The 57016-nt window shown below is 55.6% G+C and carries 52 protein-coding genes, 2 pseudogenes and 1 riboswitch (2 of these 55 cut by a window edge); of the genes and pseudogenes, 14 read left to right on the forward strand and 40 right to left on the reverse strand.

The features are described 5' to 3' along the window. Window positions 1-519, forward strand: the final stretch of a protein-coding gene (locus G5B47_RS14785) for a glycosyltransferase (RefSeq protein ID WP_165099434.1). 1284 nt of this gene lie to the left of the window's left edge; 519 of the gene's 1803 nt are visible here — the last part of the coding sequence; its start codon lies beyond the left edge, outside the window; it ends in the stop codon at window positions 517-519. 90 nt (window positions 520-609) lie between these two features. On the opposite strand, the gene wsfD is transcribed toward G5B47_RS14785, so the two are convergent. Beyond that, window positions 610-2034 carry a glycan biosynthesis hexose transferase WsfD gene (gene wsfD, locus G5B47_RS14790; RefSeq protein ID WP_165099436.1) on the reverse strand — a complete coding sequence of 475 codons (1425 nt, stop codon included), beginning with the start codon at window positions 2032-2034 and terminating at the stop codon, window positions 610-612. 52 nt (window positions 2035-2086) lie between these two features. Beyond that, window positions 2087-3985 carry an LTA synthase family protein gene (locus G5B47_RS14795; protein ID WP_165099438.1) on the reverse strand — a complete coding sequence of 633 codons (1899 nt, stop codon included), beginning with the start codon at window positions 3983-3985 and terminating at the stop codon, window positions 2087-2089. Window positions 3986-4115: 130 nt separating this feature from the next. Between G5B47_RS14795 and G5B47_RS14800 the strand changes: the two genes are divergently transcribed. Then, window positions 4116-5258 (forward strand): glycerate kinase family protein, encoded by a 1143-nt coding sequence (locus G5B47_RS14800; protein ID WP_165099440.1) that lies wholly within the window; start codon window positions 4116-4118, stop codon window positions 5256-5258. 27 nt (window positions 5259-5285) lie between these two features. Next, window positions 5286-5978: an NAD-dependent epimerase/dehydratase family protein gene (locus G5B47_RS14805; protein ID WP_165099443.1), complete on the forward strand. Its 693-nt coding sequence runs from the start codon at window positions 5286-5288 to the stop codon at window positions 5976-5978. 2 nt (window positions 5979-5980) lie between these two features. Here the strand turns inward: G5B47_RS14805 and G5B47_RS14810 are convergent, their stop codons facing one another. Together G5B47_RS14810 and G5B47_RS14815 are read right to left on the reverse strand one after the other, a co-directional pair. After that, window positions 5981-7153: a hypothetical protein gene (locus tag G5B47_RS14810; protein WP_165099446.1), complete on the reverse strand. Its 1173-nt coding sequence runs from the start codon at window positions 7151-7153 to the stop codon at window positions 5981-5983. Beyond that, window positions 7153-7725, reverse strand: coding sequence for an RNA polymerase sigma factor (locus G5B47_RS14815; protein WP_235957180.1), 573 nt, complete (start codon window positions 7723-7725; stop codon window positions 7153-7155). Before G5B47_RS14815 ends, G5B47_RS14810 begins: the two co-directional genes overlap by 1 nt. A gap of 150 nt (window positions 7726-7875) precedes the next feature. Between G5B47_RS14815 and G5B47_RS14820 the strand changes: the two genes are divergently transcribed. Next, window positions 7876-8418, forward strand: a complete 543-nt coding sequence (locus G5B47_RS14820; RefSeq protein ID WP_165099449.1) for a DUF1003 domain-containing protein — start codon at window positions 7876-7878, stop codon at window positions 8416-8418. 15 nt (window positions 8419-8433) lie between these two features. Here the strand turns inward: G5B47_RS14820 and fabF are convergent, their stop codons facing one another. After that, window positions 8434-9669 carry a beta-ketoacyl-ACP synthase II gene (gene fabF / locus G5B47_RS14825; protein WP_165099452.1) on the reverse strand — a complete coding sequence of 412 codons (1236 nt, stop codon included), beginning with the start codon at window positions 9667-9669 and terminating at the stop codon, window positions 8434-8436. Between the two features lie 132 nt (window positions 9670-9801). Between fabF and G5B47_RS14830 the strand changes: the two genes are divergently transcribed. After that, complete coding sequence (locus G5B47_RS14830; RefSeq protein ID WP_165099454.1) at window positions 9802-10638, forward strand: helix-turn-helix transcriptional regulator; 837 nt, start codon at window positions 9802-9804, stop codon at window positions 10636-10638. Window positions 10639-10686: 48 nt separating this feature from the next. Here G5B47_RS14830 and G5B47_RS14835 read toward each other — a convergent pair whose 3' ends face one another. The 3 genes from G5B47_RS14835 to tnpA form a co-directional block, all read right to left on the reverse strand. Then, a complete protein-coding gene (locus G5B47_RS14835) occupies window positions 10687-11202 on the reverse strand; it encodes a GNAT family N-acetyltransferase (protein ID WP_165099456.1) in 516 nt (171 codons plus the stop codon). A 381-nt stretch (window positions 11203-11583) separates the two neighbouring features. Then, complete coding sequence (locus G5B47_RS14840) at window positions 11584-12753, reverse strand: RNA-guided endonuclease InsQ/TnpB family protein (RefSeq protein WP_165099459.1); 1170 nt, start codon at window positions 12751-12753, stop codon at window positions 11584-11586. After that, on the reverse strand, window positions 12750-13160 hold the full coding sequence (tnpA, locus tag G5B47_RS14845) for an IS200/IS605 family transposase (RefSeq protein ID WP_165099462.1): 411 nt from the start codon (window positions 13158-13160) through the stop codon (window positions 12750-12752). Before tnpA ends, G5B47_RS14840 begins: the two co-directional genes overlap by 4 nt. Window positions 13161-13296: 136 nt before the next feature. Here tnpA and G5B47_RS14850 point away from each other — a divergent pair. Together G5B47_RS14850 and G5B47_RS25625 are read left to right on the forward strand one after the other, a co-directional pair. Then, window positions 13297-13674: pseudogene (locus G5B47_RS14850) on the forward strand (GNAT family N-acetyltransferase); the annotation flags it as partial. Window positions 13675-13684: 10 nt separating this feature from the next. Continuing rightward, window positions 13685-13819, forward strand: a pseudogene (locus G5B47_RS25625) (YitT family protein); the annotation flags it as partial. A gap of 12 nt (window positions 13820-13831) precedes the next feature. On the opposite strand, the gene G5B47_RS14855 reads toward G5B47_RS25625, so the two are convergent. After that, on the reverse strand, window positions 13832-15169 hold the full coding sequence (locus G5B47_RS14855) for a 5'-deoxyadenosine deaminase (protein ID WP_165099464.1): 1338 nt from the start codon (window positions 15167-15169) through the stop codon (window positions 13832-13834). Between the two features lie 49 nt (window positions 15170-15218). Then, window positions 15219-15317: riboswitch (purine riboswitch) on the reverse strand. A gap of 162 nt (window positions 15318-15479) precedes the next feature. Between G5B47_RS14855 and G5B47_RS14860 the strand changes: the two genes are divergently transcribed. Continuing rightward, the gene (locus G5B47_RS14860) at window positions 15480-16355 is read left to right on the forward strand and encodes an NAD(P)-dependent oxidoreductase (RefSeq protein WP_165099467.1); all 876 of its coding nucleotides are present in this window, start codon (window positions 15480-15482) and stop codon (window positions 16353-16355) included. 925 nt (window positions 16356-17280) lie between these two features. Here the strand turns inward: G5B47_RS14860 and G5B47_RS14865 are convergent. The 15 genes from G5B47_RS14865 to G5B47_RS14930 form a co-directional block, all read right to left on the reverse strand. Further along, window positions 17281-17799, reverse strand: coding sequence for a GNAT family N-acetyltransferase (locus G5B47_RS14865; protein WP_165099469.1), 519 nt, complete (start codon window positions 17797-17799; stop codon window positions 17281-17283). Between the two features lie 157 nt (window positions 17800-17956). Beyond that, window positions 17957-18376, reverse strand: coding sequence for a FliH/SctL family protein (locus G5B47_RS14870; RefSeq protein ID WP_165099471.1), 420 nt, complete (start codon window positions 18374-18376; stop codon window positions 17957-17959). A 6-nt stretch (window positions 18377-18382) separates the two neighbouring features. Continuing rightward, a complete protein-coding gene (locus G5B47_RS14875; protein ID WP_165099474.1) occupies window positions 18383-18685 on the reverse strand; it encodes a hypothetical protein in 303 nt (100 codons plus the stop codon). Continuing rightward, complete coding sequence (locus G5B47_RS14880) at window positions 18682-19035, reverse strand: restriction endonuclease subunit S (RefSeq protein ID WP_165099477.1); 354 nt, start codon at window positions 19033-19035, stop codon at window positions 18682-18684. Before G5B47_RS14880 ends, G5B47_RS14875 begins: the two co-directional genes overlap by 4 nt. Before the next feature lie 13 nt (window positions 19036-19048). Then, window positions 19049-19336 carry a protein kinase family protein gene (locus G5B47_RS14885; protein WP_025336183.1) on the reverse strand — a complete coding sequence of 96 codons (288 nt, stop codon included), beginning with the start codon at window positions 19334-19336 and terminating at the stop codon, window positions 19049-19051. A gap of 173 nt (window positions 19337-19509) precedes the next feature. Continuing rightward, window positions 19510-20475: an aldo/keto reductase gene (locus G5B47_RS14890; RefSeq protein ID WP_165099480.1), complete on the reverse strand. Its 966-nt coding sequence runs from the start codon at window positions 20473-20475 to the stop codon at window positions 19510-19512. Window positions 20476-20486: 11 nt separating this feature from the next. Further along, window positions 20487-21731: an MFS transporter gene (locus G5B47_RS14895; RefSeq protein WP_165099482.1), complete on the reverse strand. Its 1245-nt coding sequence runs from the start codon at window positions 21729-21731 to the stop codon at window positions 20487-20489. 92 nt (window positions 21732-21823) lie between these two features. Further along, window positions 21824-21946, reverse strand: a complete 123-nt coding sequence (locus G5B47_RS25920; protein ID WP_268958501.1) for a hypothetical protein — start codon at window positions 21944-21946, stop codon at window positions 21824-21826. Window positions 21947-22135: 189 nt separating this feature from the next. Then, window positions 22136-23395, reverse strand: coding sequence for a DUF438 domain-containing protein (locus G5B47_RS14900; protein WP_165099484.1), 1260 nt, complete (start codon window positions 23393-23395; stop codon window positions 22136-22138). 14 nt (window positions 23396-23409) lie between these two features. Beyond that, entirely contained in the window at window positions 23410-23637 is a 228-nt protein-coding gene (locus G5B47_RS14905) for a DUF1858 domain-containing protein (protein ID WP_165099486.1), read from the reverse strand. Window positions 23638-23888: 251 nt separating this feature from the next. Next, complete coding sequence (locus G5B47_RS14910; RefSeq protein ID WP_165099489.1) at window positions 23889-24620, reverse strand: sugar phosphate nucleotidyltransferase; 732 nt, start codon at window positions 24618-24620, stop codon at window positions 23889-23891. 49 nt (window positions 24621-24669) lie between these two features. Then, window positions 24670-25407, reverse strand: coding sequence for a glycosyltransferase family 2 protein (locus G5B47_RS14915; protein ID WP_165099492.1), 738 nt, complete (start codon window positions 25405-25407; stop codon window positions 24670-24672). Further along, window positions 25404-26366 carry a glycosyltransferase family 2 protein gene (locus G5B47_RS14920; RefSeq protein ID WP_165099494.1) on the reverse strand — a complete coding sequence of 321 codons (963 nt, stop codon included), beginning with the start codon at window positions 26364-26366 and terminating at the stop codon, window positions 25404-25406. Before G5B47_RS14920 ends, G5B47_RS14915 begins: the two co-directional genes overlap by 4 nt. 7 nt (window positions 26367-26373) lie before the next feature. Beyond that, a complete protein-coding gene (locus G5B47_RS14925) occupies window positions 26374-27198 on the reverse strand; it encodes a glycosyltransferase family 2 protein (protein WP_165099496.1) in 825 nt (274 codons plus the stop codon). 259 nt (window positions 27199-27457) lie between these two features. Then, window positions 27458-35239, reverse strand: a complete 7782-nt coding sequence (locus tag G5B47_RS14930) for a WIAG-tail domain (RefSeq protein WP_165099499.1) — start codon at window positions 35237-35239, stop codon at window positions 27458-27460. Between the two features lie 314 nt (window positions 35240-35553). On the opposite strand from G5B47_RS14930, the gene G5B47_RS14935 reads away from it, so the two are divergent. Both G5B47_RS14935 and asd read left to right on the forward strand, forming a co-directional pair. After that, window positions 35554-36633 (forward strand): YheC/YheD family protein, encoded by a 1080-nt coding sequence (locus tag G5B47_RS14935; RefSeq protein WP_165099501.1) that lies wholly within the window; start codon window positions 35554-35556, stop codon window positions 36631-36633. A gap of 96 nt (window positions 36634-36729) precedes the next feature. Then, a complete protein-coding gene (gene asd / locus G5B47_RS14940) occupies window positions 36730-37521 on the forward strand; it encodes an archaetidylserine decarboxylase (protein WP_165099503.1) in 792 nt (263 codons plus the stop codon). A 162-nt stretch (window positions 37522-37683) separates the two neighbouring features. Here the strand turns inward: asd and gpmA are convergent, their stop codons facing one another. The 3 genes from gpmA to G5B47_RS14955 all read right to left on the reverse strand — a co-directional run bounded on the left by gpmA (window position 37684) and on the right by G5B47_RS14955 (window position 41082). Continuing rightward, window positions 37684-38433, reverse strand: a complete 750-nt coding sequence (gene gpmA, locus G5B47_RS14945; RefSeq protein WP_165099505.1) for a 2,3-diphosphoglycerate-dependent phosphoglycerate mutase — start codon at window positions 38431-38433, stop codon at window positions 37684-37686. Window positions 38434-38652: 219 nt separating this feature from the next. Beyond that, complete coding sequence (locus G5B47_RS14950; RefSeq protein WP_165099507.1) at window positions 38653-39438, reverse strand: AraC family transcriptional regulator; 786 nt, start codon at window positions 39436-39438, stop codon at window positions 38653-38655. Window positions 39439-39486: 48 nt separating this feature from the next. Further along, window positions 39487-41082, reverse strand: coding sequence for an aminotransferase-like domain-containing protein (locus G5B47_RS14955; protein ID WP_165099510.1), 1596 nt, complete (start codon window positions 41080-41082; stop codon window positions 39487-39489). Between the two features lie 122 nt (window positions 41083-41204). Between G5B47_RS14955 and G5B47_RS14960 the strand changes: the two genes are divergently transcribed. From G5B47_RS14960 to G5B47_RS25630, 3 genes are all read left to right on the forward strand, one after another. After that, window positions 41205-41822 (forward strand): pyridoxamine 5'-phosphate oxidase family protein, encoded by a 618-nt coding sequence (locus G5B47_RS14960; RefSeq protein WP_165099513.1) that lies wholly within the window; start codon window positions 41205-41207, stop codon window positions 41820-41822. 234 nt (window positions 41823-42056) lie between these two features. After that, window positions 42057-43358, forward strand: coding sequence for an aminotransferase class I/II-fold pyridoxal phosphate-dependent enzyme (locus G5B47_RS14965; protein ID WP_165099516.1), 1302 nt, complete (start codon window positions 42057-42059; stop codon window positions 43356-43358). A gap of 231 nt (window positions 43359-43589) precedes the next feature. After that, a complete protein-coding gene (locus G5B47_RS25630; protein ID WP_226991725.1) occupies window positions 43590-43700 on the forward strand; it encodes a YjcZ family sporulation protein in 111 nt (36 codons plus the stop codon). Between the two features lie 185 nt (window positions 43701-43885). Here G5B47_RS25630 and G5B47_RS14970 read toward each other — a convergent pair whose 3' ends face one another. The 10 genes from G5B47_RS14970 to G5B47_RS15015 all read right to left on the reverse strand — a co-directional run bounded on the left by G5B47_RS14970 (window position 43886) and on the right by G5B47_RS15015 (window position 53607). Further along, entirely contained in the window at window positions 43886-44776 is an 891-nt protein-coding gene (locus G5B47_RS14970; protein WP_235950121.1) for an alpha/beta fold hydrolase, read from the reverse strand. Beyond that, window positions 44773-45423, reverse strand: a complete 651-nt coding sequence (locus G5B47_RS14975; RefSeq protein WP_165099518.1) for a TetR/AcrR family transcriptional regulator — start codon at window positions 45421-45423, stop codon at window positions 44773-44775. The genes G5B47_RS14970 and G5B47_RS14975 overlap by 4 nt, the downstream gene beginning before the upstream one ends. Window positions 45424-45485: 62 nt before the next feature. Further along, the gene (locus G5B47_RS14980) at window positions 45486-46373 is read right to left on the reverse strand and encodes a putative RNA methyltransferase (protein WP_165099521.1); all 888 of its coding nucleotides are present in this window, start codon (window positions 46371-46373) and stop codon (window positions 45486-45488) included. A gap of 446 nt (window positions 46374-46819) precedes the next feature. Then, window positions 46820-47752 carry a hydroxyacid dehydrogenase gene (locus G5B47_RS14985; RefSeq protein WP_165099524.1) on the reverse strand — a complete coding sequence of 311 codons (933 nt, stop codon included), beginning with the start codon at window positions 47750-47752 and terminating at the stop codon, window positions 46820-46822. Continuing rightward, on the reverse strand, window positions 47749-48846 hold the full coding sequence (locus tag G5B47_RS14990; protein ID WP_165099526.1) for an Ldh family oxidoreductase: 1098 nt from the start codon (window positions 48844-48846) through the stop codon (window positions 47749-47751). The genes G5B47_RS14985 and G5B47_RS14990 overlap by 4 nt, the downstream gene beginning before the upstream one ends. 41 nt (window positions 48847-48887) lie before the next feature. Then, on the reverse strand, window positions 48888-50042 hold the full coding sequence (locus tag G5B47_RS14995) for a UxaA family hydrolase (protein WP_165099528.1): 1155 nt from the start codon (window positions 50040-50042) through the stop codon (window positions 48888-48890). A 2-nt stretch (window positions 50043-50044) separates the two neighbouring features. Next, on the reverse strand, window positions 50045-50323 hold the full coding sequence (locus G5B47_RS15000; protein WP_165099531.1) for a UxaA family hydrolase: 279 nt from the start codon (window positions 50321-50323) through the stop codon (window positions 50045-50047). Between the two features lie 28 nt (window positions 50324-50351). Continuing rightward, entirely contained in the window at window positions 50352-51440 is a 1089-nt protein-coding gene (locus G5B47_RS15005; protein WP_235950119.1) for a tripartite tricarboxylate transporter substrate binding protein, read from the reverse strand. 37 nt (window positions 51441-51477) lie between these two features. After that, on the reverse strand, window positions 51478-53007 hold the full coding sequence (locus tag G5B47_RS15010; protein WP_206107368.1) for a tripartite tricarboxylate transporter permease: 1530 nt from the start codon (window positions 53005-53007) through the stop codon (window positions 51478-51480). Further along, window positions 53008-53607: a tripartite tricarboxylate transporter TctB family protein gene (locus G5B47_RS15015; protein WP_165099537.1), complete on the reverse strand. Its 600-nt coding sequence runs from the start codon at window positions 53605-53607 to the stop codon at window positions 53008-53010. It abuts the gene before it with no gap. Between the two features lie 353 nt (window positions 53608-53960). Here G5B47_RS15015 and G5B47_RS15020 point away from each other — a divergent pair, with 353 nt between their 5' ends. Continuing rightward, on the forward strand, window positions 53961-54650 hold the full coding sequence (locus tag G5B47_RS15020; RefSeq protein WP_165099540.1) for a GntR family transcriptional regulator: 690 nt from the start codon (window positions 53961-53963) through the stop codon (window positions 54648-54650). A 244-nt stretch (window positions 54651-54894) separates the two neighbouring features. Here the strand turns inward: G5B47_RS15020 and G5B47_RS15025 are convergent, their stop codons facing one another. The 3 genes in view from G5B47_RS15025 to G5B47_RS15035 are tightly spaced (at most 1 nt apart) and all read right to left on the reverse strand, a layout consistent with a single transcriptional unit that may run on beyond the window. After that, complete coding sequence (locus G5B47_RS15025) at window positions 54895-56112, reverse strand: ABC transporter permease (protein WP_165099543.1); 1218 nt, start codon at window positions 56110-56112, stop codon at window positions 54895-54897. A gap of 1 nt (window position 56113) precedes the next feature. Next, complete coding sequence (locus G5B47_RS15030; RefSeq protein WP_165099545.1) at window positions 56114-56860, reverse strand: ABC transporter ATP-binding protein; 747 nt, start codon at window positions 56858-56860, stop codon at window positions 56114-56116. Beyond that, window positions 56857-57016, reverse strand: partial view of a DEAD/DEAH box helicase gene (locus G5B47_RS15035; protein WP_206107382.1) — the final stretch only. The gene runs 1313 nt beyond the window's last position; 160 of the gene's 1473 nt are visible here — the last part of the coding sequence; the start codon falls outside the window, past its right edge — the gene reads right to left on this strand; its stop codon occupies window positions 56857-56859. The genes G5B47_RS15030 and G5B47_RS15035 overlap by 4 nt, the downstream gene beginning before the upstream one ends.

The raw sequence follows: 57016 nt of genomic DNA on the forward strand, positions 1-57016 counted from the left end.
GGCGGATTCGAGGAATATTTCGAGGGATTCGGCTGGGAGGACTGGGAGCTTGGCTACCGCGCCGCCCGAAATGGAGCGATATTTATTCATGATGACGCATTGGTTAACTACCACCAGGAACATCCGGTTTCTTCGGATAACCACATCGATGCCCGCTGGAATTTCATTAAACTTTGTGAAAAGTATCCACATGAGATGGAGATCAAATTATTCGTTCTAACCATGGTGCCTGACTTTGCGACCCTGCCTGTCCTTAGCGATTACTTGTCGGATTACAACAATATCAGGGCGATATACAAGAACCGGTTCAAGTCTTTGCATCATTACCTGAACCAGACGCTTGACCTGATGATTGCAAGCCTTCGGTACAATAATTCAGTCGCGCTGCCCATTGCCCGTCCGGCATCCTGGTATGAAGAAGAGAAAGCAGTCAGCGAAGATATCGCCGCGGTCAAAGAGATGGGTGTATTTCCAAAGCTGGTAGAGCTGTATGAGCGAGTATCCAAATACTATTATTGATTCGATGCTTTTACATGGTGAATATCAAGTGTTGGCGAAAAAGCCGTGACGGGATAGCCGTCACGGCTTTCAGAGCTGAACGCATCTATACTAATTTGCGCGGCGATAAATCCATCCTGTCAGCTTGCTTACCGCCCAGACAAACATCGTGACGGCCATCATATCGAAGCAGACATTGAACAGAAACAGATGCTTGCCGATGTCCGCTCGTCCGTCTCCGAGGATCGGAACCAGGAAGGCGAATATCCCAATGAGTCCAAGCAGCATCATCAGTTCGCAAGCCACTCGCTGCCGCTGGTCCGCGCTTCGCAGATATTCATACAGCGCCCCGGCATAATAAACGGCGTAAAAGATGGCCAGAAATACGAGATTATGCGACAGCACATTATTTTTCAACTGGCTCCAACCGCTGTAGGAATAGGCGAGAGCGCCCGGCGGCTTATTGTCAGCCTTCTCGAAATTCCCGAGATACGAAGGGCGAATCGCCATACTGTTCGCTGCGGCGTAACGCATATTGTCCAGCAGTCGGCCGGGATGCTTCAGATAGAACAGCAGCACATCCTTGTGGGATATCCGGCTGTAAAAATCGGGAACGAGCGACGGGTCATCCTGCTTGATCGACGTCCCGCTCTCGAAATAATTCGTACCCGCCAGCACCTCCAGCCGCTCGGGCAGCCCCAGCTCCCTGAGGTCTCCTTTCACATCCGGCGAACCGTTCAGAATACCGTAAAATACCGTCTGGTACAGATTGATATGCTTCAAATCCTTGGGCGCGGCGGCGTACATAATGACGGAAATAAGAAAGATGGCAGCCGAGAAACGGATCGCCGCTTTGCGGAAGCCCGCAGTCCCTTGAAGCGACGCCAGCCGCAGAAAGATCAGGGCGAAGGCAACGCCGATGGGCGCGTTCTGGATTTTGGAGCAGGTCAGGAAGAAGATGGCGGCAAAAAAGAGCCACAGGTCCTTGACGGACGGCGTTTCCCTGGAAAGAAGCCTCAGCCCGAGGGCGAAGGCCAGCAGCATAAATACGAGCGAGACCGGCTCGCCGAACAGCGAATTGAAGTACGCGAGATAGCCAATATCGTAAAAGACGAACAGCAGCGCTCCCGCCAACAGCAGTCCCGTTACATAGGAGCCGCGGGCGTTATACTTGACCAGCAGCCAGGTCGCCGCGAGCAGCAATAATCCGTACACCGCAGCCAGCATCCGGATGTCGAACCAGCTTCCGTGCAGCAAACCGCCCAGCAGCCTTGGAACGAGCACGATAAAAATCTGCGACGAGGGGTAGAACCCGCGGAACAGATGATCATACGCAAACCGGGAATGGCTGTAGCTGAAAAAGCGGTCTTGATACGCCTCCGGTACGTTGTAATAATTCAGGCCGATCGTATTCATCATGCGCAGAAAGTCGCCGTTGTCGGCCACTCCGATGAACGGCCCGAGGAACAGCAGGCCGAGCAGCAGGCCAAGGCCCGCCGCCGCCCCGAGTACATGCGGTTTTAACCATCTTTTCATTGTCTTTTTTCTCTCCCAGCTTCTTCATCGTTCAGCCGACGTACCGTGACCGCTAACGTCTTGGCAGCAGCTTTACATATTCGTCCGACAGGCTCATCCATTGCAAAATATACTTGTAATCCCGCTCATACTTGGCAAAATCGGCGATCCTTTGCAGCGTCTTCAGCGAGACGGCCTCGCCGTCCTGAAAGCTTTTGCCCGGAACGAACAGAATATCATCATTGAAAAAAGACCCCGAAGGCAGATAGTACCTCATTCCCGCCACATTATGCTGTATATTCAGCAGATCGTGTCCGAACGGCGTGACCCCTTCGTTTTTCAACGATATCCCCAGCAGATTGGCCAGTGTCGGCATGATATCCAGCTGTCCGCCCGTCCGTTCGACCGTCTTCCCCTGCTTCGAGCCGGGCATGTGAATAATAAGCGGAATATTGAAGCGGCTGATGCGGTTGTCGTATTTGATCCCCAGCGCACCCTCCACCTGCTCCGGCGGAACGTCCTGCGGCTGAAGTCCGAAATGGTCGCCGTAAAAGACCAGCAAGGTGCTGTCCCACAGCCCACTCTGCTTTAGTCCGTCAATCAGCGTTCCGATGGCATAGTCGGTATAGTTAATCGCGGTCAGATAATCGCCGAGCATGGTGCCTTCGAGATTATCCGGCACGGTTATTTTTCGGAACGAATCCGGAATTTGAAAAGGGTGGTGGCTCGAGGCCGTCACGAACTGGGCATAAAAAGGCGTCCCCTTCCTCTTCAGTTCGGCCAGCTTCTCTACGCCCGTAAGGTACAACTGCTCATCCGAAGCGCCAAAGGCGTTAAAATGGTCGTTTTTATAGTAAGGCTTGTCATAATACCCGCTGAATCCGAGCGCCGCGTACAGCTCCTTCCGGTTCCAGAAGCCCACTTTATTCACGTGAAACGTATAGGATTCATACCCTTTCTTCTCCAGTACGCGGGGCAGGCTCGGCAGTGTCCGGTCTCCAAAGCCCGTGGACATCGCCAACGAGCCGATCGGATAAATGGACGTATTGCTCATAAATTCGGCATCCGAGGTGTTGCCCGGACCAATCTGCTGAAAGATGCGGGGAAAATAAAACCCTTCATTCGCCAGCTTGTTCAAATTCGGTGTCAGCTCCTGCCCGTTCAGCGACTGATGCAGCGGGAAGTTCTGAAAAGCCTCCATTTGCACGACGATGACATTTTTGCCTTTCATGGAACCATAGAAGGCTGCGGACGGCGTGCCGGACGGCGCTCCTCCATAGTTATAGGAGGACTCCAGCGCCTCCGCCTTGGCGATCGTATCCTTGATGTTGCCGATGCCGAGCAGTTCATTGTTCCGGCGCTCCCGAATCGCGGCTACGACCTCGTAGTTCAGGAAGCCCGCGTTTTCGGCCTGCACCAGCTCGTTCGTAATCCCCGAAGCGGCATGAATCGAATAGGCGGACAGCGAAGCGCCCCCGATGATCGAGACGAACAGTACGACCAGAAAGGCGCCTCGATGCTTCGGAGGCGAGTAAGCCGAGCGCATGTCCCTCGGAGCCGGCTTCCAACGGCGGAACAAGCGGTATATCGCATACACAGCAAAGTCCGCAAAGAACAAATAATCGACCGGCTGAATCGTCGACTCCACGCTGTCCCTGATCTGGAACACCTGATTCAGCTCATAAAGAGCCAGATAAGTCGGCACCGAGCCGAAATGATTGAAATAGACGCTTGCGGCGAACAGCAGCAGCGACAGCAAGCCGCTGAGTATCCAGAATGCGGCGTTCTTCGCCCTGGAAGGCACGGCCACAGCCAGAATTCCCATCAGCAGCAGCACCGGCGCGGCTTCCGCCAGCACCCACTCCCATGCGATCCGGTCGAAGAACAGCAACCGCAGCAGAAGCAGCTTCAATACGAGCAGCGCGGACACGGTATAGAACCCGGCGGCGGTCCCTTTATTTTTTCCGTTCATGCTTACCCCTCTTATTTGTAAAATTCGTGTAATACCCATTATAGTCAAAATAGAGCGAACCTCAAAGGCGATCGTGCAGCGCTGCTATATTTATGTATTTTCGCTTAAACAATAACCATGGGGTGAGAAGATGAAAGAGAAGACGTTTGTGCTGGCGCCGGATTCCTTTAAAGAGAGTATGACGGCAAAAGAAGTCTGTATCGCGATGGAAAAAGGGCTGCGAAAGGTCTACCCGTCGGCTAATTATATTCAAGTTCCGATGGCGGATGGCGGCGAAGGGACGGTGCAGTCGCTGGTCGACGCCTCGCGCGGACAAATCCATTACAAGGAAGTAACGGGACCGCTCGGGCAGCCGGTGACAGCCAAGTACGGCATTCTGGGCGACGGAAAGACCGCGGCAATCGAGATGGCTTCCGCAAGCGGAATTCATCTGGTGACCCCGGAAACGAAGAATCCTTTGATTACGACAACCTTTGGAACGGGTGAGCTGATTCGTGAATGTCTGGACCAGGGAATCCGAAAAATGATCATCGGCATCGGGGGAAGCGCAACGAACGACGGCGGTACAGGCATGGCCGAAGCGCTTGGAGCCAAATTTCTGGACGAGGATGGAAAACCTCTGCCCCGGGGAGGAGGAAGTCTGGACCGGCTGACCCGTATTGACATTTCCTCGCTCGATGAACGGCTACGACATGCAGAGCTGATTGTGGCGTGCGACGTTACAAATCCGCTGTGCGGGGAGCATGGCGCCTCTTATGTGTTCGGTCCGCAAAAAGGAGCCACGCCCGAGATGGTGCGCAGACTAGACGCCAACCTCGCCCATTATGCGGAGATCGTGAAGCGGCAGCTTCAGAAAGATGTGCAGGATATACCGGGAGCCGGCGCGGCCGGCGGTTTGGGCGCGGGTCTGCTGATCTTTACACAGGCGGTGCTCCGTAAGGGCATCGGAATTGTTGTGGAATATACCGGCTTGAAGGAGAAGCTGGCGGATGCGGACTTTGTGTTTACCGGGGAAGGCGGCATCGATTTTCAGACCAAATTCGGCAAAACCCCTTATGGGGTAGCCCGGGCCGCCAAAGAACGCGGCAAAAAGGTGATTGCCCTGGCCGGGTATATCGGAGAGGGAATTGATACGCTGTATGCAGAGGGCATTGATGCGGTATTCGGCATTGTTCCGGGCGCATCGGGCCTTGAGAAGCTGCTGGCGGAAGGGCCGCGCAATGTGGAACGAACCTGCGAGAATATTGCAAGGGTACTGAAGCTGAGTGAATAACAGAACCATCTAAGGAGGAGATTACTTATGGAAAATGGGAAGGTGCCAGCCGTTAGCCCAATCAAGGTGATCCTTACCGGCGCTACGGGCATGGTCGGTGAAGGCGTCCTGCATGAATGCCTGCTGCATCCCGATGTGGAGGAGGTGCTGGCGGTCAACCGACGACCCTGCGGCATATCCCATCCCAAGCTGAAGGAAATCATCCATGCCGATTGGTTCAACCTTGCGCCCATCCGGGATCGGCTTACGGGCTATGACGCCTGTTTCTTCTGCCTGGGCGTATCTTCTGTCGGTAAGAACGAGGCCGAATACGCGCGGCTGACCTACGACTTGACGCTGCATGCGGCCGAGCTGCTTGCGGGACTAAATCCGCAAATGGTATTTTGCTACGTTTCGGGGGAAGGTACGGACAGCACCGAACAGGGCCGCAGCATGTGGGCCCGGGTGAAGGGCAGGATCGAGAACCGGCTGCTGCGCCTGCCCTTCAAGTCAGCGTACATGTACCGCCCGGGCTATATTCATCCGACCAATGGCTTGCGGAATACCCACCGCTACTATTACGCTTTGACCTGGCTGTACCCGGCGCTTCGGGTTCTCTTCCCCGGCCATGTCATTACGCTAAAGGAGCTGGGGCAGGCGATGATCCGGTCTGCCGTCCACGGCGCGGACAGTTCCATCCTGCACAGCCGGGATATTGCGGCTTTGGCGAAGCGGCGGTGAAATTATTTTAGAGTATCAACCGAAAATCTCCATATCTTTCCCGAGATGTTGTAAGAAATTGAGATAGCTGGAACTCCCGGCTTGGTGAATGCGGCGATACCGGGGGCTTTCGGATTTTTCTTAAATTGATAATCTTTGAGCTCAAGATGTAAGCCGTATGCCGAATTTAGAGCTTCCGCCTCCGAACGCAGCTTCTTCTCACTGATAGCGAGCAGTTGTTTGTCCCGTTCGGCCTGCACCGAAGCGGAGTCTGACTTCCCATCGAACAAAGCAGGATCGCTCACCCCGTAGACCATTCGGACCTTGTTATCCATCGTAACTAATGCCTCGCCAACGGATGCCCCCTCGCTAAAACCTAGTGTCAGCAAATCTGATGTTCCTTTAACGAAGCGGAAGGCTCTGGATAAAGAAGGGGTTCCTGTATTCTTGTTCATGATCTTTAACGCCTTGATTCCCGCATCTATCGTAACAGGGTCCAGGGTTCCGATGTCTATTTTGCAGCTCATTACCGTAATGTCTCCGTTGATGAACTCGACCCGTGCATCCGCTGCCCTGAATGTGGTTCGGATGGCTGCCGTTTTGTCTTTGGCAGCATCATAATCGACATGACGGGAAGCGGAATAAGCAAAGCTTCCTCTATACCCCAAACTCGCCAGCGCCGTTCTTGCTCCCTCACTCATTTTCTTCGCCACATCCCCAGGTTTAAGCGTACTGTTCACCTGAGCCCGTACCAACGCCCCTGTTTCCGTACTGATCCATATTTTGGCGGTATTGTATCCACTGCGGTACGAATAAAGGATCTGCTTCTTTTTCGATAGGTGGTCAGAGTATTCCAGAGGAAAAGAGGTACCCACCATATCCCGCATCGCCTTATCGGCCGTATTCCTCATGTTCGCCTCATTAACAACTCCCGCAGTAGTTGAACTAACATTATCCTTTCCCCGGTAACCGGAGAGAGGACCATCCGCTGCCGCCCAGCCCAGTCTGGCGATGGTCAACGCAATGCAAACGGCAGCGGCTGTTTTCAAATAGCGGGTACCCCGGCGTTTCCGGGCCGATCGGAGCTGACCCTCACGGATGGTGCGAATCACATTCTCCGCATGCTCTGCCGTAAATCCGTGCTTTTCAAAGGGGCCGGCCGCCACACGCTCATACCAATTCGGCTTGTTGTCCATTATTCCATCTCCTTCAGCTTGGATTGAACCTTGCGGCGGGCGCGGTACAGCCTCGATTTGACGGTTCCGGGGGACCAGCCCGTAAGTTCTGCTATTTCTTTTGCCGACATCCCGTACTTCAAATCGAGCACAAGCGCTTCACGGAAACCCGCGGGCAGCTTCATAATGACATCCCAGATTTCGTTGACATACATGCTGCTGAAATACTGCATTTCCGCCGAAGCGGCAACAACCATTCCTCCGCCTGCGTTCACCCCGATCTTTTCCGTCCGATCCGGCAGCGCAGTGAAATCTCCCCACAGACTTGCTTTGAAAAAACGGGATTTTCGGTGGGAGAACACCGCATTGCGCGCAATGGAGAACAGCCAGGTTTGAAAAGAAGACCCTCCCCGGTACGTCCCGATGCGGTAATAGCATTTCACAAACACTTCCTGCGCCAGCCCGTCCGCCAGCTCGATGCTTGACGTCAGATAATAAATATAATTCCAGACGTCGTCGCCGAATCGCTCCATCACAGCCCGAAGCGTATCTTCGTCCATATGGTCTGCATCTTTCAGTTCATCTAAATTCAATGCATTCACCTCACTGGATTAGACGATGGCAAGTGCGGAACAGTTCCCGTTACCGGAAAAATAAAAGGGCAGCCCAATTCATCCCATATACAAATGGAAATGGATGGAGTAAGATGATGGCATTCTTTTTTCACCTAAGGAGGACAATCAATGGCGCAAGAGAACGCAAAAACGGTCCCGCCCGAGGACGTGACCATTAATGGATTCGGCATTGAACTGAACGACAAACATAAAGGGCGCATTGACCAATATGTGGAGCTTTATGAAAAACGCATCGTCGCCCATCTGGATGAGGAATACAACAAGCAGACGGGTCCCGGCGGAAAATTGGCCGACCGTATCGCCTCTTTCGGCGGAAGCTGGACGTTCATCATTTATTTCACTTGCTTTTTGGCGCTATGGATTATTTGGAACGTGCTTAGCTTCACCCGGCATTTTGATTCGCCGCCGTTTATTCTGCTGAATCTATGCCTGTCCTTTCTGTCCGCGTTCCAGGCTCCGGTCATCATGATGAGCCAGAACCGGCAGGCCGCGCGGGACAAACATGAGGCGATTATTGACTTTGCGATCAACTACAAGGCGGAGCAGGAGATCGACGACATGCAGGGCCACCTGCACCGGATTGAAGCGGAGCTTCAGGAGCTGAAGTCCCTTCTCATGAACCAGCATAAGAACAATAAATCATCCGATTGAGCAAAATAGCTTCATTCATGGATATTTCCGAATTACTATAACTGCGTTATGCCCGCCGAAGCCGAAGGAATTGGACATGCCGATCTCAAGATCCCTTACTCTGGCTTCATTGGGCACATAGTCCAAATCACAGTCCGGGTCGGGGTTCTCCAGGTTGATCGTCGGCGGAATGACGTTGTTCATAAGGCTCTTGACCAAGGCGATTGCTTCCGCTCCGCCGGCAGCGCCGAGCATATGTCCCGTCATCGATTTGTTGGCCGTAACCGGAATGCGGTAAGCGTCATCCCCAAACAGGGCTTTAATCGCCTTCGTTTCGGAGAGATCCCCAAGTTCAGTGCTGGTGGCGTGCGCGCTGATTACATCAATGTCCCCAGGCGACAGACCGGCTGATTGCAGCGCCCGCTTCATCGCCTGATAAGCTCCTCTTCCTTCCGGATGGGTTGCCACCATATGATAGGCGTCGGAGCTGGCTCCGTAGCCGATCACCTCCGCGTAAATCCGCGCATCCCGCCGCTGCGCATGGGCGAGCGACTCCAGAACGAGAATGCCCGCGCCCTCGCCGATCACAAATCCATCCCTTTCCGCGTCGAACGGGCGGCTAGCCCGCCGGATGTCGCCATTACGGACAGATATAGCATGCGCGTTGCCGAAGCTGGCGAGCGAGATTTCATTGATCGCCGCTTCCGCGCCTCCGGCCAAAATAACGTCCGCATCGCCGAACCGGATTGCCCGGAAGGCTTCGCCGATGGCTGTATTGCCGATGGAGCAAGCCGTTACAGGCGATAATGCCGGACCCAAAGCGCCATAACGGATACTGATCGAGGCCGCGGCCATGTTGGAAATCATCATCGGGACCAAGGTTGGGCTTACCCGGTCCGGCCCCCGCTGAAGCAGCACCTGATATTGATCCAGCAGTGAGCCAATGCCGCCGATGCCCGAACCAACGTATACGCCGAACCGTTCCCGCTCCATCTCCTCCGGCCTAAGCCCCGAATCGGCCATGGCCTGATCGGCAGCGGCGAGCGCAAATTGGGTGAAGCGGTCCATACGCCGCGCATCTTTACGTCCGAACAAAGCCTCCGCGTCAAAATCCCGCACAACCCCGCCAAATTTAGTCTTGTAGGCGGACGTATCAAAGGCATCAATTTCGGATATGCCGGATTGTCCGTCCCTCAGTTTTTTCCAGAATTCCTCTACAGTATTTCCAAGAGGCGAAATGACGCCCATCCCGGTAATGACGACTCTTTCCATACGGAATCCCCCTTCATAAATCTCCCATACTCTAAATCCACCGTTATCATGTCATGAATTTTATCCTATTACAAGTTGCTGTTTAAACTAGTATAATGAGTTCCAGGATAACAATAATTGGAGGGATGATTTATGAATGCCGAGGCCCGGAGGGAAGCGTTGTCCGTCTTCCTGAAATCGCAGCGTGCCAAAATTTCACCCTTGTCGGCAGGCCTGCCCGCCGGTACACGCAGAAGGACGCCCGGGCTTAGACGGGAAGAGGTCGCACAGCTTGCGGGCGTCAGCACTACCTGGTACACCTGGCTGGAACAGGGCCGTGATATCCAGGTATCCGCCTCTGTCCTTGACAATGTCTCCAAGGCTCTCCGGCTTACCGCCGATGAGCGAAGCTACCTGTATTCGCTCGCGCTGGATACGCATACAGGACCTGAATTTCCCTCCGAGACTCAACCTGAAATCCGCCCTTCCCTGCTTAAAATTATAAGGGATCTGAAATATTCCCCGACGATTGTAACGGACCGCCGGTGCCAGATTGTCGGCTGGAATGATGCCGCAAGACATGTTTTTCTCGATTTCGAGCACGTTCCAGCAGCGCAGCGCAATTTGATCCGTCTGCTATTTGCCCGCAAAGAGCTGCAAAGGCTTGCCGTGAACTGGGAGGATTTTGTAGGAGGGTTTCTCGCCATTTTCAGAACCTATTACGGGCAATACGTTGATGACGAATGGTACACCGAATTTTTACGCGACATGAATGAACACTACCCGGATTTCAACTGTCTCTGGCAGCGCAGCACAGTGAACAACGCTCCCGACGTGTTGATCGAGTTCCGGCATTCCAAAGCCGGCAAAATGCTGTTCGAGCTCACCTCAATGCACGTCCACGGCAGCGCCGATTTGCGGTGCATTATCTATACTCCGGCCGCCGACGGGACAGAGATGAAGCTTATGAAGATGATTCAAAAGATATAAAACTTCAACATAAAAAGACCGCGCAGCGCGCGATCTTAATAACAATCATCAAAGTGTTTTAACCATTATAAAATCCGTTTGCTTCTCATCTCCCATGTAAAAGGAGTGGGCTCCGTGTTCAACAAAACCCATTCCTTTATAAAATTGGATGGCACCCTCATTTTTTTCCCATACGCCTAACCAAACCTGCTGTTTATTCTGCTCTTTCGCAATTTCTATGCCTTTATGGATAAGACGCTTCCCCAGACCTTGCCCTTGAAATTTTCTGCTTATATAAATCCTCTCAATCTCAAGCGCCTCGTCAGCAATATTCTCTGATTGGGCGTCATTGACATTAACCTTAAAATAACCAGCCAGCTCTTCATTACTATAAATAAAAAAGAAAAATGAACTTGCATTAGATAATTCTTGTTCTAATTTCTCTAAATTAAATGCTCTTTCCAAATAGGATTTCATATTTTCGGACGTATTCAAATCTCCAAAAGTATCATTAAATGTTTCATAACTTATTTCTTGAAGCATGCGTAAATCTTCGATCGTGCACTTCTTCATAGTGATAGTCATATTATTACTTCTCTCCTGTGGTTAATTAATTTTGTTGCATTTACAACAAAAATGATTTAACTTATATTATCATATGACTATTAATTTTGACCAGTCTAGATAAATAAATCTAGCAAAGGACTGAGAAAATGAAATCTAAAAGAATAACACGGGATAACGATTTAAACAAAGCTTTTGAAATAAGAAAAGAAAGTATTCGATGAACCTCCCCTGCTTACACTTCGTTTAGAAGCAGAGGTTTCTTACCAGCCCCTGCCGTTACTTTCGATAAGCACATAGGTTGGCTATCTGCTTTCGCTGAATGCGGAAATCTAACGGCAAGGCTCAGTAAGCAACACTTGTACAAGTGGGTGGGAACTCACCTTCTACTACTTCTCGCACTCACGCGATTCGTAGATACTTGATTTCTTTTGTTTCGCCCAAATAACGGATATCTCCATAAAGATACTTGGATAATATCCCTTTACTCCCGTGCACATCCCGGTGTTCGGTATAACCGCAGGAACAGTTGTAATTTCGGGTGGACGTTTTTTTTCTTCTCCCGCAACAAGGACATTGTTGGCTGGTGTAGCTTTCATTTATCGTTTTTATCGTGATTCCCTGAGATTCGAGTTTGTATCCGAGCTGCTTCTGGATCTTGCCGAAACTCCAGTTGGACAGCTTTTGGGTCACGGTCCTTCTCTTCTTCTTTTTCGTGTTACGCTGCACGCCGTCGACTTGGCCGACAACCGCCACATTGACTTCATTTTCCGTGCACCACGCTACGAATTGTCTTGTGGTTTTGTGGATGGCGTCATTCAGTTGGCGCTCGCTTTTGCTAAGTATGTATCTTTTAGCCCGGTTGTATTTTTTCCATTGCCGGCTGCCTTTTTGGCATTTGCTCATGAGCTTCTGGATCTCAGCCAGCTTCTTGTTTCTCAGCCTGTGAATACTTCTTACCTTTCTTCCGGTGATGATGATCGACTTGTTTTCGGTGGTCGTTGCCGTGATGGAATGGATTTCACCTAGGTCAATGCCCGCGATTTGGCTGCCATGATTGTCCGCTACCGCTTGTCCATCATCATAGCTCATGGATATCATTAGTTTCCGGTCATATACCAGCTCGATTTCCTTGATATCGGCTTCCGGTAGACGCGGGATAGTGATTTTTATCGGCTGCTGCCGTTTGCCGTTTTGAATACCCAGACTTAAGTAGATCGTATTGCCCTCAATTTTGAATGCTTGATCCACCCATTTCGTGTTGAAGTGCTTCTTCTTCTTGTAAGGGTATTTGGTGCGCAGGCCCTGCTTTCTGGCTTGTTTTGCACTGTCTCTGGCAAAAAGATATTTATGGCAAACCGCCTGTACCGACTGGGAATGTAGAGGGAACTGATTTTTCAGCGCCGCTTGAAGTTCGGTTTTTCCGATCCATTTCCCATCGTGCAGTAGGGCATAGTCTTTGGCCGCCGATAGACACTGATTCCAAACTTCCGCTGAAATCCGGTTACAAGTAAACAAATGTTCCAGATCCGTTTTGGAGGTGTGAAACGCAGTTTTGACACATCGGATCATCTGGTTCTCGCCTCCTTCCCTTGATTCTCGATGTATGCCTTCAGTACGTCCAAAGGTGCACCGCCCACAGTAGTTAGGCAGAAGCTTTGCGACCAAAAGTACTCTTTCCACAGCTTCGTTTTGACTTCGGGAAAGCCTTTTTTGATGAGGCGAGAGCTGGCACTCTTGTAGGCATTGATAAATTTGGATAGTTCGGTATTGGGGTGCGCCTTGAACAGAACATGGATGTGATCGTTATCATGATTCCACTCGCTCAGCGTAATACGATAGTTCTCTCCAATCCGTTCAAAAATGGCCTTTGCATACTCGGAAATCTCGCCAGTAAGCACTTTTTTGCGGTATTTAATGCAGAGGATGAGATGGTAATTCAGGGAGAATACCGAGTGATTATTCGAGTCTAATTTCATTGATACACCAGCCTTATCTCTAACTAAGACTGATTATATCAAATGGGGCTAATATAGATCAATAATTTTCCAGAGTTGTTACCTGGCCGATATTCATCCCCTACCTGTAGAGGAAGGGGACTTCTCTCGGAATGCCGTTAAAGAGCAAGGTGTACCCTTAGACGATGAGTTTGATGAATTCGACACCCTTAATGAGCTTTCTGAACATATTTTGGTCTATTATAATGAACAACCTGTCGGAACTGGACGAATAAGATGGGTTGATGGCTCAGGCAAATTTGAGAGAATCTGTATCTTAGAGTCTTACCGTAAATTTGGTCTTGGAAGAGTAATTATTGAAGCGCTAGAAGAAATCGCGGAAGAAAAAGGAGTGTCCCGGGTAAAATTACATGGTCAAACCCAAGCAGAAGGTTTTTATAAAAAACTTGGCTATCAAACTTCATCAAGTATATTTATGGAAGATGGAATTCCGCATATATTAATGATAAAAGAATTATCTGCTGCGCAGTTATGATAAGGTCGGATGTAACTCATTACTAAAAAGACAAAGACCAGAATTATTGGGTCTGCTAACAGCCCTCATTACTGGTCTTGGTATTGATACATGGCTTTTTATATGGCGTCATTTATTAATTCCGGAACTATGGTTCAGTAAACTCAAAATAACCCCATTACCCCAGCGTCGTGCGGGCCAGCAGCCGTTTAATCGACTGGTCCGATTCGCGCAGCACCGTATCTTTATCTACCGTCTTCAGAATGCCCCGGTCCATCAGGATTTTGCCGTTAACGATCGTGCTCTCCACATCCGCGCGCGTAGCGGAATACACGATCCGGGAGATCGGGTCCACGTCAAAGGACGGGAACGTGTGGAAATTGTACAGGTTCAGGATCGCCAGATCCGCCTTTTTGCCGACCTCGATGCTGCCGATTTCATTCTCCATCCCCACCGCTTTCGCTCCTCCGATCGTCGCCATCCGGAATACGGATTTGGCGTCCATCGCCGTCGGGCCGTGAATCGGCTTCTGGATCAGCGCCGCCAGGCGCATTTCATTGAACATATCGAGGTTGTTGTTACAGGGAGCGCCGTCCGCGCCAAGGCTTACCGAGACATGCTCGTGGATCAGCCCAGTCGTGTCGGCGATGCCGGACGAGAGCTTCAGGTTGGAGCCCGGACAATGGCTGACATGCACGCCCCGTTCCCGCAAAATACGCCGCTCTTCCTCATCCAGCCAGATGCAGTGGGCCAGAATCAGCCGCTCGTTCGCAAGGCCGATATGATCCAGGTAGACGATATTTCGCATGCCGGTCATCGCCTGCACGATCTCAATCTCGCCCTGGTTCTCGGAGGCGTGGGTATGCACCTTGGCCCCGTAACGGGCGGACAAATCGCGCACTTCCTTCAGCAGCGGCTCAGTACAGGAAACGACGAACCTCGGGGAAAAAGCGTAACGGATACGCCCGCCGTCATAGCCGTTCCATTTTTCCAGCAGATCCACGCTCTCCTGAAGCGAAGCGGCCGTGTCCTCCTGCAGCGCCTCGGGGATATCCCCGCCTTTCTGGTCCATCATGACCTTGCCGGAGAGGGCGCGAATGCCGCTCTTCGCAATCGCCTGGAACGCGTAATCCGTGTGATGCACCGTCTCCATATCGACAATCGTTGTCGTTCCGCTGGAGATCAGCTCCCCGATGCCAAGCATGGCGGAGTAGTAGAGCGACTCCCCGTCATGCGCCGCTTCGAGCGGCCAGATGCGCTTGCGCAGCCAATCCATCAGCTCCAGGTCGTCCGCCTTGCCCCGAAAGAGCGTCTGGCACAAGTGGATATGCGTCTGCACAAAGCCCGGAATGACGGTCCGCCCCGTGGCGTCGATCACCGTTTCTTCCGGAAGCGGCACAAGGCCGCTGCCGATTTCCGCAATCAGGTCGTCCTTGATCCGGATGTCGCCGCGCAGAATTTCCTCCTGCTTGTTCATCGTGATTATTTCTGCATTTTTTATCAGAATGCCGCCCATAATTTCTCCCCCTAAATGAAATTGAAAAAGCAAAAAAAGGCCACAAAAACATGCCGGGGCATATTTTCGTAGCCAGAAATTTACGGTTTCCGGTAGAGACCCTTAATCCGATTATTAAGGATATACGAAAAAGATCAAATTTGTATTAATTTATCTTCATCTTAATTCAAGGACAGAATATTTGTCAATAGAAGTGAACAAAGTTTACATATCAAATATAACCGACACAGAGATGCTATAAAATCGACTATTCACCCCGGCGCATTAGGTTTAAAATAACAATGATGTCCTTGAAAAGGAGTGTATATCATTGACAAAAATTGCATGGATTGGAACAGGGCATATGGGACTGCCAATGGCCCGCAATTTGATCAAAGCGGGCATCGGCCTGCATGTCTATAACCGGACTGCGGAAAGAGCGCAGCCGCTCGGCAAGGATGGGGCGGTCATCCGCCGGACGCTGGCCGAGGCCGCCGAGGGAGCAGATTTCATCTTCCTGATGCTGACCAAGGGAGATGCGGTGAAGGATGTGCTTGCCGGGGAAGAAGGGATTCTGGCGCACCTCAAGCCAAATGCTTACATAGTGAACATGAGCACGATCGGCCCGGAGGAAGCCAAGGAATTCGCCCGGCTTACCGGTGAAGCCAGAGGAATTTATGTTGATGCGCCCGTGTCCGGCTCGGTCGGTCCTGCGGTGCAAGCGCAGCTGGTCATCCTTGCAGGCGGGGACCGCGATGCGTTGGAAGCATGCCGTCCTTATCTGGACAAACTGGGAAAGGCGGTCATTCATTTCGGGGACGTCGGAGCGGGCAGCTACGCCAAGCTGGCGATCAATCTGCTGCTCGGCGTAACCGCGCAGGGCGTAGGCGAGGCGCTGCTGTTCGCGGAGAAGTCCGGGCTTGACCGTGAGCTGGTGCTCCGGATGATCAGCGAATCGGCCGTATCCACGAAGCTGTTCGAGGGCAAGAAAGAGATGTATGTAAAGGACGAATACCCTTCGGCCTTCATGATCAGCCTCGTCGCCAAAGATTTGGGGCTGCTCACGGATGAAGCGCGCCGCGCGGGCCTTAATCTTCCGCTTGCCGAAGCCGCAGGAAAAACGTACGCGGATGCGACGCAAAACGGCAAGGGAGATCTGGATATGGCGGCCGTCTGGCTGCAGCTGAAGGAATCCGCACGCGACTAATTCTCGGCCCAGCCAAATAAAACACCTAAAACCCCGTTAACCTTTTATGAAGGCAACGGGGTTTTAAGTCTCCTCTTGGCTATGCAATTTAATTCATTTCCTCCTGCAACAATCCATACCGTCGACATGGTAAACATTTTTCGATGATTCCATGTTGCCCGATTTCCATTCGGTATTTAGCCGCTTTGGACAATCGTCAGATTGTTTTCAAATTTTCCTTACCTTTTCATACCCCGGTTTTCTTCCCGAAGTACTTCACCGAAAGATCCATGTCCAGCATATGGGTGTTCGGTTCCCGCGTACACGATTCTCGCGAAAAACGTTGTCACTTCCGTTTTCCTTATATGCGATTATCGTTAATTGTACGCTTCGCTAACCTTTTCCAATGGAATCCCGCTCCTTTCTCACAAGACCGCTAGTCTTGTTCTGAAACAGCTTCTTCCTTCTTCAATGGTTCGCTTGAATTTCCGATAACATACCTTTTAAGTGTACTGAAATCGGTATTAATTACCGTCTCCCAGCTTCGCTTAAATAGGGTATGCACCGTTTGCCTAGCCCATCGGAGCTCTCTCCCTTCCTTATATAATATAAGGATTTTGGGATCATCACCTTCCGCTTCTGTAAGGAAAAAGGTTTGGCCGCTGATTGATAAGAACATTCGCTTCAGAGCGTTATCCATCCGGCTCTTTTTTTCCTCCAGTTCTTCTGGTGATGTCTATATTATAGCCTACTTATTTTAAATTTTAAAACTTCATATTACGGATTATAGCTTCGTTTTCCACGGTATTCCTGCAAAAATAGAGATTAAATGCGAAATGCTTACGCTTTCAAAAAAAAGATAGGTTTTTCGCCCATTTTCTATGTAAGTGCTTTCATAGAGAATTTTAAGAGCTGTTTTTTAATGCTGCAGGCCAAAAAAAAAGACTTAATCGGGCCGAACCAGAATCTTTTCCAGCACCGGAAAATGAGATGTTTTGCCGGGCAGGCGGAATTGTCCTCTGATATCGTATCCGAGACGGCGGTACAGCTCAAGCGCCCTGTCGTTTTTGGCGTATGTATCCATTCGAATGCTTTTGTACCCTTGATCCGCGGCAAAATTCTCGGCAAACGAGATCAATCTGCGCGCAATCCCTTTGCCTTGAACCTGTGGATGAACCGCCAGACGATGCATCACCAGATTGGGACCTTCCTTTTGCACCCAATCAACCGCCCGGTACGGCTCCGCCTGAATTTCATCCAGTACCATAATGCCGGCAACCGCTCCGTTGTCTTCGCAAACATACAGCGTCCCCCGCTCAAGATCCCCTGTAATGACCTCCGCATTCGGGTAAGTCTCGTCCCACTGGTCGCTGCCGCCCTCCCGCATCACGCGCACGCACTCGGCAATCAAAACCATAATCTGTTCCAGCTCTGCCACTCTTCCTTGTCTGATGTCGCTCTCCATACTCCTGACATCCCCGCCTTTTTCGTCTGTGTGTTAAATGCTCAAGACTTCCGCCTAGGACAGTCTACCACAGATGACGGGCAAAATTGAAATCTTAATAGTTCCCCTCAGGAGTGACCGCGCGGCGGCAAAGGAATCCTTTGCCGCCACAAGGCTTTTAGCTGAACTCCAGCTTGTGCCCATCCTCAAAACCCTTGGCGAACCCGGTGTCGAATCCGACATCATAAGCTTCATTATAGCCCTGCTGATAGGCATCAGGCGGGGGCGTTTCCGGCGGGACGCCCGGTTCGGCGGGCAGCGGCACGACTACCTGTTCAGTCGGGGCCTGGGCTTCTGCGGGAACGAGCTGCAGCGCCGCTGCCGGCAGAGTGTCCTTCCGGCGGAGCCGTTTCTTTTTGACCAGTCTGGCGCCTCTTTTCCGAAGCCGGGAACGAAGAGGGCGGACTGCCCGTTTCTTCCGTCCCTTTAACGAAGCTCCCTTGCCGATTCTGCGGATCTTTGTTCTCCGCGACAGCAGGACCTTGCGTCTGCGGGCCGTTCTTCCCGTTCTGGACGGCTTGCTGCTTGCTTTCTTCATCTCCTGTCACTCCTTCCGTGCATCATGAGCGCGGCGATTCCCCAAAGAGCAAGCCGAAGCCAGCCAAGGCTTGGAGGGAATCCCTTCCTTGTGCCGGTTCAGTGAAATTCCGGACATCATCCGGCACATGGCGCTCTGGTATTCGCTGAGCAATCTGACATTCTCGCTCAGCTTTCGGGCTGCATGCTCCGAATGGCCGGTCACTTCGGCAATGCTCTCCAGAATCGCGGCCAGCGCTGCCTGGCTGCGGGCGATGGAGCGGATCATTTCCAGCTTGACGGCGCGTTCCGAGAGCTGCAGCCCGCTCATTTCTCGTCTTCCCCGAAACTGAATCCGCCATCGGTCAGACCGCCTAAACCTCCTAAACCGCCTCCGCTTTCCTCCTCTTCCCCGGTGTCCAGAACGGCTTTCAAATTGCTGACTAATCCGTTCTCCAGCTTGGTCATCCCCTCGAGCAGCTCCACAATCGTTTCATGAATGGTTAGCGATTCTTTGAGCTGGTCTTCGTGCGTTTCGAACGCACGGGGATGAATGTGGTGATGCGTCCACTCTTTTACCTTTTCCGCCTCCACCGCCTTGGCTTCCAGAATCATCGAGATGTTCCACTGGATGGCCGCGGTGGATTCAAGCATTTTCAGATAGGCCTCTTCTCTGCTCATCATCCGCCTCCCGCTACTCTTCTTCCTGGCCGTTCAGTTCCTTAATGACCCTGCCCACCTGCTCAGCTATCGCCTCCTGAAGATCCGCGAATGCGTTCAGGTAGGAGATAATATTCTTGTTCACCTGGCCTGCGCTCTCGATGATGCCGGAGGTTCCTCCAAAGTCGGGCTCCGCATCCGGCAGATCATGGATGATTTGCGCCACACGGACAGCCACATGACGCTCGGCGTCCAGAATGCGCGCCATCTGTTCATGCGAATGGGCCATGTGCTGAAGAATATTGGTAATCTGATTTTGCATATCATGTCTCCTTTGCTTAAGCGCCCTGCTACAACATATGCGGCGGTGGCCCGGAGGGTTACGGGGAAGGAGTCGGCGGATAGCATATAACCGGGTCCCGGGACTCGCAGAACCGATAGAAAAAAAAGCGTGCATCTCCCAAACCGGAGGCACACGCTTTTTATTGAACAGATTTAGCCCCGCTCCAGATAATTGACCTGTGACGGAGTTAATTTAACCTCAAGGCTCGGAAGAGCATCCTCAATCTGAGCGAGGGAGCTGGCGCCGACTACGGGGATTACCGTAAAGGGCTGGTTGATCAGATAGCCGAGCACAATCGACGAGACGGAAACCTTTAATTGACCGGCCAGCTCCTCCACCCGTCTCATACGTGCAAGATTTGTCTCGTTATAGAACATTCTTCTTACCGTGTCCTTGAGCGTATCTGGGCCACCGGCATGCAGCTTCTGAAAGAATCCCTTGGCCTGCGGAGTAAAGGCGAACAGTCCGAGTCCCGTCTGTTGATGAAGCTCGTAGGCTTCCTTTTCCAGTTCGACGGTCGTCGTATCCTCAATGGAACCATCATTGATATCTGCCAGGCTCCACTGGATTTGACTGGCCGAGAAAGCTTGCACACCGTGGGCCGCTGCGGCCTCCGCCGCTTCCCGAATCCGGTGAGGCCGCCAGTTGGAGCAGCCGAAGTATCGGATTTTGCCTTCCTTGACCAGACGATTAAGCGGGCCGAGAAGCTCCATAACCGGTATGCTTTCGTCATCACGGTGCAGCCAGTACATATCAATGGTATCCACACCAAGACAGAGCAGGCTTTCCTCCGCATCCGACCGGATTTCGGCCTCGGACAGTCTGGACACCTTCATGGTCTCCAATCTCGGGTGCCCGCCCTTCGTAGAGATGAGAACCTGATTCCTTATCCCGCTTTTCTTTAGCCATTTCCCTACCGTATGTTCGCTTTTTCCGTGGCCTCCCGGCAGCCAATCGGCATACACTCTGGCCGTGTCAATCCAGGTGCCGCCAGCGGCCACAAATCGGTCGATGATCCGGAAGGATTCTTCTTCGGATACGGCGCTGCCGAACTCGGCCGTCCCCAGCGCCAAAGGCTTAAACGTCAAATCCGTGCCCGGCATTTCCGTCAGCTTCATCGTTATTCCCCCTATTCGTCCACTTTGTATTGCATAATGAGCTTGCTTTCCACCGGTCTGCGCGTCCCCCGGCCGAATACGGCCAAAAGGGGCAGCAGCAGTATGCTTGACGCCAGCAAAGACGCCCGGATCGAGAACCGGCTGCCGATCCAGCCAACCACCGGCCCTCCGGCCGTCTGGCCGAGCGCGTCGGACTGGCTCACCATCGACAGGACGGTCGCCCGGCTCCCGCTCTCCAGATTCCGGTTCAGCCAGGAGGCGTACACCGGCTCGGCTACCGAAGCAGCCATGCCGATGACAAGCACGGCGGAGGCCGCGAGGCCAAATGACGGCGACAACGCCAACACGGCGATGCAGGCAATGCGGACAGCCATTAGCAGAAGCATAACCGCATTCAGCTTCCGCTCGCTGCCCATATCGATTCTTCTCTCAGCAAAATGCACTGCAATCAGTCCCAGCAGGGTTGACGCCGCGTTGATAAGGCCGAACCAAGCCGCCATTGACAGCGGGAGATCGGGAAAGCCGATGCCGTTAATCAAATGCACCTGCCACAGACGATCATAGCCTTCGGAGGAGGCGCCCCCGAGCAGCGTTACGAAGACCATCGTAATCAGCAACGGGCTTCGGCGGACCACGGCTGCCCCTTCCAGCCACGTATTCCGCATCGTCCGAAAATGTGAAGCTTGCGGTTCGCGGCTGCGGGGCTGAAACTTCGTCTCCCTCATGCAGCGCAGCAAATACAACCCCGCCGCGAAGTAGATGGCTCCGCCGGCCAAATACGGCAGATTCGGCATAAGCATCGACAACCCAACGCTGATACCGATGCCCAGCAGGGAAGCGGCCAGCGAGAGACGCTTGGAACGCATGAACAGGCTTCCGGCTTCTTCTTCGCCCACCTCGTCGACAATCCATGCCGTATCCGCTCCGCTGATGAACGTCCAGCCAAGACCGAACAGCAGCTGTGCGCCCAGCACCAGGGCATAGGCGGAGAACGGAGACGTGCCTCCCGCGAGCCAGACCGCGCTGCCCTCCAGCGTGAAGCCGCCGCCCAGAATAAACATGCCAAGGATGACCGACACCCTCCGGCTGTACGTATCGGCAACTACCCCCGTGATTCCCTCAAACACCAGTACGGTCAGCTCCAGCACCGTTCCAATCAGCATAAGCTGCAGCGGATTAAATCCCAGTTTCGCCACATAGTAGACGCTGTATGTCGTAAAAATAGTACTGCCGGCCAAAGCCGTCATAAACTTCATAAATAAATACACTTGTGATGCTGAGTAACGATTCAATATGTTCCGCCTTTCAGGCAGGCGGACCTTTCTTGCCTAGCGTTCGGGTGGAGAATTTAATCCTCCGCTGCCGCCAAGCCGCCCAGCCCGCGCTGCCGTTCCTGTTGAGATTTGTTTACATTTGGTTTTCTATTGAGCAGAATAATAGTTGTTTGTTCGAGCTGTCGGCTTCTTGACATGTTGAGGCACCTCCGTTAAAAAATCGCCTTAATTATAGCTTATACGCCATGATTAGAATATCTAAATTTTTACATCCGATTTGCCTGTAAAGCGGATTACTGAAGGAATGGTTGCCGGGCGGGTGAGTATGCTGAACTTTTGGAGACAAAAAAACCGCCGGCGTTTTCGCGGGCGGTTCAAACTCTTTTCTACTCGGATAAAATTCGTTTCTGCCCTTCCAGGGCGCGAATCGGAGCGATGTTTTGCGTAAACTCCAGTGTTCCCAAATAACGCCCTGCTTCGTCGCGGACGGCAAAGTATCGGATATAAATAAATTTGTCCTTGATTTGAATCCAGAAATCCTCGGCGTCCTTGCGGCCGGACTTGAAATCCTCCAGCAGCTTCTCGACGACATGCACGCTTTGCGGCGGGTGGCAGTTCTGCACGGTGCGGCCGATGACGGCTTTGGTGCGGGCGAAGATGCGTTCTTTGCCGTGGGAGAAATAACGGACCACATCGTTCTCATCGATGAATGTCAGATCGACCGGCAGATGATTCATAATCAGTTCAAGCTGCTGTACAGACAGTATTCCGGTCTCAAAGCGGATGAAGCCCTGCGGGGCTCCGGTGTCTGCCGTTTCCGGCACCTCGGCGTTCCCGGGCTCGGGATTGCGCTCCGGCACCCATTCTTTCTCCGGCGCGGCCAGGCAGAAGCCGATCGAGCCGCTTTCGCGGGCAATTCGTACCCACTCGTCCTCGGTCAGTTTGTCCAGCGCCATCGGCAGCAAAATATTCTCTTCCTTAAAGACCATCTCATTCACTTCTTTGATGATAAGCTCAAGCGCCGACACCACTTCCTCCCGGTTTCCGGTGTAGCCGGACAGCTGAGCCTTGGCCTCCTTGATCATGCCGCGGATGCCGTCGTCCACGCCCCACATCACCTGGGTCGGACCGTAAATTCCGTACTTCTCCAGATAAGGGAACAGCAAATTCTCCTTGCGGCTGAAGTGTTTGTCGATGTCCAGCAGAAGGCCCAGATCCTCCAGCAGCTTGAAGATGATCGTTTCATTATCGCTTTTGCGGAATTTATCCTTGTGCAGCTCCAGCCGGAAATTGACCAGCTTCTCAATCTCGCGGTTCTCCAGCTTGAACGTATGCACCGGATGACCGGGCTGCTCCTCCGGCCCGGACGGCCGGTGAATCTCTTCAATCGAGCCCTTGAAGATGGCCGTATGCACGGAGCACAGACGCTGGACTTCCGAGGCCGGTATTCCCTCCTCCGTCATCAGCGAATGCTCCATTGCAGAGATTTCCGCCACCGTCACGTCTCCGACCGCTTCTTCAAAGCGGGCTTTTACTTCCTCGACGCTTTTTCCGGCATGCAGCTCCTTGATAATTTCTTTCAGCATGTTCTGCCGATGGGTCTGCTCCGACGCATGGACTTCCCGGTTATTGATTAATTCGCTCATATTGATCCGCTCCTCTATTCCTGAATGATGAATCCGTGACGCAGAAATGTCTGCTTGACGGTGTCTATATCCATTTTTTTAAGCTTGATTCCTTTAGCCAATGTCATGATTCGACCGGCTGTCTGCAGCATCCCCGGCTTGGCGATATCCCGAAAGCCCAGTTCGAGCATAATGTCCATCACTTCGGGATCACGGCTGACCAGATCGAATATCGACTCGTTTAGACTCAGCGTTTTGTTCATATGGCTGCTCCCCTTACAGGCTGCTTGGTGACAAGTCCCAATATTATTGAGAACCCTTCTCAACATCAGAGTAGCATGGGCCACATGGAGGGATAGTGATTTCAATCACAAAGTATGTAAAACTCCACGGAACGTCACAGCATACCTGGAATGTAGAGGAAGAGCGGACAGCTTGGACATTTTTATATTATAAAAAAAGCACCGATCGGTGCCCTTTCAAGCTTTCTTTAATCCTTAAAAAAACGCCGCCGTTACGGCAGCGCATCTTTCAGCTTCTCCCCCGCTTCGCGCAGGGATTCAAAGGTGCCTGCATCGCTCCACCATCCTTTGAGCACATCGTAGCTCAGCTTGCGGTCAGTCGCATACAGGTTGTTTACATCGGTAATCTCAAGCTCTCCCCTCCGGGAAGGGGAAATCCGCCGGATGATATCAAACACGGCCTTGTCGTACATATAAATCCCAGTTACGCAGTAGCTCGTCTTCGGTTGTTTCGGTTTTTCTTCGATATGGGCAATCCAGGCCGAGTCTGTGCTGTCGAAGACAGGTACCCCGTACCGTCGCGCATCCTCCACCGGTTTAAGCAGCACTTTGGCGGTTCCCTCCGGCTGCCTAAGATAACTGTTGACATAAGGTGTAAGATCCTCCGTGAATAAATTGTCTCCAAGCAGCGTGACAAACCTCTCTCCCGGGGAAACAAAATCTTTGGCAAGCTCCAGCGCCTCGGCGATTCCGCCTGCGGCTTCCTGGATTTTATAGGTCAGGGACACGCCGAACTCGGCGCCGCTTCCCAGGAAATCGGTATACATTCCGGCAGATTGCCTGCTGATTACAAGGAGAATGTCGGTGATGCCAGCCTTTCGCAGCCGGTCGAGACCGTAACAGATCATCGGATATTTGCCTACCGGCAGCAAATGCTTGTTCATCATCCGGGTCAGCGGATACAGCCTCGTTCCCATACCGCCTGCCAGTATGACTCCTTTCAAAGCCCATTCCTCCTTCACATGTAGTGCGCAGCTTGTCATTTCCGGGATTTCAAATAAACTGTCCGGGGTCGACCCCCCATTTGTCCATATACAGTCCGCGATTGCGCTCAATCAGCTCTTTCCAGCCGGAACGGTAAACCTCCTTGAAGCTGGCGCTTCCCTCATGATGCACCAGGCAGTCCCCGGCGATCAGCAGCCGGTAGCCCTGAAGACGTGCGCGCATGCAATAATCGTCGTCCTCGAAATGCCCCGGCGAAAATCTTTCATCGAACAGACCTACCTTTGTGAACACTTCCCTTTTGAATAAAAAGCATAAGCCGACCAGTCGGGTCGTCTCGCTCCATTTGGAGGGATCGGAAATATTCGCCGTCTCCGCCGCCGCATGGAACCCGGCAATGTCCGAATAACCGGTGCTAATCTGCTGCCTGCCGCTGGCATAATTGGTCACGGGACCGACAATGCCTATATGTGGAGCGCTGTACAAGGCAGCCTTCAGATTGGTGAGCCATCCCCTCGAAACAATGACATCATTGTTGAGAAGCAGCAGTTCGTCCCCGGATGCCAGCTGAAGGCCGTGATTGCAGGCGGCCGGGAACCCGGCGTTGGCGGGCAGGGAAATGAAGGCGATCTTTTCTCTGCGGCAGTAATCCGCCGTGCCGTCGCTGGAGGCATTATCTACAACGATCAGTTCGTAAGGCTCCGCCGTATGCCCGCGAATGGCCTCCACGCAGTTCCGGAGCAGCCTCAGTCCGTTAAAGGTCGGAATAATAATACTGGTTCGCGTCATATTCCGTTCCTCCATGCCGCAAGCAAGCGGCGGCTGTCCGTCCCGCTCTCTCGCCAGAGCAGCCCTGTCTCGCCGCGGGCGAACCCTTCCGCAAGCGCCTCGGCATGATCGCCGATAATCAATTGTTCCACACCGTTACCCGCGCCTGTATTCCCTTTTCGAATCCGGTTCCGCTTGATGACATTGACCGTGCCCGCGGCCTTAACGGAAAGCTTCTGCATAATGGCGGCCGCCTGGGCCTTGGGGGGCACCGCCAGCGTCTGTGGGCCGATAAGCTCCAATGCTCTGCGGGAAAGCGCATGCGGTACGGCAGTCATGGAACCGGAACCCAGATCCTCGCGGCCAAGCGCTGTGTTCAGAAACATTTTGCAGCGGGTCACGTCATCGCATTCTCCGAATACCGGAAGCAGCGGATTCAGGTTATTAAGCGCCACATCCGCTCCCTGGTCCACGGCCGCAGCGAAAGGATACAGCTCCGGAGCGGGGATGGCCATGTCGCCATCAAGGAACAGCAGGATATCGCCCCGGCTGAGCTTTGCGCCAATCGCCCGCCCTATATCATGACCCGCCGCCTCCGGACAGTGGACGATGGTGGCCATGCCGGACTTCCGCGCCCGCCGGAAGCTGTTATCGACGCAGCCGTTCAGCACGACGATGATCTCCTCCGGCTTCAGCCGTTCCGCTTCTTTCAGCACCGCTCCCAGCGTCGTTTCCTCGTTGCATGCGCTAATAATGACCGACAGCTTCCTGTTCAGCGCCGGCCGAATCCATGTCGTCTTCCGGGAGCTTCGTCCGGTGGTTCTGCCGGAGGGCCGCACCGGTCCTGGAGTTCTAACGCTGCTAAGGACTTTTCGGATACGAGTCTTTTGCAGCTTTGCAGGGCCCTGCAAGACGCTTTTCCGCCCTGAAGCGGAAGCCTTGGACCTGCCGGCAGGCTTCGGATGAATTCCAATTCTCATGAGTCTATCACCTCACCATTTCCCTCCGCCGAGTCCCGTCGCTGAATCCGGCTCTCTCGCCCCTGCTTTCCAGCACCAGAGAAATCGCCCGGAGATGATCCGCGACAATAATCTGCTGCAAGGGATCTGTCCCGTTCGTCTTGGGGCGGATAACGTTCATTCGGCCGACAGGTACCTTATACGCTGCTTCTATTTTAAGGCCTTTCAGAACAGCCATGGCCTGCGCCATCGGCGGAGAGGACAATATCCCGCTGCCAAGCGTTTCCAGAGTCTTGCGGCTTAGCGCGTGAGGAACTGCCGTCATCGAGCAGCCCTTCAGATCCGGACGGCCCAGCAGAATATTGAGCGCATGCTTGGAGAGCACAACCGGATGGGGACGGGAACGGTGAACCGGTCCGGAATAATCGTTCAAAGCGATGTCTGCTCCCCTGCTTACAGCCGCCTTGAAAGGACGAAGCTGTGAAGCCGAAATGACTAGATCGCCGTCTGTAAACAAAAGAATATCACCTTTCGCCGACTCCGCCCCTACGCTGCGGCCGACATCGTGTCCCAGCGGCTCCGCGTAGGATATCACGCGCGCTCCGCAGGACGCGGCAATCTCTGCGGTGCCGTCAGAGGAACCGTTAACCACAACGATGACTTCACATCGCAAATCGACTTTTCTTGCTTCCTTGATGGCCGCTGCAATCGTGCCCGCTTCATTCATTGCCGGAATGATAACGGACACGATTGGCTCGGGATGATTCCCGGAGTATGCGGCTTTATGAGTCCGGGCCGCACGGCGTACATTACTGCGCCGGGAGGGGCGGGAGCGCTTTATTATTCGCTTCATGCACAATCATCCTCCTAGCAAGCATTCCCCCGGGGCGGGGTTCATCACAGTGTATGTAACCAATAGCCGCCTGGAACGGCCAACGTCTACGTTTGTCAATATTCCGGCCAATTCGGAATGAACAGCAGCGGGCTGGGAGAAAGGGGACACGCGTGAAATCTATAAAGAAAAAGCGCAGTCTCTTGGCTGCGCTTTTCGTTATTTTTCAACTGGGAAACCGGATTTCGATAATCCGGAAGTTATAGTTGATACCGTAACCTTAATCGTATAACCGGTCCTCAGGAGCGGGCTTCGCCGCAGGGGCGCCGATCGCAATCCAGGAAATGACACCGTAGAATTGCTGAGTTTCACGCAGACGAACAACCTGAAGTACGGCATCTGCGCTTCCCCTGCTTTTTAATGAAACATAGAAGAAGGGCTGGTTGGTCATGGCGACAATCACATAGCCTGTGTGGCCGAACGGCTCATCGAAGGTCACAGTGACATCTACGGTATCCGAGCCTGCGGCGAACAAGAACGCCGACATTCCAAACTGCTGAAGCGTCGACCGGTTACCCGCGCTCCGCACCGGATTGAAGGTCAGATGCTCGGGGCTCACCGCTTCCCGCATCAGTTGTTCTCCCCCGATGGAGGATGGAGCAAGATGCTGGCTCTGCACACTCTCTTCCGCCAGATGGCGGGACTGAATGGAGAACGGAGCGATCTTCGAACCGTCCACCGCTTCGTCCTGAAGCTGCGCTCCCCCCACCGCACCTTCTGCCAGCTGGTCACTGCCGATGCTCCTTGGTGCAAGCTTGCTTCCGTCAATCGAGCCACCCGGCAGCAGCTCCGGAGAACGAACCTCCTCGGACAGATGCTGAAGCGTAATCTCGCCCGCCGCAATATGGCGGCCTTTCACCGAGTCATCCGACAAATGTTCGGATTGAACGGCCAATGCGGCCAGGTGTTCGCCATAGACGGAGCAGGGCACAAGGTTATAGCTCTGTACGCTCTCTTCCGCCAGATGACGGGTCTGAATGGAGAACGGAGCGATCTTCGAACTGTCCACCGCTTCGTTCTGAAGCTCCGCTCCCCCCACCGCACCTTCGGCCAGTTGGTCACTGCCGATACTCTTCGGGGCAAGCTTGCTTGCGTCAATCGAGCCACCCGGCAGCAGCTCCGAGGAGCGTACCTCGGCCGACAGATGCTGAAGCGTAACCCCTCCTGCGGCTATATGGCGGCCTTCTACTGAACCGTCTGCCAGATGCTCCGATTGAACGGCTGCATCGGCCAGTTTGGCGGAATGGACGCTGCCGTCCGCGAGCTTCTCGGCCGTTACTGCGCTGCCGCCGAGTTTGTCGCTTGTTACACTTCCAGATGACAGCTTCTGCGAGGTAACCGATTGATCCGCGAGGTGGTGGAGCTGGACCGCTTCGGCGGCGAGATGGTAGCTCTGCACGCTGCCTTCCTCGAGATGGTGAGACTGAATGGAGAACGGAGCGATCTTCGAGCCGTTCACCGCTTCTTCCTGAAGCTGCTCGCCCCCTACCGCACCTTCGGCCAGCAGGTCACTGCCGATGCTCTTCGGGGCAAGCTTGCTTCCATCAATCGAGCCACCCGGCAGCAGTTCCGAGGAGCGCACCTCGGCCGACAAATGCTGAAGCGTAATCCCGCCTGCGGCTATATGGCGGCCTTCTACCGAACCGTCTGCCAGATGCTCCGATTGAACGGCTGCATCGGCCAGTTTGGCGGAATGGACGCTGCCGTCCGCGAGCTTCTCGGCCGTTACTGCGCTGCCGCCGAGTTTGTCGCTTGTTACACTTCCAGATGACAGCTTCTGCGAGGTAACCGATTGATCAGCGAGGTGATGGAGCTGGACTGCTTCGGCGGCGAGATGGTAGCTCTGCACGCTGCCTTCCTCGAGATGGTGAGACTGAATGGAGAACGGAGCGATCTTCGAGCCGTCCACCGCTTCTTCCTGAAGCTGCTCGCCCCCTACCGCACCTTCGGCCAGCAGGTCACTGCCGATACTCTTCGGGGCCAGCTTGCTTCCGTCAATCGAGCCACCCGGCAGCAGCTCCGAGGAGCGCACCTCGGCCGAAAGATGCTGAAGCGTAATCCCGCCTGCGGCTATATGGCGGCCTTCTACCGAGCCTTCCGCCAGATGCTCCGATTGAACGGCTCCATCAGCCAGCTTGGCGGAATGGACGCTGCCGTCCGCGAGCTTCTCGGCCGTTACTGCGCTGCTGCCGAGTTTGTCGGTTGTTACACTCTCAGATGACAGCTTCTGCGAGGTAACTGAATGATCCGCGAGGTGATGGAGCTGAACCGCTTCGGCGGCAAGATGGTAGCTCTGAACGCTGCCTTCCTCGAGATGGTGAGACTGAATGGAGAATGGAGCGATCTTCGAGCCGTCCACCGCTTCTTCCTGAAGCTGCTCGCCCCCTACCACACCATCGGCCAGCAGGTCACTGCCGATACTCTTCGGAGCAAGCTTGCTTGCGTTAATCGAGCCGTCGAGCAGCAGCTCTGAGGAGCGTACCTCGGCCGACAGATGCTGAAGCGAAATCCCGCCTGCGGCTATATGGCGGCCTTCTACCGAGCCATCTGCCAAATGCTCTGATTGAACGGCTGCATCGGCCAGCTTGGCGGAATGGACGCTGCCGTCCGCGAGCTTCTCGGCCGTTACTGCGCTGCCGCCGAGTTTGTCGCTTGTTACACTTCCAGATGACAGCTTCTGCGAGGTAACCGCATGATCCGCGAGGTGATTGAACTGGACTGCTTCGGCGGCCAGATGGTAGTTCTGCACGCTGCCTTCCTCGAGATGGTGAGACTGGATGGAGAACGGAGCAATCTTCGAACCGTCCACCGCTTCTTCCTGAAGCTGCTCGCCCCCTACCGCACCTTCGGCCAGCAGGTCACTACCGATACTCTTCGGGGCAAGCTTGCTTGCGTTAATCGAGCCGTCGAGCAGCAGCTCCGAGGAGCGTACCTCGGCCGACAGATGCTGAAGCGTAACCCCGCCAGCGGCAATATGGCGGCCTTCTACCGAGCCTTCCGCCAGATGCTCTCCCTTGACAGCTTCGGCAGCCAAATGCGCGGAACGAACACTCCCTGGCCCAAGCTTGCCGGCGGTGACGCTGCCGTCCTGAAGCTGGGCGGACGAGACCGAGTCCGGCTGAAGATGACCGGAGCCGACGGACTGGGAGCGGATGTGCTCGCCGCCAACAATGCCCGGGGACAAATGCTCCGGCTGAAGCGCGCCCGGCGCGATGGCCTCCTTCCCTACCGAGCCCGGCGCTAAATGCTCGGACTCAACAGCCGATACGGACAGCTTGGCGGAATCGACGCTGCCGTCCGCGAGCTTGGAGGTCGTTACCGCTAAATCGCCAAGCTTGTCGCTCGTCACGCTCTCAGGCGACAGCTTAAGCGAGGTAACCGCATGATCCGCAAGATGATGGGGCTGAACCGTATCAGCGGCAAGATGATGGCTCTGCACACTCGCCTCTTCCAGATGGCAGGAGTGGATGGAGAACGGGGCGATCTTCGAGCCGTCCACCGCTTCATCCTGAAGCTCCGCTCCTCCTACGGCGCCTTCTGCCAGCAGGCCACTGCCGACGCTCTTCGGCGCCAGCTTGCTTCCGGTGATCGAACCCTCAAGCAGCAGGTCCGAAGAGCGAACCTCAGCTGCCAGATGCTCAAGCGTAATTCCGCCCGCCGCAATATGGCGGCTTTCCACAGAGCCGTCCGCCAAATGTTCCGATTGGATGGACGATGCCTCCAAATGCTCGCTTCCGACCGAAGAGGGAGCCAGATGGTAGCTCTGTACGCTCTCTTCCTCCAGATGACGGGAATGGATGGAGAACGGTGCAATCTTCGAGCCGTCCACCGCTTCGTCCTGAAGCTCAGCTCCCCCTACGGCGCCTTCCGCCAGCAGGCCACTGCCGATGCTCTTCGGCGCCAGCTTGCTTCCGGTAATCGAGCCGTCGGGCAGCAGGTCCGAAGAGCGTACCTCCACTGCCAGATGCTCCAGTGTAATTGCGCCCTCCGCAATATGGCGGCTTTCCACCGAGCCGTCTGCCAGATGCTCTCCGGTAACGGATTCCTCGGCTAAATGCCCGGAACCGACGGCTCCTTCCCCGAGCTTGCCGGCGGTAACGCTGCCGTCCTGAAGCTGGACGGAAGCGACGGAGTCCGGCAGAAGATGTCCGGAGCCGACGGACTGGGAGCGGATATGCTCGCCGCCGATCATACCGTGGGACAGATGCTCCGGCTGGAGCGCTCCCGTCGCGATCGCTGCCGATCCTACCGCGCCCGCCGCCAGATGCTTCGATTGAACAGCCGCTTCGGCCAGCTTGGCGGAAGTGACGCTGCCGTCCCGAAGCTTGGCGGAAGTTACCGCGAGGTCGCCGAGCTTGTCGCTTGTCACGCCTCCCGGCGCCAGCTTGAGCGAAGTGACCGAATGATCAGCCAGATGATGGGGCTGAACCGCTTCGGCTGCCAGATGGGTGCTCTGTACGCTCTCTTCCTCCAGATGACGGGACTGGATGGAATGGGAGGCGATCTTCGAGCCGTCCACCGCTTCGTCATGAAGCTCCGCTCTGCCTACCGCTCCTCCCTCCAGCCTGTCACCGCTGATGCTTCTCGTCGCAAGCTTGCTTCCGGTGATGGAGTTGTCAGGCAGTAACTCCGAGGAGCGCACCTCGGCTGACAAATGTTCCAGCGTCACCCCGCCCGCCGTAATATGACGGCTTTCGACCGCGCCTGCCGCCAGATGCCCCGGCTGAACGGCCGATGGCTCCAGATGCTGGCTGCCGACAGAAGATGGGGCCAGATGATAGCTTTGTACGCTCTCTTCCTCCAGATGACGGGACTGGATCGAGAACGGAGCAATCTTCGAGCCGTCCACCGCTTCGTCCTGAAGCTCTGCTCCGCCTACCGCGCCTGCCGCCAGCAGGCCGCTCCCGATGCTGCCAGGCGCAATCTTGCTTCCGTTAATCGAGCCGTCGGGCAGCAGCTCCGGGGATCGTACCTCCTCAGCCAGATGCCGGAGCGTGATTTCGCCCTCTTCAATATGGCGGCCTTGTACTGCGCCTTCGGCCAGCTGTTCGTCTGTGATGGACCCCGGGGCCAAATGCTCCGAGTGGACGGCTCCTGCCCCAAGCTTGCCGGCGGTGACGCTGCCGTCCTGAAGCTGGACCCAAGAGACCGAATCCGGCTGGAGATGGCTCACTCCGACAGACTGAGAGCGGATATGCTCGCCGCTGATCACGTCGGGAGACAAATGCTCCGAGCGAAGCGTGCCTGCCGCGATTGCATCTTTCCCTACCGAGCCTGCCGCCAGATGCTTCGGCTGAATGGCGGATGCGGCCAGCTTGGCGGAAGTGACGCTGCCGTCCGCGAGCTTGGCGGAAGTTACCGCGAGGTCGCTGAGCTTGTCGCTCGTCACGCTTTCGGGCGACAGCTTGAGCGAGGTGACCGCATGTTCCGCCAGATGATGAGGCTGGATGGCTTCCACGGCAAGATGATGGCTCTGCACGCTCTCTTCCTCCAGGTGGCGGGACTGGATGGAGAGGGAGGCGATCTTCGAGCCGTCCACCGCTTCGTCCTGAAGCTCTCCTCCGCCTACTGCCCCTGTCGCCAGTCTGTCGCTGCCGATGCTCTTTGGCGCCAGCTTGCTGCCGCCAATCGATCCATCGGGCAGCAGCTCCTGCGAGCGCACTTCCGCAGCCAGATGCTCAAGTGTAATTTCGCCCGCCGCAATATGGCGGCCTTCCACAGAGCCGTCCGCCAGATGCTCTCCGGCGACGGATTCCGCAGCCAAATGGTCGGAGTGCACAGCTCCTGCACCAATCTTGCTGGCCGTGACGCTGCCGTCCTGAAGCTGGACGAACGATATCGAGCCCGGCAGAAGATGGCTGACTCCGACAGACAGGGAGCGGATATGCTCGCCGCCGATAATGCTGGGGGACAAATGCTCCGAGTAAATCGAGCCGGGGGCGATCGCTTCCTTCCCTACCGCGCCCTTCGCCAGATGCTCGGCTTCAACGGCGGCTTCGGCCAGCTTGGCGAAAGTGACGCTGCCGTCCGCGAGCTTGGCGGAGGTTACCGCAAGGTCGCTGAGCTTGTCGCTCGTCACGCTTTCAGGCGACAGCTTGAGCGAAGTGACCGCATGATCCGCCAGATGATGGGGCTGGACCGCTTCGGCGGCAATGTGGATATCTTTTACCGCGCCTTCCGCCAGCTTCTCCCCCGACACCGATCCCGGCTGAATGGCAACCGGCGCTACGCTGTTCTTCCGCAAATGCCGGCTGTCTACCGCTCCAGCGGCCAAATGCTCGCCATCCACGGCAGCATCCTGGAGCACGCGAGCGCTGACGCTGGAATCGGCAAAATGCTTCTCTTCCACCGCGCACAACGCAATATGCTCGCCGCTAACCGCTCCTGGCGCGATAGCATAGTCTCCAATCGCGCCAGGCGCCAGCTTGCTTGCAACCACGCTGCCGTCCGCAAGCTTGGCGGCGGTAACGCTCTGGGCGCGCAGGTGTCCTGTGCCCACCGCTTCCCCGGCGAGCTCTCCGCCTGTAACAGCTCCGGCCGCCAGATGCCGGGAATGCACCGAATCGTCCTTGAGATGCGGCGCCCCTACCGTACCGGCCCGAAGCTGTTCTTCTCCCACCGCTTCAGGCTGAATATGGGCGGAGCCTACGGCCTGAGGCGCAAGCTGCGAACTGCGCACGGCCGATTTGGCGATATGCCGGGTTCCCACGGACTCATCGGCAAGCTTGTGCCCGATTATACTCTGATCGGCAATCTTGGATGAAGTGACCGCCTGCTCCACAAGCTGCGCCGTACCGATCGCGCCTTCAGCCAGCTTGGTGTACGTTATGCTCCGGTCTGCCAGATGGCGGCCCGTTACGGCTCCACTGGCGATGTGCCCTTCGGAGACGCTGTCCGGCGCAAGATGCGAACCCTGTACTGACTCTGCGCCAAGCTCTCTCTCGCCGACTGCGCCTTCGGCCAGATGGCTGCTGACGATGCTGCCGAGCTGCAGCTGTTCGCTGCCGATCACCCGGCCGGTGAACTGCTCCGGGCCGATGGCTCCCGGCGCAAGATGCTTCGCTCCGACAATGCCTTCTCCCAGATGGTGAGCCCCAATGGCTCCATCCTCGATCTTCGCTCCGTTGATCGATCCATCTTCGATGATATCTCCGCCGACGGAGCCGTCGGCCAGCTTGGAACGGTCAATCAGGCCGCTCGCCAGATGCCGGATGCCAATCGAACCGCTCTGGATTTTGTCTCCGGTGACGGCGCCTTCCTCCAGAAGCTCGGTGGTGATGATGCACTCGCTTAAATGGCGGCTTTCAATCGACCGCTCGGCGATCTTGCTGGCATCGATCAGCCGGTCGGCCAGCTTCTCGGGGCCGATGCTGCCCTCCTTCAGCTTCTCGCCGCCGATGGAGTGATCGAGCAGCTTGCCGCCGGACACGCTGCCCTCGGCCAGATGAACGCCAGACACGGATTCCGGCGCGATCTTGACCGAAGTAATCGCCTTGTCCGCGATATGAATGGACTGGACCGCATAGTCCTGCAGCCACGGAGCGCCGATGATGCCGGGCTTCAGCTTCGAACCATCGATGCTGCGCGGAGCGATTTTCGGTCCCGTTACCGCTCCGTCCGACAGATCGTCGGTATACACCTGCCGCTTCTCTTTCTCCAGCTTCACGGCAAAAGGCTCAATCTCCGGCTTGGCCTCGGGAGCCTCCTCCGGTTTGATCTCGGGAGCTGTCTCCGGAATGGTCTCGGAGACCGTCTCCGCCTGCTCGTTAAGGATTTCCACAGGCTCGGCGGCGGCCGAGGAGTGCAGCGCCAGCGCCTCTTTCTCCTCTTCCGCTTCCGTCTTGACAGCCGGAGCTATTGCTTTTTCAACACTTACCGTATCGACCTTCCACGACTGCTCTTCCCCGTCATCCAATATACTTATTTCCTTGATATTCGGGTTATCCACAAAATAAAGCCGTTTCTTCGACTTAACCGGCAGCTTCTTTCTGGATCTGCTCACTAGCAGTCCCTCCCTCCGCTGTGTTTTCGCCTAAGCATCATATGCACGGAACCGGGTGAATGACACCCTTCTCCCCTCCCGAACGCCAACTAAGCCGCGATTTTACGCATCCGGCTTTCTTGTATCGGAGGAATTGTTGGGGCATGCCCAGCTGCCGGAATCCGGGAGGAAAGTGAAAAAGGGCTTCTGTCACTCGCTCATTCGTCCACCCTGATAGGCCGCTAATCACATATTCTGAAAGAAAAGGCAAGAAGAAAGGCTGCGCCGCCCGTTAAACGGCAGGGCGAGGATGATTAACTGGGAGGGATCGATTAATGGGGCAACGACTCGTCGGTATACTGCTTAATGCCGCTGCACACCGGGGGATTCCCCGGGGCAGGACGGGATGGGAGTCCCTTGCCTGCTATGAAGAAGCCGCAGCCGCCTACGGCCTGACCCCCTGTTATATGAAGCTATCGGACATCAATCCCGTCTACGGATATTGCGCCGCTTATATCAAGGGCCCCCGCGGTTATAAAAAAATGCTCCTGCCGATTCCCCAAGTCATCCATAACCGTGCCATTTACGCTGTCGGAAGCACCGGAACCGAACAGCTGGCCGCCTGCGGGGTGAAGGTGTTCAACCGGCAGAGCAGGTACGGCAAAGATGAGATTCACCGGCTGCTTGAGCTCGATTCGGGGCTTCGCCGCCATCTTCCCGATACAGAGGCGGGCACCGATGGGCTGGAACAGATGATGAAGCGTCACTCGGATCTTATTCTGAAGCCCCGCCGGGGAAGCGTCGGAAAAGGGATTATGCGCTTGAAACGCGATGACAATGAAGACTGGATCTTGAATTATCTGCATAACCGCCGGATGATGAAGGCGAATATCTCTCCCTCCCGGCTCCCCTTTGCTCTGCTGAACCTGATGGACACCGGAACCTATCTGGTTCAGGAACGGATTCCGCTTGCGGAGGCGGCTGGAAGACCCTTTGACCTCCGGGTCACTGTCCAGCGCGGCTGGGGCGGTGAATGGGCCGTCACCGGCCTGTTCGCCAAGCTGGCTTCTCCCGGCAGCTTCGTCTCCAATATCGCCCGCGGCGGAGAAGCGGCGGAGGCCGCTTTTGCGCTGGAGCAGGCCTTTCCGAGCCGCGCTGCCGCCCACTACCGCATGTCGGCCGCGGCGCTCGCCCTTGCTGTAGCGCGCAGCTTGGAGAGCAGTCTGCCCGGGCTGGCCGATCTCGGGCTCGACATCGCGGTTACACAGGACGGCCAGCTATTCTTCATCGAATGCAACGGACGGGACCAGCGGTACGGATTCTACAAGGCGGGGCTGCCGGAGATCTGGAAGGAGAGCTACCGGCGTCCCATGGGATATGCGCGCTACTTGCTGGACGGCGGAGCGATGCAATAACGTTATTGATTTGTCCTCTATTCTATGTCAATATAATGCAGAGCGGCCGGGTCTTCAGCTACCCGCGGCCGCTGCATGACGGAAGGGAGACAAGGCATGGTTAAACGACTGCTGCGGCTGATGACCGAGCTGTCCTCGCACAGATGGATTTCCCGTATGATGGGCTCTTTTTCCCACAGCAGGATCAGCCGCGTGCTTATCCCGGCATTTATCCGGACTTATCAGATTCCCGCCTCGGAGGCGGAAAAAGATCCCGGCGAATACGCCACGCTCAACGAGTTCTTCAGCCGGAGGCTGAAGCCGGGCATGCGGACCGTCACAGTAGAGACGGACGCTGTGGCCAGCCCCGTTGACGCGATGATTACGGCGATGGGCGGCATTTCTTCGGGAACGATTTTGAATGTAAAAGGGCAGGATTATAAATTGGAGGAGCTGCTCAACCACTCTCCTCACCAGGAGCTTTATAAGAAGGGCTTTTTTTTCGTGCTGTATTTAAGTCCGACCGATTATCACCGCATTCATTCTCCCGTTACCGGGAAATTGGCGGAGAGCGACTATATTCGCGGGCGCTGCTACCCCGTCAATGAATTCGGGATGCGGCATATGAAAGGCGTGCTGTGCCGCAACGAGCGGCTCATTACCTACATTGACCACGAATATGGCGAAGTGGCCGTCGTGAAGGTTGGCGCAATGAACGTCAGCGGCATTCACTATTCAGGCGAAAGCAAGCGGGCGTGGACAATCGGCGAGGACCTCGCATACTTCGAGTTTGGCTCGACGGTGGTCCTGCTGGCCGAGAGCGGCATTTTCACTCCCCGCCCGGGACTTGAGCCCGGCATGAAAGTAAAAATGGGCGAGCTGCTCGGATTCCTGCGGCCGCCGGAATAACATCATCAAACCGAATCAGCCCGGCAGATCTGACAGGATGAGAATCCGTCGTTCGGCCGGGCTGATCATTTTTCATCGCACAGGTCATGAAAGCGGGGAGGCTTCCCGTCTCTCCTCTGTTATGCTTATACGACGGCATTTGCTTACTTGCTCCGTCCTTCTTTACTCGCTTACCTTCCCCTGGTTCGCCACCTCGCGGGCCTTGGCCTCCACCTTCTCCGGCTCCCCGAGATAGAACCGGCGGATCGGCTTCACATCGTCGTCCAGCTCGTAGACGAGAGGAATGCCGGTCGGAATATTGAGGTGCAGCAGCGCGGTCTCGTCAATATCCTCCATATACTTGATCAGCGCGCGCAGCGTGTTGCCGTGCGCCGAAATCAGCACCCGCTCTTTCTTGCGGACAAGCGGCACAATCCGGTTTCCCCAGAAGTCGCCGACCCGGTGAACCGTATCCTCAAGGCTTTCACCGCGGGGGATGTCGCCGGGACGTACCTCCCGGTAACGCCGGTCGTTTCGGGCATAGCGCGGATCATCCGGCTCCAGCATCGGCGGGCGGACCGATAGGCTGCGGCGCCAAATCTGCAGCTGCTCGTCGCCGTATTTTAACGCCGTCTCCGACTTGCTGAGCCCCTGCAACGCGCCATAATGCCGCTCGTTCAGCTTCCACGATTTCTGTACGGGAATCCACAGCAGATCCAACTCTTCCAGAACCAGATGAAGCGTCTTGATGGAACGCTTGAGCACCGAAGCAAAGGCGAGGTCGAACGTATACCCGGCTTCCTTGAGCATTTTGCCCGCTTCCCTGGCCTCATGTATCCCTTTCTCCGTCAGATCCGGATCGCTCCAGCCGGTAAACAGATTCTGCCTGTTGTACTCGCTCTCCCCGTGACGTATCAGCACGATTTCATACATGCGCGTTCTCCTCCCTTATTCCGTTTGATTCCCATCTGCTCATCTTGTCCATTTCGTACAAAATTCCAGCCCAAGCCGCCTTATGTTCCGGGGGAAATGTCAAAAACCGAAGACCGTGGAAAAGCGCCTTCGGTTCAATTTCATTTGTAATTCCCGATGAGCTTTGCAAGCTGTACCCGGAACGTATTTACCCTGGAGCTCCGCCGGCGAAACCTCATTTTAGCGGATTTCCGAAGGGCTCTTTCCCGTATGCTGCTTGAACTGGCGGCTGAAAAAGAAAATATCGCGGTATCCAAGCGCGTCCGCCACCTCCGTCACGTTCATACCCGCGTACAGCAGCAGATGCTGGGCCCGTTCGATCCGGGTGCGGATGACATACGACTGCACGGAGGAGCCGATCAATTCTTTGAATTTTATGGAAAAATAACGGGGCGACAGTCCGGCCCGGGCGGCCAGCTCCTCGACGCGGTGAGCGACTCCGGGATGTTGGCTGATGTAATTCGCTACCTCGTGAATAACCTCGGCGAGCTGGTTGCTGACGCTGCGTTCCACCGGCTTGGCCCGGTCTTCCCGCAGCAGGTTAATCATGATCTGCTTAAGAATGAGCTGGCCTTCTTCCTCCGCGGCGAAGGTCTTCACCAGAAACAGCCGGACGTAGCGCGCAAGCAGGTGCTCGAACTCCACCGTTTCGGTCAGCTTGCGGTAAGGCTCCGGGATATCGGTGACAGGCTCCTTAACATCAAAATGAATGTATGTAAGCACAAGGGGTTTCTGCGGGTTATGCTTTGCGCTTGTACGGTCTCCCGGACGAAACAGGAAACAGCTTCCCGGGCCGACCTCATAGGCTGTGCCGTTGCGCACAACCGTTCCTTCGCCGCTCCAGACGTAGAACAAGTCGTAATTGGGGAGCGGCTTCTCCCTTTTCTGCCATTTCCAACCCGGCTCGCAGACGATTTTGGCCAAGGCGGGAAGGATGACAAAAGAGGAAGGCGATGCATTCAGCATCCTCTTTCCCTCCTTCATCATTAAATCGTTTATCCTAATCATACCTTTTCACGCTTCATTTTGCACATCGTTCCAGGCCTGCGCAAGCCGCCTTACTCCTAGGGTCAATTCGGGCTTGTCCAGATGGGAAAAAGCGAAGCAGGCGGCGGGCTCGCCGGGCGTTATCCGGTAGCGGGCGGCATCCCTAAAATCGACTTCCCGCCGCTTGGCCGCCGCCTGAAAGCGTGCGAATTCCTCCTCGCCCCGCAGCCAGCGGGCGTAGATGTGCAGCCCCGCGTCGCCGGGCTGGAGATGAAACAGGCCGCCCGGCAGTCCGGCCAGCAGCTCGCGGAGCAGGCGTCCGCGTTCGCCATAAAGGCGCGTCATGCGCCTGATATGACGGGCATAATTGCCGAGCGACATGAAGCGGGCCTGCGCCCGCTGCTCCAGCAGACCGGCTGGTTGCGGCTCGTACAGTGCCTTCGCGGCCGCCGCAGGCGCCACCAGAGAAGGAGGCAGGACGGCGTAGCCGATGCGAAGCCCGGCGAACATCGTATTGGAGAAGGAGCCGATGTATACGACGCGCTCCTCCCGGTCAAGCGCCTTCAGCGGCTCGATGGGGCGGCCGGACCAGCGGAATTCGCTGTCATAATCATCCTCGATAATGATCGCCCGCCGGGAGGCCGCCCATTCCAGCAGCCTCCGCCGCCGTTCCAGCGGCAGGACGGCGCCCGTAGGATATTGGCGGCTCGGCGTCACGAACAGCAGGCGGGCCTCCCAGTCCTGAGGCACAAGGCCGCTGCCGTCGACTCGCCCCGGAACCGCCACGCCGCCGGAGATCTCGACAGCTCGGCGGATGCCCTGAAAGCCGGGGTCCTCGACCACAGCCCGGCCCCCGCCGTCCAGCAGCAGCTGGGTCAGCAGGATGATGCCCTGCATGGAGCCGCTGAACGTCACGATTTGCTCCGCCTCGGCTCGGATGCCGCGGGTAATCCGCAGATGCGCGGCAATCGCCCGCCGCAGCCCCGCGTCCCCTTCCGGCGGAGCGGAGACGCCGAGCGAGCCGCCGCTCCGGCCTCCGGCATGAGACAGCGCGCTGCGCCATTCCGCGTAAGGGAAATGCTCCATCGGCGTCCCGGGGCTGCGGAAGCTGATAATCGAGCCGCCCTCTGCGCCTTCTTCCTTTACAGGCGGCTGCGCCGCAAGCCGCCGGGCCCAGGCGGACAGCGGGATGTCCGTCGCCCGGCCTTCACCGGCGGGTGCGCCGCCCTGCCCCGATTCGCGGGAGCGCTCCGCCAGCCCGGCGCCGGCCTGGGCCAGCCCCGCGCCTGCTATTGCATCCCTCGCGGCTTCCGCCTGTCCCGCTGTTCCCTCTGCCAGCAAGCCGCTCTCCGCCGCGAAGCCGCTGCCTTCCCCGGACACGAACGTGCCCCGTCCCGTCTCCGATTTCACGTAGCCGTCGGCGGCGAGCATATCGTACACCTGAGCCGCCGACCCCCGCGACAGGCCGAATAAAGCGGCTAGCTTGCGGGTAGAGGGAAGCCGCGTGCCACCCGGCAAATCCCCGCTCAGGATCGCGTTTCGGAGCGCGTGATACAGCGCCAGATACTTATAGCGGTATTCGGCCAGATATTCGTCAAAGTTTACGATCGGCATGCCGTACATAGCTGTCTCCTCCATTCAATTGGACCAATAAAAATAATGTAAATGGGCTCTTTTTTCTTGTCAATCTCCTGTTATGCTGTTGGTTAACCATTTCTAAACAGCTTGGAAGGAGCGCTTGCGTGATGAGAAGAAAAGAATTTAAGGTCGAGCAGGAAGAAGAACTGGAAGCCTTTCTTAATGAAATGAGCTTTGGCTTTCTTGGCACGATTGATGAACAGGGCCGTCCGCGCGTCACCCCGCTTAATTTCGTCTATATTGGAGGATGCTTTTATTTCCACGGCAGCCATGCCGGCGGCAAGATGGAGGCGATCCGCAGGATGGACAAGATCTGTTTCACCGTAGCGGACGAGTTCGCCCTGATTCCTTCGTATTTTACCGACCCCCAAATGGCCTGTCCGGCCACCGCCTATTTCAAAAGCGTCACCGCCTTTGGCAAGGCCGAGATCGTCACTGATCTAAGCGAAAAAGCGGCAGCTATGGAAAAGTTCATGCAGAAGCTTCAGCCGGAGGGCGGGTACGACCCCATTGACGCGGAAAACCCGAAGTACCGCCCCCAGCTTAAAGCAGTCGCCGTCGTGCGGATCGTTCCGGAAGAAATTACCGCTAAATTCAAGTTCGGGCAAAATCTGAAGGAAGAAGAGCGCAGCGCCGTCATCAGCGGGCTGGAGGCCAGAGACGGTGAGCGTGATGCCGAAACCGTTGAAATGATGAAAAAATTCTGTCCGTTCCACTCCTCATAAGTGGCTCAGGTAGGCAAGTATTACCGGGGATAGTCCGCCTTACGCGGGCTGTCCCCGTTTTGCTGTGTGAACGTTTAACAAACCCCTTAAAATTATCCCAAAAACTTTTAGAAAAAACCGATAATCCGAAGTGACTGTCCCGTATCGCAGATGATATAATGTTAGGCAATGTTAACACACTAACTCCGACTGCAAGACGCTGCGATTTCAAAGTTAACCGGAAGGATGAAACCGATGAATCCACAGGCTGGACAATTAAATGAAAGCATTAAAGCCGGAAACGCGCATGTGTACGACATGCTGTCCACTCTCGGCAGAGAAATCTATTTTCCAAAAGTAGGCATTCTGAGCCAATCCGCCGAGGCGACCGCTCATGCCAAGAAATACAACGCCACGATCGGCATTGCCACGGAGAACGGCGGCCCGATGCATCTGGGCGTCATTCAGGAGAAGCTCTCCGCGTTCGCTCCGAAGGACCTGTACGGCTATGCTCCGCCTGCAGGCAAGCCCGAGCTGCGTACCGTATGGCGCGAGAAAATGCTGCGCGAGAACCCTTCGCTCGAAGGCAAATCCTTTGGCAATCCGATTGTAACCAACGCGCTGACCCACGGGCTCAGCATTGTCGCCGACCTGTTCGCCGAGTCCGGCGACGCGGTCGTCTATCCCGACAAGAACTGGGAGAACTACGAGCTGACCTTCAACGTCCGGCGGCACGCGGAGCTGGTTACTTATCCGCTGTTCACCGAGGATATGACCTTCAACAGCGACGGCCTGCTTGAGGCGCTGCTGGCTCAGAAGGATAAGGGCAAAGCCATCGTGCTGCTCAACTTCCCGAACAACCCGACAGGCTACACACCGGGCATCAAGGAAGGGGACGCGATCGTAGCCGCCATTCTGCAAGCGGCCGAAGCGGGCGTCAATGTGGTCGCGGTATGCGATGACGCGTATTTCGGACTCTTCTTCGAGGATTCTCTCAAGGAATCGCTGTTCGGCAAGCTGGCGAACGTGCACCCGCGGGTGCTTGCGGTCAAGATCGACGGCGCGACGAAGGAAGAATATGTATGGGGCTTCCGCGTAGGCTTCATCACCTATGCTTCCGAGAACAAGGACGTGCTGGCCGCTCTGGAGCAGAAGACGCTCGGCATTATCCGGGCCACTATTTCCAGCGGTCCGCATCCATCGCAGACCTTCGTGCTTGACGCTCTCAAGGCGCCGGCATTCGAGGAGCAGAAGGAAGAGAAATTCCGGGTCATGAAGGGCCGGGCCAACAAGGTCAAGGCACTGCTTGACAGTGGAAAATACGGAGACGATGTGTGGACATATTATCCGTTCAATTCCGGCTATTTCATGTGCCTGAAGCTTCGTACCGTCAATGCGGAGGAGCTTCGCCAGCATCTGATCCACAATTACGGCCTTGGCACGATCGCTCTCGGCGATACCGATCTGCGAATCGCTTTTTCCTGTATCGCCGAAGAGAATCTGGAAGATTTGTTCGACCTGGTGTACGCCGGCATTCGCGATCTCGAACAAGCCTGACCGATTGCCCAAAGTCCAGCCTCCGGCATATCAAGAGCTGTCCCGCAGCGGTTTCCAACCGCTGTGAGGCAGCTCTTTTTTAACTCTTTTTTATAGGGAATGATCGTTATCCGGAAGCCCTGTTTCTAAATTTTGAGGTCTTGGCGGCATTGGCCCATACCCCTTTAAACCACGGCACATAGTATACGGTGTACTCAAGTACAACACAACTTCACCGAAAGGGGAATGAACATGAGCGAAGAAGTAAGAGGCGGATACGGATACTCACCTTTCACCAGCACTGGAGCCATCCTGGTTCTCTTCATCCTGCTGGTTATCATCAGCCGTTCTCTGTTTGTTTAATCGGCCATTGATTCATCCTCGGAAGAGAGCCTCCGGGCTCCCTTCCCTCTCATCATGTTCGCGCCGCTTTTTTTTGGCCTATCCGCACCATAAGCTGGACTGATAAGGGCGTAAATAAAGAGATCCGTTCAAGCCGTTCCACGGCCCAAAGGATCTCTTCTTTTTTTGTTACATGATAGTCTTGATCAACCAACGCCGTTCATCAGCCGCTCTTCCCCGAGAAAATCGAGAATAAGTCCGTTAACCTCCCCGGGCTTCTCCAGCGGCAGCCCATGTCCTGCATCCCGGATGACATGCGCCCTCACATCAGGCATAACAGCACGGGCACGGCTTACAGCCCGCTCCGCATCATACTGAACCTCCTGATCGCCGATCAGAAGCAGGGCGGGCGCCGTGATCCGCTTCAGTTCATCATCGCTCATCCGGGAGGGTAACAGTTTGACTTGCGGAAGCGCGTTCTGTAAGGCGACGACAACTTGACGCCTCAGCATCGGATTGATGGTGTTCCCTTCGCCCGTCATATCATCCAACAGCGCATGGATCCGCCGTTCCGACGGGAGGAAGCCCGCAAGCACGCAGCGGAAAAAGAAACGTCTGCTCTGCGGAAGCACACCCGCGCCGGGACTCAGAATAACGAGCTTGTCAACAAGGGACGGCCGCAGAGAGGCCACAATCATGGCAACAAAGCCGCCATAGGAATGGCCGCCAATATGCGCGTGCCGTATACCGAACACCTGAAGCAGCTCTTCGAACCATTCGGCGCAGTCTTTCTTGCTGCGGATCAGGCGCTCGGGCTCGCTTTTATTGATATCGCCCGGGAGGTCCACTGCGTATACGCGGTAGGCGGAAGACAACTCCCGGATATTCTCCACCCATCCGCTCGAGCTGAAGCAGAAGCCGTGGAACAGGACGAGTGCAGGCGCACCCTCCGGTCCTGCCGCAAGATAATGCGTCCGGCCATATGAAGTCGCGGCATACCGCGTCTCCACCGGTATTCTCATCAAGCCCACGGTCCGGTCATACGCCTCGGCCAGCCGCTGCGGGCTGCCTCCCTTTCGGTAAATCGAGACCATCATGATTCCTCCTTATTTTCCGCAAGCCTCGCAAAAAAAGCGATATGCTCCTCCATTCGCCTCCGGATATCGTCCGTGGCCTTTCCGTCCAGACGCAGCAGCAGAAATTCTGAGATCATACTGAACACCGGATATTGATACTCGGCCGCCAGCATCGCCGGGGAACTCGGAGGGATTTTGCCGGATTCGATATACTTGGCAAACACCGCCTCCATATACCAAAGCGACTTTCCGACAAGCTCGTTCAGATAAATTTCACGCGCCTCCTTGTTGCGAATCTGCTCAAGATACAGGATGCGCCAGATCTCCTCCATTTTCGGACTCAGCACATGATCCATGAAATTCAGATAAACCTGCCTTAAAAAGGCTTCCAGCGGCATCGCCTTGACGATATACTCCAGATGTTCCACCTGGGGCTTTATCTTCTCCGCACTGACGCGAAAGTTGGCAAAGATCGTCTCCTGAAGCTCTTCCTTGCTGCGGAAATGATTATAGAACGAGCTTTCCTTGATCCCGGCCTCCCGGGTCAGTTCCCGGATGGAAACCCCGCTGAAACCTTTTAACGAGAAGGCGTCGATGGCAATGTCGATCAGCCGGTTCTTGGTGGCGTTGACAATCTCCTTATTTGATAAATCCACATAAACGGTCATGGATACGCTCCTTCCGTTTAGACTAACTAACGACCGTTAGTTCAAATATAAGGCAATTTGTTTTAGCCGTCAAATGGCTTGGGAGCGCGTCCGATTAAAATATCCAGCTCTACGGTAATCACCGCCGATTCACGTTCGATAAACGCTCCAATATCCTTATTGCCCAAGGACCAGGCAAGAGGAGTCATGCGAACCAGATCGGCAAGCTCCCCGGTATTCAGCTCTTTGGTGTAATGGAGCCTTGCCGTATCCAGCACATGAAAATGCTTTTGGAAAAGCGCCGCCGTCCCGTCGTTCCGGTACATCCTTTTTTCGCTTTCCATGAATACTGATTGTCTTAATTCCTTTAGATAACCGGTGCGGGGCAGGACTTTAATGACGAGACCGTCCCGGGCCAGAATCCGCTTGAATTCCTTGTAATTTGCAGGAGATAAAATATTGAGGATCACTTGGACCGCCCCGTCAGCGAAAGGGGATTGCGCCAGATCGCCCACGATCCAGACGGTTTCGGGATACCGCTTGGAGGCCAGGACGATGCCTTCCCTGGATAGATCGAGGCCGATTCCGGTCATCCCCGGACAGTCGCAGCCCTCCAAAATTCGGTATAAATGCGATCCTTCCCCGCAGCCCAAATCGGCAACCGTACAGGGGATTGCAGAGCTTTTCGTATGCTCCTTGATCATGCTTGCCAACCTTTCATGCAGCGGAGCGTATAGTCCCGATTCCGTGATCATGCGGCGTCTGGCCTCGAACAATTCTTTCGTGTAAGGCCCCTTTGCGGGGCGGACCGACAGGTTGATATAACCCGGTTTGGCAAAATCAAACGTATGCTTATTGATGCAGATCAAGCTTTTATCATCGATCACCATCACCCGGCATCCGCAAATCGGACACTGAAAGGCCGGCTCCAATTCTTTTACACGCGCAGCGCTTCTGGTTCTTCCATTCATACCTTGTCTCCCCTTCAAAATAAAAATCACAAGCAGCCGCCTGTGATCCGAAAGTAAAGGGAAACAGCCCCCTCCTGCCTGAGCCGGATGAAGCTTTAAGATAGCCATTGCCAAACAACCTTCCGCTTGCCGGCCGGAAGAAAGAGAAGGATATAAAAAAAAGAAAGGCGGCATGATCCGCCCTTCTTTCGTATGGGTATTCTCCCTGGCAAAAGAAGATCATTAAAAATGGACAGACTGATCCCGTTTATTCTGTATCACAAACAGAGCCTTTGAACGTATTTGATTACAGGTTCAAAGTAGGGAAACGCAGTCTGATGTAATGCACCATGATTAAAAATCCTCCTTGGGAGATGGAAAGTGCAAGAATTGAATTACTATTTCAGTATAAAGTTCATGCGCGCATTTGGCAATCCGGTCAAGAACAGGAGCTAATTGCGCGTTCGTTATCCGGCCTGTCCGCCCAGCGCGTTGATGACTCCGGCCGATACGATCTCCGATATTTGCTCCTGTGACTCCTGCGTCAGCCCGGCGATATGGGGCGTGATCGTACAGGTCGGAAGCGCCAGCAAAGGATGATCCTTCCGGGGAGGCTCCTGACTGAGCACGTCCAGCACGGCCCCGGCCAGCTTGTTCGCGGACAGCGTGGCAGCGAGTGCGTCTTCGTCGACTACGCCTCCCCTCGATGTATTGATGAGAACGGCGGATGCCTTCATTTGGTTGAGCGCCGAAGCGCCGATCAGCCCCCGGGTCGAAGGAAGGAGCGGAAGGTGCAGGCTGACATAGTCGCTTTCGGCCAGCACCCGGTTGAAGGCGGCGTGAATAATCCCCGTCTCGGCAGCTGCATCTCCGTCCTGTTCAAATCTGGGGTCGAAGCCCAGAACGTTCATCCCGAGCGCCTTGGCTCTGTCCCCCGTCCGCCTGCCGATTTCACCTACGCCGATGAGCCCCAGCGTCTTACCTTCAATTTCATGCAGCGTAAACTGCTGCCGCAGCCAACCCCCGGAACGTACGCTGTCCGCCGCCTCCCCTAGACGCCGTGCGGAATGAAAGATGGCCGCGATAACGTATTCGGCCACAGAGGAAGCGTTAGCGCTCCCCGCCGTAACCACCGGGATATCCCTTCGGGCCGCAGCATCCAGATCGATATTGTCCAGCCCTGCGCCGAGCCTTCCGATCACCTTAAGACGAGGGGCGGCTTCGATCAGAGCCGCGTCGACCCGCGTCTGGTTGCGGACTATCAGGGCATCCGCTGCTTTAACGGCTTCGCTCAGCTCCGGACGGTTCCACAGGCCGGGATCATAGTGGACATGATGACCTGCCTGCTTAAGCTGCTCCAGCCCATTCGGAGCGTTCCACTCCGTGATCACAATATTCATGCTTCACTTCCCCTTTGTGTTCCTTCTTCCCGCCGCGAGAGCCGCGGAGGAAACGGAACCCCGGCTACCGCAGCCAAATCCTCCAGTTCGGTTACGACATTATCCGGCAGGGATATGCCGGACAGCCGGTTCCTCCCCGCGGAACGGAATCGCCGCTCTCCCGGAAGCAGAATCTCTTCCGCACCGGGGGACAAAGGAACCTGCTTAATTTCGTCCGCAAACTGCGAGACGGAGTCGTAATACGCCTCCATATCGAGCCAGCGGGCCGGCGAGAACAGCAGGATTACATGTCCCACATCCGCGTTCTTGTCGCCCTCTTTGTACAGGTTCCCGATATGCGGGCCGAAGGAGGCCCCGGTCAGGATGCCGCACAGCATCTCCACAGCGAGCGCCAGCGCATATCCTTTGGCTCCCCCCAGCGGAAGAACCGCCCCCTTGAGCGCTTCTCCGGGATCGGTGGTCGGCCTGCCCTCGCCGTCGATCGCCCAGCCTTCGGGGATCGGCTGCTCCTGCTTCTGCGCCTGCATAATCTTTCCCCGCGCGACAATGCTGGAAGACAGGTCGGCGACGATCGGCGGCCGGTCTCCTGAGCCTGACGGGAACCCGAACCCAATCGGGTTCGTCCCGAGAAAGGCCGACCGGCCTCCCCAAGGGGCAATGCCCGGCGGCGAGTTGGTCATGACGACCGACGCCATGTTCTCTTTGGCGGCCTCCTGGCATAGATAAGCCGCCGTCCCGAAATGATTGCTGCCGCGGACGAATACCGCTGCAATCCCCAGCTCCCGGGCAACGGGAATGCCCGCCCTTAATGCCCGGAGGGCGACAACCTGGCCCAGCCCGTTCCCGCCGTCCACCGTCAGCACCGCGCCGTGGCGCTCGGCGGCAATGTCCGGCGAAGCGCTGATTCTCCCTTCTCGAATGCGCCGGGAATAGACCGGTAGCCTGCTGATGCCGTGGCTGCCGTGCCCCTCCAGATCGGCACGGATCAGGGAATCGGCCGTAATGATGGCGTCTTCCTCCGGTACATTCAGGGATATCAGAACCGATTGCACAAATTCGTAGAGCTGTCCGCTGTCATAGCGCTTTGCCGACATTTCCGCGTTACGCCTCCCTATTCATTTATCTTAAATGTTATTTACGCGCTTGGATAAAGCTTCGTCATCACAAATTCCCGGTGCCCGAGCGCTTCCGCCGCCGTCAGCCGCCCGTTGACCGTCCGCTCCAGGTTCTCAAGCAAGCGTTCCCGCGCATCCAGCAGCGTAATGGCGCGTTCGAGCAGCGGACTGACATCGACATCGATATGCTCCGCCATCAGCTTGACCGTCTTCGGATTGGCCGAAATCTTGATCACCGGCTCGATGGGATTGCCGATTACGTTCCCTTGCCCTGTCGGGAAGAAATGGACGACCGCTCCGGCAGCGGCCATGAGCGTTACGCATTCCGCAGCGGCGGAAGAGCTGTCCATGAAATACAGACCCGGGCCGTTCTGCGGCGCCTCGGCAGGCTTCAGTACGCCGATAACCTGCTTGGTTCCGGTTTTTTCGATATTGCCCAGCGCCTTCTCTTCAATCGTGGACAGCCCGCCGGCGATATTGCCCTGAGTCGGCTGGGAGCCGAGCAGGTCCACGCCCTGGGAAGCGAATCCGGAGACATAACGGTCATAGGTGCGCTGGAATTGTCCGCGGAGCTCTTCCGTCGCCATCCGGTCCGCGATCAGATGCTCTCCGCCCGTCAGCTCAGAAGTCTCCCCGAAAAACACGGTCGCTCCCTGATCGATCAAATAGTCCACTGTTTCTCCCACCGTCGGGCAGGAAGCCAGTCCCGTTGTCGTATCCGATTCTCCGCACTTGATGCTTACGGTAAGCTCGGAGAGAGAGATGGGCTCCCGCTGAAGCTCTGTAGCCCACTGCACGAATTCCTTGGCTTTCCAGGCCGCCCGCCGGATGACTTCCAGATCGCCCAATCCTTCGATGGAGAATCCGGCTACCGGTTTGCCCGTGGCGGCAATACCGTCCGTGATGATCTTCGTCCAGTTCGGCTCAATGCCGATTACGATGACCGCCGCCACGTTCGGATTGCTGCCCGTTCCGATCATGGTCCGGAAGTGCAGCGCCAGATCCTCTCCGAACTGCAGCCGCCCGTAAGCATGGGGCAGAGCCAGCGTTCCGGAGACGACCTTTGCCACCGCCTCGCAGGCCGCGTTTGAAATGTCGTCAACCGGTAAAATAATGACATGATTGCGAATGCCCACCTTGCCGTTTTCTCTGCGATATCCGAATAATTGTCCCATCGTTACCACCTCGCCGATTTAATATTGTGCGTATGAACGTATTCCCCTTCGGTCAGCCCCTCCGGCGCAATGCCGATGGGAATGCCGTATTCAATGACTTTGCCGCCTTTTTCAAGAACGCTGATGGATATTTTGTGCCCCAGCGGAACATCCTGAAGGCTTGTCACCGTTATTTCCGAATCGTCATCCATAAAGACCCCGACGACCTGCTGCCCAGCGGTAATGTCCGTCGTTGCGACACCCACCTGATCTCCCCGTTTGTGAATCAAAAAATGATGCATGCTCATTCCCCCAATCTTAAGTTTTGCGTTACTTGCGGATTCCTGTCTCGGTGGCGAGACCTGTGTAATACTCGGCTTCTTTGTTTACAAAATCCGTAAACTCCTGTCCTGTAAGCACATTCGGATCAACCTGCAGTTGCTTGAGCTTCGCGACAAAATCGGGGTCCTGTGCCAGCTTGGCGACTCCATCCGCCCACTTCTTGACAATCTCCTGCGGCGTTCCTTTCGGGAAGCTCATGCCCGTCCACCAGGAGACGGACAAATCCTTCACTCCCTGCTCCGCTGTTGTAGGCACATCCGGGTAATACGGACTGCGCTCGGGAGACAGGACGGCCAGCACCTTCAATTTTCCAGCCTTGACCAAAGTAGAGGTCTCATTGACGGTGTGCACGGCCAGAACCGCATTGCCTCCGGCAACAAGGGGCAGAGATTCGGACGCACCTTTGGTGGCAATCATCCGGGTTTTTGAGAAGTCGGCTCCAATCGCTTTCAGCCATTCGGCTACGGCAAAGGTGGAGAAACCCGCAGGCCCTACGCTGGTCCAAGTCAGCTTCTCGGGATTCGCTTTCGCCCATTCCGAGAATTCGCGAAAATCCTTCCACGGCGCGTCGGCGGCAACCACGAAGACGGGCGCGTCCGTTACGACCCGGGCCGCAAACTCATGGTCGCTCAAGAGAACCGGCGCCGAGGCCGATCCGGCCTGAAGCATGGTCGTGCTCGCCACATTATCCGCAAGCACCGTGTAGCCGTCATTGGCCGCTTGCTTGAGCGCGTATTGCGCGCCGGTGGCTCCGCCCGCACCGGGCTTGTTGACGATTTCGATCGGCTGCCCCCATTCCTTGCTCAGCCCTTCCGCGACCGTCCGGGCAACGAGATCCACGCCGCCGCCGGCCGAGAACGGCACGACATATTCAATGGGCCGGTTCGGATAATCGGTGCCTGCCGAGGAAGCCGGTCCCGCCGCCTTCGCTTCAGCAGCGGCCGTTGCACCGCCTGTCTGGGCGGCCCCGTCTGCACCGGACTCCGCCGTTGAATTGGCTCCGCAGCCGGAGGCCAGAAAGAGCAGCGCCAGCGTCAGCGGCAGCAGCCGGAAAGTCTTTTTGTTCAATGTCTTCAATTCATTCACTCTCCTAAAATGTGTATTATAGTCGGCTTTACGCTTCGGCATTGACGATGCTGAGCGAATCGCCGCGTTCCTCGCGGATTCTTTTTTTGGTGCGGCGGACCATGTACAGGGAGAAGACCAGCATGACCGCTGCAGCTATAATGAAAGCTACGGAAAGACCTCTTTGGACAAAAATGCCAAGGCTTCCGCCGGAAATTGCCATCGACTGCGAAAACGACTGTTCCATCAAGGGGCCCAGAATAAAGCAGAGAATAAGCGGCATGATCGGCCAGTTATGCTTTTGCAGATAATAACCAGTGATGCCGAAGGCGATCGCCACCTGAACATCGAACAGATTGTTGCGCACCGTGTAGGCGCCAACCATACTGAGCAGAAGAATTACCGGCGCAAGAATCGAGAACGGGACCCGGGTCAGCTTGGCCCAAATGCCCACCAGCGGCAGGTTCAGAACTAGCAGCATCACGTTGCCTATGAACATGCTCGCGATGACGGTCCACACAAAGCTTCCTTTCTGCTCGAACAGCATCGGCCCCGGCGTCAGCCCGTAGATCATCAGGCCGGCGAGCAGCACGGCCAGCGGCGGCGACGATGGGATGCCAAGCGCGAACAGCGGAATAAAACCGGCGGAGCTTGTCGCGTTGTTGGCAGCTTCCGGAGCGGCCACGCCCTCAATCGCTCCTTTCCCGAACAGATGGCGGCGGCGCGAGATTCTTTTGACGAAATCATAGGACAGAAAGGAAGTTACAGCGGCCGAGCAGCCCGGAAGCAAGCCCATGAAGAAACCGATAATTCCACCGGCGGCGATGGAAGAAGCGCTCTGCTTCAGATCCTCCCGGCCCGGATAGACACTTCCGATATTTCCGGACGAAATGGCGGTCTTCTTCTCGGACAAGCCTCTCATGACTTCTGCGATCGAGAAGAGACCGATCAGAATGCTCACCATATCCAGGCCTCCTTCGAGCGGACTCCAGCCCAGGGTGAAACGGTACAGGCCGGAGTTGGCCCCGAGCCCCATGAGCGACAGGGCAATGCCCATCAGACCCATGATGGCCGATTTGACGAAGCGTCCGCCGGTCATTCCCATCATGATAACCAGCGTCAGGAGCAGCACGGAGAACATTTCCGGCGGTCCGAAGCGCAGCGCCTGATTGGCCAGCACCGGAGCGAACAGGACGAGACCGATCACACCGAGCACCCCGGCGATAAAAGAAGCAATGGCGGCGATGCCCAGCGCTGGACCTCCCCTGCCCTGCCGGGCGAGCGGGTAGCCGTCCAGACAGGTCGGGACGGAGGAGGCTTCGCCCGGAATATTAAGCAGAATGGCGGTTGTCGATCCGCCGTACATCGCCCCGTAATAAATGCCCGCGAGCATAATAATTGCCTGCGTCGGTTCCAGAACCGCCGTTACGGGCAGCAGAATGGCGATCGACGAAGTTGGACCAAGCCCCGGCAGCACGCCGACGAAGGTTCCCACAAGCACGCCGATGGCCGCCATCAGCAGGTTCATCGGGGTGAACGCATGTCCAAAGCCGTCAAGCAGCATGGATAAATTACTCATTTAATCGCCTCCTTGATGAAGCCACAGCGTTCCTGCCGAAAATGGAGTATGCAGCCATTCGATAAAGACCAGATACAGCCCGGCCGTCAGCAGCAGAGCGTAAACCGCGCAGCGCCACCACTTGGCGATTCCCAGTACCCGAAACAGAAGCAGAGCGATAACAAAAGTTCCCGCCAGGTAACCCGCCCGAGGAAGAATAACAGTGTAGATCAGCAGCAGGAGAGGGATCAGGCTGTACCCGGGCAAAAACGGAAACCGACCGCTTGTCCTATTCGCTGATTGGGTGCCCGTGAAGGACTCTCCATTAACGATGGACTCGTTTACACTGTGCTTTTCACCGGTTGTATCGGCACTGGCTGTTTCGGCTTCCGCCGTTTCCGGAGCTGTTAATCCGGCCGAGGACGACCGTGCGGACGGCCCGGGAAACAAAACCAGCCAGATTCCCGCCAGAGCCAGTCCCGCTCCTATAAAAGCGGGGAAGGTATGGTCTCCTCCCAGCTGACTGACATGATAAGGGTACAGGCGGTAGGCTTCGCGAAGAGAGAGACAGCCGGCCAGAACGGCCAGTGCTCCGGCAGAGCGGTCAGCGGCGCTTTTCATTCTCATTCCTCCTGACTATGACCGTTTTAAACGCAAAAAACCCGCCGAGGCTTGATAAAGCCGAAAGGCAGGTCTCCGTCCGTACGGTCGACACTAATATATGTTGTATATAACATATAAGAGAAAAAGGTAATACTTCTTTATCCCCAACAGAAATATATATACCCTATTTGTTTAGTCGGCTTTATTTCTGCTATGCCACGTATCATATCACCGCCCTATTTTTCCTGTCAATGCTATTTTCTCAACTATTTTTGCCGAAAATATCTTTTGACAAAGAGTCGATCCTATGATTTAAATAAATGTTGTATACATGATTTATGCAAGTATCAACCCGATAAGGAATGATTTCCATGCCTAACCTGATCCGAATTGACAATACCAATTTACTGGAGAAAACGTACGGCATTCTGAAAGAACTGATTATCAAGAGAGAATTCCCGCCCGAACACAAGCTTTCCATTCCCGAATTATCCGCTCAGCTCGGGGTAAGCCGGACGCCGATCCGCGACGCGCTGGGCCGGTTGGAGAAGGACGGTTTGATCAAGACGGTGCCGAAGGTCGGCACTTTTGTCGTAGGCGTTTCGGCGGAGAACGTGCTCGACATCATGGAAACACGCCTGATGATTGAACTATGGGTTGTGGAGAAGCTGGCGGCGGGAAAAGCCGAGGCCAGTCCAAACATCGTCGCCAACATGGAGAAGATTCATGAAACGTCGGTCTATATCGTAAACTCGTCGAAGCTGGAGAATTACCACGAAGGAGACTACAACCTTCATTTTCACATGGAATTTCTGAAGCTTGGCGGCAACAAGAATATCATGAATATCTACCAAAACAGTATGAATTACCGCTATCTGGCGATGAAATCGTACCTGATTACGAAAGAAATGGTTCTTCATTCCCTGCAGCAGCACGATCGGATTATCCAGTCTCTCAAGGAAGGCTCCCATGACGATCTGAGACAAGTGGTGACCGAGCATTTGGAGGATGCAAAAATCCGCCTGTACAAAAATATCAATCTTAACGGCGGGCTGATATAAACCGGAGCACATTACGGGTCTTTTCACGATCAAGTCTTCAAAAAAAACAGTGTGCTGCGGAGCTCAGCTCATCATCTGTCTGAACCAAAAGCTTGGCAAAAAAAGCGGGACCAGTAAGGATTGACTCCTTATCCGGTCCCGTTTTTTTGGTTTATAGTGCTTTAGAGAGCAGACGCTGCGTAATAAATACTCGTGATGGCCGGCCAACCACTGCCATGACAGGAGAACTCCGGTTCGGGATGTTCTAGAGATCGTCGCCTTCGGCCCTCCGCATATTCTTCCCCAGGCGAGCCCGGAGAATCAGAACAATCACCACGCCGGCGGCCAGCGCGCTAAGCGCCCTGGGGAGCGTGCCGCTTCCAGCAGCCAGCGGGAGCCACATCGCGATCGCGAATGCCAGATGCGCGCGGAACACGAAGGAGACGGTGCTGCGGCTCCGGCTGTTCTCCGGCAGCGGATAGACCGTCAGCCAGAAGGATTCACCGTGCAGCTTCGCCAGGGCGGAGAGCTGGACGCCGATGATGAACAGGAAGAACAGATAAATCCCCGACCCGACAAGGCTGCCGCGGTTCCACCACTCCAGCGCCAGCGCCAATAGTCCAAGGCGCAGCACAATCCCCAGGATATCGCCGCGGGCAAAGCTTTTGGTCAGCAGATAGCGGTAGGCGCTGTCCCGCCGCCACGGAAGCCCCGCCCCCCAGCGGGAGAGCCACAGCCGGGGATAGACACGCTGCTGGCGTCCGGGAACTTCGACGAACCATCCGAGCAGCATTAACGCCCGGCCGCTTTGCGCCTTCTCCAGGGCGATCAGCCGCTCCCATGGAACGGTGTGCCGGGCGGGCACGGCCAGCGCCGACAGGTAAGCCGCCGCCAGCAGCAGCGAGAAACCCAGCCCTTTATGGAAAGGCTGCCACAGCCAGGCGGCGATGATCAGGCCGCCCACCGCCCAGCGCAGCAGCCGGTACCCGGCGGATGCGGCGGGGGAGAGCATTTTGAGCTCCCGCCAGCAGCCGTAGGCGGAGAGAAGCTTGACGCTAAGCAGCAGCGCAGCGGTGACCAGCAGAGACTTCGGCGATTCCTCCGTCCGTATGTATAAAGGCCACAAAATGAGGAGCGCGAGAAGCAGCCGGAGGCTTTTCCACACCGTTCCCCTGGTCCATGCCGGGGCGAAATACTCGTGCATCCGGTGCTCCTGTGGCAGCAGAAAGACGGCGTCCGCGGGCTGCAAATAGGTGCGGAAGCCGCTGTGAACCGCGGCCGGCAGCAGCGCTGCCAGCATGATCCAGCGGATCGGCAGGCCGGATGGAATATCCCTGAGCACCGAGGTGTACCAGGCCGAAAACGCGATCAGGATGAACATCAGCACAACCGCCACACCGCTCTGGATAATATAGCCCGCATAAGAAAGAAGCTTGCCGGCCGCCCGGCTGCGCCGCTGCCCCTGCAGCTCTCTGAGATCCATGCTACTTCCCTCCCTGGACCAGCTCGTAGAACAGCTGCTCCAGCGGCAGGCCCGGCTTGCCTGCGGCAGCCCCTATTTCGGCCAAACCGCCCTCGGCGATAACCTTGCCCTGATGCAGCACGATGAAACGGTCGCAGTAGTTCTCGATCGTGGAAAGGATGTGGGAGCTGAGCAGAATAGAAGATCCCGACTGCTTGATCTCCATCATGAAGTCCAGCAGCGAGCGGATGCCGAGCGGATCGAGGCCGAGAAAGGGCTCGTCAATGACATAGAGCGCCGGACTCGCGACAAAAGCGCACATAATCATCACCTTCTGCTTCATCCCTTTGGACAGATGGCCGGAGAGGCTGTCCATCTTATCCTCCATCCGGAACAGCTCCGACAGCCGGCGGCTGCGCGCCTCGTAATCGGCGCGGCTGACACCGTAGGCTCTAGCCGTAAATTCCACATGCTCGCGCACGGTCATCTCTTCATACAAGAGCGGCGACTCGGGCACAAAAGAAAGCGCGCTGTGATACCCTTCCGAATCGCCCTCCCGCGTTCGGCCCTGAACGGCGATCCGGCCTTTATGCGGCGTCATAAGGCCGAGAATATGCTTCATGGTGGTGCTCTTGCCTGCTCCGTTCAGACCGATCAGCCCGACCATCTCACCCGGCTGCACCTTCAGGGAAATATCGTGCAGCACGGGCTTGTTCAGGCTGTACCCGCCGGTCAGGCCCGCAATCTCCAGCACGGGAGCAGCCCTCATTGCCCGTCACCTCCGGATCGTTTGTCCTTCAGCCACTTCGGCGCTCCCTTGTTCTTGCTCTTGCGGTCCCGGTCCGAGTGGCGGGACTTCCCCGCCGGAGCAGACGCCTTGGCTCCGTTCCGCCCGGAGCCCGCCGCTGCGCGGCTTGCCGCGGGG

It is taken from the genome of Paenibacillus apii, assembly GCF_011043685.1.
Taxonomy (GTDB): Bacteria; Bacillota; Bacilli; order Paenibacillales; family Paenibacillaceae; genus Paenibacillus_AQ; species Paenibacillus_AQ sabinae.

What these genes read in the sequence shown, in the direction of transcription:
- wsfD (WP_165099436.1), bottom strand. Translation starts at nt 2,034, where the DNA reads ATGAAAAGATGGTTAAAACCGCATGTACTCGGGGCGGCGGCGGGCCTT.
- G5B47_RS14795 (WP_165099438.1), bottom strand. Translation starts at nt 3,985, where the DNA reads ATGAACGGAAAAAATAAAGGGACCGCCGCCGGGTTCTATACCGTGTCC.
- G5B47_RS14800 (WP_165099440.1), top strand. Translation starts at nt 4,116, where the DNA reads ATGAAAGAGAAGACGTTTGTGCTGGCGCCGGATTCCTTTAAAGAGAGT.
- G5B47_RS14805 (WP_165099443.1), top strand. Translation starts at nt 5,286, where the DNA reads ATGGAAAATGGGAAGGTGCCAGCCGTTAGCCCAATCAAGGTGATCCTT.
- G5B47_RS14810 (WP_165099446.1), bottom strand. Translation starts at nt 7,153, where the DNA reads ATGGACAACAAGCCGAATTGGTATGAGCGTGTGGCGGCCGGCCCCTTT.
- G5B47_RS14820 (WP_165099449.1), top strand. Translation starts at nt 7,876, where the DNA reads ATGGCGCAAGAGAACGCAAAAACGGTCCCGCCCGAGGACGTGACCATT.
- fabF (WP_165099452.1), bottom strand. Translation starts at nt 9,669, where the DNA reads ATGGAAAGAGTCGTCATTACCGGGATGGGCGTCATTTCGCCTCTTGGA.
- G5B47_RS14830 (WP_165099454.1), top strand. Translation starts at nt 9,802, where the DNA reads ATGAATGCCGAGGCCCGGAGGGAAGCGTTGTCCGTCTTCCTGAAATCG.
- G5B47_RS14835 (WP_165099456.1), bottom strand. Translation starts at nt 11,202, where the DNA reads ATGACTATCACTATGAAGAAGTGCACGATCGAAGATTTACGCATGCTT.
- G5B47_RS14840 (WP_165099459.1), bottom strand. Translation starts at nt 12,753, where the DNA reads ATGATCCGATGTGTCAAAACTGCGTTTCACACCTCCAAAACGGATCTG.
- tnpA (WP_165099462.1), bottom strand. Translation starts at nt 13,160, where the DNA reads ATGAAATTAGACTCGAATAATCACTCGGTATTCTCCCTGAATTACCAT.
- G5B47_RS14855 (WP_165099464.1), bottom strand. Translation starts at nt 15,169, where the DNA reads ATGGGCGGCATTCTGATAAAAAATGCAGAAATAATCACGATGAACAAG.
- G5B47_RS14865 (WP_165099469.1), bottom strand. Translation starts at nt 17,799, where the DNA reads ATGGAGAGCGACATCAGACAAGGAAGAGTGGCAGAGCTGGAACAGATT.
- G5B47_RS14870 (WP_165099471.1), bottom strand. Translation starts at nt 18,376, where the DNA reads ATGAAGAAAGCAAGCAGCAAGCCGTCCAGAACGGGAAGAACGGCCCGC.
- G5B47_RS14875 (WP_165099474.1), bottom strand. Translation starts at nt 18,685, where the DNA reads ATGAGCGGGCTGCAGCTCTCGGAACGCGCCGTCAAGCTGGAAATGATC.
- G5B47_RS14880 (WP_165099477.1), bottom strand. Translation starts at nt 19,035, where the DNA reads ATGAGCAGAGAAGAGGCCTATCTGAAAATGCTTGAATCCACCGCGGCC.
- G5B47_RS14885 (WP_025336183.1), bottom strand. Translation starts at nt 19,336, where the DNA reads ATGCAAAATCAGATTACCAATATTCTTCAGCACATGGCCCATTCGCAT.
- G5B47_RS14890 (WP_165099480.1), bottom strand. Translation starts at nt 20,475, where the DNA reads ATGAAGCTGACGGAAATGCCGGGCACGGATTTGACGTTTAAGCCTTTG.
- G5B47_RS14895 (WP_165099482.1), bottom strand. Translation starts at nt 21,731, where the DNA reads ATGAAGTTTATGACGGCTTTGGCCGGCAGTACTATTTTTACGACATAC.
- G5B47_RS25920 (WP_268958501.1), bottom strand. Translation starts at nt 21,946, where the DNA reads ATGTCAAGAAGCCGACAGCTCGAACAAACAACTATTATTCTGCTCAAT.
- G5B47_RS14900 (WP_165099484.1), bottom strand. Translation starts at nt 23,395, where the DNA reads ATGAGCGAATTAATCAATAACCGGGAAGTCCATGCGTCGGAGCAGACC.
- G5B47_RS14905 (WP_165099486.1), bottom strand. Translation starts at nt 23,637, where the DNA reads ATGAACAAAACGCTGAGTCTAAACGAGTCGATATTCGATCTGGTCAGC.
- G5B47_RS14915 (WP_165099492.1), bottom strand. Translation starts at nt 25,407, where the DNA reads ATGACGCGAACCAGTATTATTATTCCGACCTTTAACGGACTGAGGCTG.
- G5B47_RS14920 (WP_165099494.1), bottom strand. Translation starts at nt 26,366, where the DNA reads ATGAGAATTGGAATTCATCCGAAGCCTGCCGGCAGGTCCAAGGCTTCC.
- G5B47_RS14925 (WP_165099496.1), bottom strand. Translation starts at nt 27,198, where the DNA reads ATGAAGCGAATAATAAAGCGCTCCCGCCCCTCCCGGCGCAGTAATGTA.
- G5B47_RS14935 (WP_165099501.1), top strand. Translation starts at nt 35,554, where the DNA reads ATGGGGCAACGACTCGTCGGTATACTGCTTAATGCCGCTGCACACCGG.
- asd (WP_165099503.1), top strand. Translation starts at nt 36,730, where the DNA reads ATGGTTAAACGACTGCTGCGGCTGATGACCGAGCTGTCCTCGCACAGA.
- gpmA (WP_165099505.1), bottom strand. Translation starts at nt 38,433, where the DNA reads ATGTATGAAATCGTGCTGATACGTCACGGGGAGAGCGAGTACAACAGG.
- G5B47_RS14950 (WP_165099507.1), bottom strand. Translation starts at nt 39,438, where the DNA reads ATGCTGAATGCATCGCCTTCCTCTTTTGTCATCCTTCCCGCCTTGGCC.
- G5B47_RS14955 (WP_165099510.1), bottom strand. Translation starts at nt 41,082, where the DNA reads ATGTACGGCATGCCGATCGTAAACTTTGACGAATATCTGGCCGAATAC.
- G5B47_RS14960 (WP_165099513.1), top strand. Translation starts at nt 41,205, where the DNA reads ATGAGAAGAAAAGAATTTAAGGTCGAGCAGGAAGAAGAACTGGAAGCC.
- G5B47_RS14965 (WP_165099516.1), top strand. Translation starts at nt 42,057, where the DNA reads ATGAATCCACAGGCTGGACAATTAAATGAAAGCATTAAAGCCGGAAAC.
- G5B47_RS25630 (WP_226991725.1), top strand. Translation starts at nt 43,590, where the DNA reads ATGAGCGAAGAAGTAAGAGGCGGATACGGATACTCACCTTTCACCAGC.
- G5B47_RS14970 (WP_235950121.1), bottom strand. Translation starts at nt 44,776, where the DNA reads ATGATGGTCTCGATTTACCGAAAGGGAGGCAGCCCGCAGCGGCTGGCC.
- G5B47_RS14975 (WP_165099518.1), bottom strand. Translation starts at nt 45,423, where the DNA reads ATGACCGTTTATGTGGATTTATCAAATAAGGAGATTGTCAACGCCACC.
- G5B47_RS14980 (WP_165099521.1), bottom strand. Translation starts at nt 46,373, where the DNA reads ATGAATGGAAGAACCAGAAGCGCTGCGCGTGTAAAAGAATTGGAGCCG.
- G5B47_RS14985 (WP_165099524.1), bottom strand. Translation starts at nt 47,752, where the DNA reads ATGAATATTGTGATCACGGAGTGGAACGCTCCGAATGGGCTGGAGCAG.
- G5B47_RS14990 (WP_165099526.1), bottom strand. Translation starts at nt 48,846, where the DNA reads ATGTCGGCAAAGCGCTATGACAGCGGACAGCTCTACGAATTTGTGCAA.
- G5B47_RS14995 (WP_165099528.1), bottom strand. Translation starts at nt 50,042, where the DNA reads ATGGGACAATTATTCGGATATCGCAGAGAAAACGGCAAGGTGGGCATT.
- G5B47_RS15000 (WP_165099531.1), bottom strand. Translation starts at nt 50,323, where the DNA reads ATGCATCATTTTTTGATTCACAAACGGGGAGATCAGGTGGGTGTCGCA.
- G5B47_RS15010 (WP_206107368.1), bottom strand. Translation starts at nt 53,007, where the DNA reads ATGAGTAATTTATCCATGCTGCTTGACGGCTTTGGACATGCGTTCACC.
- G5B47_RS15015 (WP_165099537.1), bottom strand. Translation starts at nt 53,607, where the DNA reads ATGAAAAGCGCCGCTGACCGCTCTGCCGGAGCACTGGCCGTTCTGGCC.
- G5B47_RS15020 (WP_165099540.1), top strand. Translation starts at nt 53,961, where the DNA reads ATGCCTAACCTGATCCGAATTGACAATACCAATTTACTGGAGAAAACG.
- G5B47_RS15025 (WP_165099543.1), bottom strand. Translation starts at nt 56,112, where the DNA reads ATGGATCTCAGAGAGCTGCAGGGGCAGCGGCGCAGCCGGGCGGCCGGC.
- G5B47_RS15030 (WP_165099545.1), bottom strand. Translation starts at nt 56,860, where the DNA reads ATGAGGGCTGCTCCCGTGCTGGAGATTGCGGGCCTGACCGGCGGGTAC.